Genomic DNA, 57,671 nt, shown 5'->3' with positions numbered 1-57,671 from the left:
GCGTCACGTATGAAGGAGCGTTATTTCCGCCCGACCATCGCCTTCGCCGATGCCGGTGATGGCCTGCTCAAGGGCTCTGGACGCTCGGTGCAAGGCTTTCATATCCGCGATGCGCTGGCGGTCGTCGCCAGCCAGCACCCCAACCTGATCACCAAGTACGGCGGCCACGCCATGGCGGCGGGGCTGACCTTGCCCGAGGCCAACTTCCCGTTGTTTGCGCAAGCCTTCGATGCCGAAGTGCGCCGGCAACTGCGCGAAGAAGACCTCACCGGTCGCCTGCTTTCAGACGGCACCCTGGCGGTGGAAGAGTTTCACCTGGAACTGGCCCGCGCCCTGCGCCATGCCGGCCCGTGGGGGCAGCACTTTCCGGAGCCGTTGTTTCACGGGGTATTCCAGTTGGTGGAGCAGCGGGTGGTGGGTGAGCGGCATTTGAAAGTGGTGCTCAAGAGCGAATGCGGGTCGGTGAAGCTCGATGGCATCGCCTTTGGTGTGGACCGCGAAGTGTGGCCAAACCCGACGGTGCGTTGGGTGGAATTGGCCTACAAGCTGGATGTGAATGAATTTCGTGGCAATGAGACGGTGCAACTGATGATTGCGCACATCGAACCGCGCTAGTTTTCATCAACACCACGTACCACTGTGGGAGCGGGCTTGCCCGCGATGACGGAGTGTCAGTCAACGCTACTGTGACTGAGCCACCGCTATCGCGGGCAAGCCCGCTCCCACATTGGGTCTTGGATTAAGCTGGAGTTATTCAGCTTTGGCCTGATGCTTGACGATAATATCCACCAACCGCTTGGCCAGCGCCGGGTAGTTCTCATCGAAGTGATGCCCGCCCGGCAGCTTCATGGCTTCGCCCACGGCGGTCTTGTCGGTGCAGCCACTCTCGTCGACTTCTTCGGCGCCGTAGATGCACACGACTTTCTCTGGTGGCAGCTTGGCCATTTCCGGGCCGGTGGCGGCTTCTTTGCCGGCGTTGCCCAGCCAGCCTTCCACTTCGATTTCAAAGCTGCCGGTGCGGGCGAAGGCCAGCAGGATGATCGCGTCCACCCGTTGCTGTTCGTTTTCTGGCATACGGTTGTAGATCGCCGGCAATACGTCGGCGCCGAACGAGTAACCGGTCAGCACGAAGCGCTTGGTGCCCCACTTTTGCCGGTAGTGTTGCATCAGCTCGGTGAGGTCCTTGGCGCTTTGCTCCGGCGTCTTGTGCTGCCAGTAGTAGCGCAGGGTGTCGATGCCCACCACCGGGTAGCCGATCTTCGCCATCTCGCCCGCCACGTCGCGGTCCAGGTCGCGCCAGCCGCCGTCACCGGAGAGGAACAGGGTCACGGTGTCCTTGGCTTGGCCGGCAGGCACTTCCACCACCGGAATCGCCAGGCCGCCGTTGTCCGAACCGACCAGTTGCTTGCGCAGTTCGTTATTCAGCACCTGTGGGTAATGAATGTCGTAGTCGCTGATGCTGGTGGTGGCGCGCGGTGTGTCGCGTACGAAACTGGCGCTTTCATCGTCGGGGTTATCGTTCCACGCCACCAGCCAGCTGCCATGGGCGGCGGTTTTCGGCAGCGGGTCGTTGCAGCCTTCCTGTTTCAGGGCGAAGCCCACGGAGATGGCGTTGGCCTTGTCGTCGTTCTGGGTGGCCAGCCAGCGCCAGGCGAGTGCGGCGCCAGGGCCGATGCCGCTGACCAGGGTTGCCGGGCCTTTCAGCTGGGCCAGGGCGCCTTGCAGGGCTTTTTCCTGCAGTGCGCAGTCATCTTTTGGCAGCACCACCTGAACCAGTTGCGCTGAACCGCCCTGGCTCAGGGCAATCAGTTGGCTGTCGGACAGGGTTTCGTCGGCCATCACCGCCACGGCCACGCGGGCTTTTGCGTTGCTGGCCGGGGTTACGCGGGTCATTACCGAACCGTCGGCCTGGGGCAAGTGCTCCAGGGTCGGTTGCGGGGCAGGGCGGTTCCAGTACCAGAAGCCACCCGCCGCGATCAGCGCAAGCAGCACCACTAAAGCCAATACATACCGCCAGGAGCGTCGAATCATCAGCGTTTCACCAATCCAGTCAAGCCGCCCGCGATCAGGGCGGCGGTATCGGCCAATGCCACCAGCGGATCCAGTCCTGCGGGCACGGCCATGTAACGGGGTTCCCAGTCGGGCTGGAACTTGTCTTTGAAGCGGCGCAAACCTTGGAAGTTATACAGTTGCTCGCCACGGCGGAACACCATCGAGCCCAGGCGCTGGGTCAGCGGTGCGCCACGGCGCGGTTGCAAGCCCGACAACGGCACCATGCCGAGGCTGAAGCGCGCGTAGTCGTGGCTCTTATAATGTTGAATCAGGCCCACCATCATGAACTCCATGGTCAACTTGGGCGCGTCCGGGTGGGCACGCATCAGGTCGAGGCTGGCCAGATCATGATTGTAGGTTTCGAGCAAATTGGCGAAGGCCACCGGGCGCCCTTCGAAGCGAATGATCGCGATACGAAAGTGCTTGAGGTAGTCATCGCTGAAACGGCCCAGGGAGAAGCCCTTTTCCCGCACATTCTTACCTGTAAGCCAGGCATCGGAGATGACTTTTAATTCATCCATCGGCGCCTTGCCCGGTTCGCAGATTTCCAGGGACAGGCCGTCCCGGGTGCCACGGTTCCAGGTGTAGCGCAAATCCTTCATTTCTTTGCCCTTGGCTTCCAGGTCAAAGCGTTTCAGGTCGACGCGGGCTTCTTCACCCAGTTTGATCGCGGTGAGGCCGATGTCCATGTAATACGGCAGGTTCTCGGCGCGTACCTGGTAAAACACCGGACGGGCGTGGTGGATGTCGCACAGGTCGCGGAACTGCCAGATCATCTCGGCGCGCGGTTGGGTCGGGCCGATCGGGTCGTACAAAGCCACCAGGCTACGCCCGCGACGGGCATACATCAGGAAGGCTTCATCGTTGGGATGAAACAGCAGCGCCTTGTCGCCGGTGAGCGCCAGGCCGCCGTCAGGTTGGGACGAGGCCATCAGGATCTTGCTCGCGCGCTCCAGTTCTTCCGGGGTCGGCAGGTGGATGACCGGGCGTGCCGTGCGCAGCAGCCAGGTCAGCGATACGATCACCAGCAACACGGCGGCGCCGAGCAGCGAACGCAAACCACGCGGGGCGTTGGCGTCGAGGGTGAACTGCCACCAGAGTTGGTGACTGTAGGGCACGTCCTGATAGGCAAACAGCAGCAGCCAGATCGAGGCGCCGAGCACACAGACACTGGCCACCAGGTACAGCGGCGAAAACGGCAACTCGGTCAGGCGACTGGCGCGGTAGAACGAGCGGCGGAAGATGGCCAGCAGCACTGCGGTCATGGTCATCAGGCTGGCTTCTTCCCAGTCGAAGCCTTTAAGCAGCGAGAGCAGGGCGCCAACCAGCAGCAACACCATGGTCAGCATCCAGGCGGCCGACAACCGCCGGCGCAGGCCCTGGGCGAGCAACAGGCACAACACACCGATCAGGCTGGCACCGAAGTGCGACGCGTCAATCAGACGATGGGGAATCAGGAAGCCGATGTTTTCCAGGCGTGAGTCGATCTCTGGCGTGGCGCCGGAAAACAGCAGGACCACGCCGGACAAAAAAACCAGGACGGCCAATACTGGCGCTGCCAGCCCCGACGCTACACGCAGGCTTTGCTGGGTCTGGAACAGGCGCTGGGCCTCGTTGACCAGCAGGAATACACAAGCGATCAACAGTGGCAGCACCACGTAGATCATGCGGTACAGCAGCAAGGCAGCAGCCAGGGGCGCGGCACCGAGTTTGTCGGCAAAGGCCGCCAGCAGGATCGCTTCGAATACGCCCACGCCGCCCGGCACATGGCTGAGCACACCGGCGGCCAGGGCCAGCAGGTACACCAACAGGAACGGGCCGAAGGGCGGCGCTTCGGGCAACAGCAGATACAGCACGGTAGCGGCTGCGGCGACGTCCAGTGCGGTGATGATCAGTTGCAGGAAAGTCAGGCGTCGGCCAGGCAGGCGCAGGGTGCGGCGCCCGGCCTTGACCAGCAGGTTGTCGGGGTAGGGCTGTTCCGGCAGGCGGCGGCGATAGATGCCGATGCACAGCAGGGCCGACAACAGCAGCACGGCGCCGGCAATGCCGCCGAGCAGGCTTTGCGATAAATGCAGGTAAGTGGAGGCGGCTGGCAAGTTGCTCAACGTGGCCAGCGCGGCCAGCGGCGGCAGCGCACAGCCCAGGGCCAGGCTGGCGAACACGGTCATGTGCGCCACTTCCGAGGCGCCGATTCCATGGCGTGCATATAAACGGTAACGCACCGAACCGCCCGAGAGCATCGACAAACCAATGGCGTTGCCGATAGCAAAGGCGGTGAAACCACCCAGGGCCAGGGTCTTGGCGGGCAATTGCACGCCGGCATAACGCGCGCCGGAGAATTCATAGCCGAGCAGGATCACAAAACCGGCGACTGCCGCCGCAAAGGCCCCCAATAGGGCAGGCTTGGGCACTTCCAGGATCGAATCGTGCAGGGCGTAGAGGTCCAGCTCTAGCAGCAGGTGCCGGCAGGCGATCAGGGCGATTGCAAACAGCAGGAGCGTCACGGCCAGGCCGATGGGCTGGCGGTACTTGCTCAACAGGTCCAGCCACCGCAAACGGGTGGGAGTGATCGGTTGTTCTGCTGTGACGGTGTCTTGTGGTTCAGACGAGTTGGCGCGCATCAATCACCTCGTGGATTGTGCGCGACAGGATGGAGGTATCCAGCCAAGTTACCAATCCCTATGGACAAAATAATTACAAATATTAACGCGGATCACCGGGCGCGGCGACTGCGGCCATTGGTCGTAGAGGGGTAGCGCTTGAGCATTGAGCATAGCGTGCAATGAGATGGACTCTGCAAACCGTCTACGGTTTCATGAAAGATGCCATGCCATTGTTTCAGAAGAACTTTTTCGCCAGATACAAAAAAGGCCACTCTTTCGAGTAGCCTTTTTTGATGTTTGGTTGCGGGAGCCGGATTTGAACCGACGACCTTCGGGTTATGAGCCCGACGAGCTACCAGACTGCTCCATCCCGCGTCTGTGGGCGGCATTCTACAGCCCAATGGCGGGGTGTCAACCGTTAATGAGCCGATCGCTGGAATAAGCGCTAATTATTCTGAAATCAAGGTGTTGGCTGCATTGTGCAGGTGTACAGGCGCAAAACGAACACGCACAAAAAAGGCCACTCTTTCGAGTAGCCTTTTTTGATGTTTGGTTGCGGGAGCCGGATTTGAACCGACGACCTTCGGGTTATGAGCCCGACGAGCTACCAGACTGCTCCATCCCGCGTCTGTGTGTCGGCATTCTACAGAGGAACGCGAGTGTGTCAACCTGTGAATCGAAGAAAAGCGCTTTTGCTTCAATTGGTTAGCGCTTGATGAGAGGCTTCTTGAGGGCTTGAAGCCAGGCAGGGCAAGGCTTTCAGCTCTATTGGGATGCTGGATTCGATTGAGAAAATATATTCATCTACAAAACTTCCTACCGCTCAGACAGAAGATTCAAACTACTGGTGCTATATACAGGGGTGAGTGCGATACTGGCCACCCGTTGGTTAACACCCCGTTTATATGACGCAGCGCAAAATCATCCACGTCGACTGTGATTGCTTCTACGCCGCCATCGAGATGCGCGACGACCCGAGCCTGGCGCAAAAGCCCTTGGCTGTCGGTGGCTCGGCAGATCGGCGCGGCGTGATCGCCACCTGCAATTATGAGGCGCGGGCGTATGGGGTGCGTTCGGCGATGTCGTCACGTCACGCCCTGAAGCTGTGCCCGGACTTGACCATCGTCAAGCCGCGCATGGATGCCTATAAAGAAGCGTCGAAAGAAATCCAGCTGATTTTCCGCGACTACACCGACTTGATCGAGCCGTTGTCGCTGGATGAGGCTTACCTCGACGTGTCTGACAGCCCGCATTTTGGCGGCAGCGCCACGCGTATTGCTCAGGACATTCGGCGCCGGGTCTCCAACCAGCTGCATATCACTGTGTCTGCCGGCGTGGCGCCCAACAAGTTTTTGGCCAAGATCGCCAGCGACTGGAAAAAGCCCAACGGCCTGTTTGTGATCACGCCGGATCAGGTTGAAGACTTTGTCTCGCAGTTGCGTGTCAGCAAGCTGCATGGCGTGGGCAAGGTCACCGCTGACAAGCTGGCGCGCCTGGGCATCGAAGACTGCCTGCAATTGCGCGACTGGAACAAACTGGCGCTGGTGCGCGAATTCGGCAGTTTTGGCGAGCGCCTCTGGAGCCTGGCCCGTGGGATTGATGATCGTGTAGTGCAAAACGACAGCCGGCGGCAATCCATCAGTGTAGAAAATACCTTCGACGTGGACTTGCCCGATCTTTCAAGTTGCCTGGCGAAACTGCCGGAGTTGATGGAGACCCTGGCCGGGCGCATGGCGCGTATCGACAGTAGCTACCGGGCGGGCAAGCCGTTCGTGAAAGTGAAGTTTCATGACTTTACCCAGACGACGCTGGAGCAGGCGGGGGCAGGGCGGGATCTGGAGAGTTATGAACAGTTGATGACCCAGGCGTTCAATCGCGGGGGCAAGCCGGTGCGGTTGTTGGGGATAGGCGTACGGTTGCTGGACCTGAGCGGCGGCAACGAACAGCTCGAGTTTTCCTGGTAAAAACCCGAAACAAATGTGGGAGCTGGCTTGCCTGCGATAGCAGTGTGTCAGTCACGAATGCTTTAACTGATACACCGCTATCGCAGGCAAGCCAGCACCCACAGTTTGATCTTCACAGGTATTGAGCGATCAGCGTGCGCCGGGATCCGCCACCAAACGCCCCCCGTCCTTGGTCAACGCCTGCACAAACTCCTGCTGCAACTCCGGATCATTGCGCGTCAGTTCGATCAGGCTTTGTTCCAGCTCGCTGGCTTCTTCTTCCAGGCCCAGCTCCGACAGGCGTTTGACCCGGTGTACCCACTGGTTCACTTCGTCATCTTCCAGGTCGTCATAGATCAGGGCATGGGCTTCGAGCAGCTTGCTGCGCAGCGTGTTGCTGACCGCCAGGGTCGAGTCGGTATGCACGTCGTCCTGGCCATCCGCCACAGTGATTTTCAGCGTGGTGACGCGGTTCAGGTCCTGCTCGGCAAAGGGGCTGTCCAACAGGTTAAGGCGTAGTATCCCGTTACGGTCGGTGGTCAGCTCATGGGTCTGCTTGCCGGCAGTGACTTGCACCGGGCGCTCGCTCCAGGGCAGGCTCGAATACTCCAGGCGCTTGTCACGCTGGACTTCATCGATAGCCGCCAGGTTCTGTTGTGCACGGCCGTGGGATTGCACGTTCATGAACGGGTTGATGCCGTCCACGCCGTAGCTCAACCAGTCATGGGTCACACTCGTGGGCAGGTTGCCGAGGGCGAAGATATTCGCCACGTTGGCACCCACGCCCGCCACCAGCGCCACGGCACCCAAGGGCATCTCGTAGAGTTTGCGCCAGGGCTGGTAGGGCGTGTAGCGGTCATAACGACGGGTGACTTCGAATTCGGTGACCTCGAAGGTCTTCTGCTCATGAATGCGAACCCGGCGTTGCGGCAGTTCCAGCACTGTGGGTTCGCCTACATCGATCTGCAGGCTGTGGTCGAGCAACTTACGCTCGACCCGCTCCTCGTGCTCACTGCGTTGCGACATCTGATTGGCGCAGCCGCTGACCAGCAGGGCGCCGCATAAGGCGGCGCCCCCCAGGGCTCTGGTGTTTCGCTTGAACATGACTTCTCTTGATCTGGTTTTCAGCGACGAATACGCGCCTGGAGGAAAGACAGCACGTCAGCCACCGGCAACGGTTGGGCTTCGGCTTCGGTCCGGCTCTTGTATTCCAGATTGCCATCCGCCAGGCCGCGGTCACTGACCACGATCCGGTGCGGGATGCCAATCAGTTCCATGTCGGCGAACTTGATGCCCGGGCTGGTTTTCTTGTCCCGATCATCGAGCAGCACTTCAAAACCGGCAGCGGTGAGTTCCGCGTACAGTTTGTCGGTGGCTTCGCGTACTTGCTCGGTTTCATAGCGCAATGGCACCAGGGCTACCTGGAACGGCGCCAGCGCGTCACTCCAGATGATGCCTTTCTCGTCGTTGTTCTGCTCGATGGCAGCGGCAACCACGCGGGATACGCCAATGCCGTAGCAGCCCATGTCCAGGGTGATCGGCTTGCCGTTCTCACCCAGTACTTCGCACTTCATCGCCTTGCTGTACTTGTTGCCCAGCTGGAAGATGTGCCCGACTTCGATGCCGCGCTTGATCTCCAGGGTGCCCTTGCCATCCGGGCTCGGGTCGCCGGCCACGACGTTGCGCAGGTCGGCCACGGTCGGAACCGGCAGGTCACGCTCCCAGTTCACGCCGAAGTAGTGCTTGTCGTCGATGTTCGCGCCGATACCGAAGTCGCTCATCAGCTCGACCGAACGGTCGATGATGATCGGCAGCGGCAGGTTCAGCGGGCCCAGGGAGCCGGCACCGGCGCCAATGGCGTCGCGCAGTTCGGCATCGGTGGCCATGACCAGCGGGCTGGCCACGCCAGGTTGCTGGGCAGCCTTGATTTCGTTGAGCTCGTGGTCGCCACGGATCACCAGGGCGATCAGCTTGCCTTCTTCTTCGGCGCGCACGATCAGGGTCTTGATGGTCTTTTCAATCGGCAGATTGAATTTCTCCACCAGGGCCGCGATGGTCTTGGTCTCTGGCGTGTCGACCAGGCGCAGTTCCTCGGTGGGAGCAGGGCGCGAGGTTTCACGTGGTATGGCTTCGGCCTTCTCGATGTTCGCCGCGTAGTCGGAACCGTTGCTGAACGCGATATCGTCTTCGCCGGACTCGGCCAGCACGTGGAATTCGTGGGAGCCGGCACCGCCGATGGAGCCGTTGTCCGCTTCAACCGGGCGGAACTTCAGGCCCAGGCGCGTGAACACGTTGCAGTAGGCCTGGTGCATGCGGTCGTAGGTCGCTTGCAGGGAAGCCTGGTCGGCGTGGAACGAATAGGCGTCCTTCATGATGAACTCGCGGCCACGCATCAGGCCGAAGCGTGGGCGGATCTCGTCACGAAACTTGGTCTGGATCTGATACAGGTTGAGCGGCAACTGCTTATAGCTGCTCAGCTCGTTGCGCATCAGGTCGGTGATGACTTCTTCGTGGGTCGGGCCGGCGCAGAAATCGCGGCCATGACGGTCCTTGAAGCGCAGCAACTCAGGGCCGTATTCTTCCCAGCGCCCGGATTCCTGCCACAACTCAGCCGGTTGGGTGCTCGGCATCAACACTTCCAGAGAGCCGGCCGCGTTCATTTCTTCACGAACGATGGCTTCGACCTTGCGCATCACCTTCAAGCCCATGGGCAACCAGGTGTACAGGCCCGAGGCCAGTTTGCGGATCATACCGGCGCGCAGCATCAACTGATGGCTGATTACAACCGCGTCGGAAGGCGTTTCTTTCTGTGTGGCGAGCAAATATTGACTGGTACGCATGGTAGGCCGTTGTCGGTTGCTTGGACTTGAAATGACTTGGGATTGTACGGGCGCTTGTCGCCGGAGTACAGGCGTGAGGTAGCTGGGTGTATCTGTCGTAACCATCGCTTGTGTGGGAGCTGGCTTGCCTGCGATAGCGATGGTGAACCCAACGCCGCTATCGCAGGCAAGCCAGCTCCCACATTGACCGAGTCGTATCAGTCTTCCGGCGGGGGATTCAGTCGGGCGCGGCGGTGCTCCTGGAACCAGTGCAGCGCAATCAGGAGCAGCGTCGGCACACCCAGCAGGCAGGTGATCATAAAGAAGTTGTGATAACCGAACTTCTCCACCATCACCCCTGAATAGCCGCCGATCAAACGCGGCAGCAACAGCATGATCGAACTGAGCAGCGCATATTGGGTGGCGGAGAACTTGAGGTTGGTGAGGCTCGACAGGTACGCCACGAACGCCGAAGTGGCCATGCCCGAACTGAAGTTGTCCAGGGAGATGGTGACGATCAACATCTGCAGGTCGGGGCCCATGTCGGCGAGCATCACGAACAGCAGGTTGGTACCGGCCGAGGCCACGCCGCCGATGAACAGGATCGGCAGTATCCCGAACCGCACGATCAACAGGCCGCCCATGCCGGCGCCGAGCAGGGTCATGATCAGGCCGAAGATCTTGCTCACCCCGGCGATCTGGTCCTTGGTGAAACCCTGGTCGATATAGAACACGTTGGCCATGACGCCCATCACCGTGTCGGACATGCGATAGGTGGCAATCAGCCCGAGCAGCAGCAGCGCCTGCCAACGGTAGCGCAGGATAAAGTCGTTGACCGGCGTGAGCACGGGCGCCAGGCCCCGGCGGCCCATGGCTGAAAGGCACAGGGTAGTGAGGATGATATAGAGGATGGCGCGCAGGAACGCGCGGTCTTCCATCAGCAGTTCCCACAAACTCACGCCCTGGAACAGCACGCTGGCGAAGTCGGTGTTGTACAACTGGGTGAACATCGCCGGCACCGAGACCAACAGCACGATCAGCACAAACACCGACACCAACTGGTGCATGAAACTGTAGCGTCCGGCCTGCAACTGGGTGCGCAGTGGCACATCAGGTTCACGCATGAGGAAGGTGGTGAGCAACGCCGGCACCATCAACACGCCGAACAGCACATAGGTGCCGGTCCAGGCCGAGTGTTTATAGTTGAAGCCGGTGGAGCCAAAGCCTTCGGCAAAGAACAGCGCACCGGCGGTAGCCAGCAGGGCGGCAATGCGATAGCCGGACATGTAGCTTGCCGCCAGGGCGGCCTGACGGCTGTCGTCGGCGATTTCCAGGCGGTAGGCATCCACGGCAATGTCTTGCGTGGCCGACGCGAAGGCGACGATCACCGCGATGGCGATCAACCAGGACAGGTGTTTTTGCGGGTCACAAAAGCCCATGCCGATCAATCCGAGGATCACCAGCGACTGGGCCAGCACCAGCCAGGAGCGACGACGCCCCAGTTTGCCAAGCAACGGCAGGCGCCATTGGTCGAGCAGCGGCGACCAGACCCATTTGAAGGCGTAGGCCAGGCCGATCAGGCTCGCATAGCCAATGGTCTCGCGGGCCACACCGGCTTCACGCAGCCACACCGAAAGCGTCGAAAACACCAACATGTAAGGCATGCCGGCGGCGAAACCGAGCAACAACAGCACTAACGTCGAAGGGCTGGCATAGGCGGCGAGCGCGGCGCGCCAGGTTTTACGGGGCATGGGCTGGAGTCTGCCTCAGATTTGCGGAAACAAAGCGCGCACTCTAACCGCTGTACTCTACCGGGCGCCAGCCATGACGCTGAATATCAACACGATTGTTCAGGATGGTGACGCCTTCGCTACGTAAACGCGCACGTTGTTCGTCACCCGAGGCACTGCCCACCGGCAAACTTATCCGACCACCGGCAGCCAGCACCCGATGCCAGGGCAACCGCGTGTCTTGCGGCAACTGGCTCAGGGTGCGCCCGACCCAGCGGGCAGCCCGCCCCAAACCGGCCAGGTGGGCCAGCTCGCCGTAACTCACCACGCAGCCTTCGGGCACCTGCGACAACGTCAGGTAGAGTGCGGTGCGGCGCATCTCGGCGGGGCTTTGTGGCGTATCGGCGGGTAGGATCACTGTGGGTATATCCGTTGAGATCGTCGTTGTTTTGTCAGAAACGTCTGTAAACATGACGCTGAGTATTGAACTCAATATAAATCCTTGAGTCAGTTCTAGCCATGTAACACTATAACGCCCCTTATTTTCGCCAACCCCGAGTCCCGTACTTGCTTATGTTGTCCAGAACCCTGTTGTGCCTTGCTGTTTTCAGTGCTTCCACGCCCTTGCTCGCCGATACCGTCTGGTTGAAAAACGGTGACCGGCTCACCGGCAAGATCAAAGTCTTCGACGGTGGCAAGTTGCTGATCCAAACCGACTACGCAGGCTCCATTCCGGTGGACTGGAAACAGGTCAAAACCCTGGAAAGTGACCAGGAGCTGCTGGTCAAGCAGGACGCCTACAGCGGTGAAAAGGCCAAGTCCTTGCAGGCATCGGATGACGGCAAGGTGGTGCTGGCCAATGGCGAGGCGCCCAAGACGGTGGAACTGGCAAGTATCCAACAGATCATGAAGCCCAAGCCCGTGATCGAAGACCTGGTGTGGAAGGGTAACGTCGACCTGGCGCTGGACTACAAGCGCGCGGACAAAGACACCAACGACTACGACATCGACTTCAAGACCTCGGCCCGTCACGGCCAGTGGCGTCATACGGGCAAGGGCGAATACAACCGCGAGTTCCAGGACGACGTCACCACCACCGACAACTGGGCCCTGGAATACGACCTGGACCGCTTTATCACCGAGCACTGGTTCTGGCAGGGGCGCCTGACCTACAAGCGCGACAAGGTCGAGGACCTGGCGCGCCAGCGCACCGTGGGTACCGGCCCGGGCTACCAGTTCTGGGATGATGAGTTGGGCGCGTTCTCCCTCGGTTCGCTGGTCAACCGCACCGATTACGAATATGCCGACGGCGGCAAGGACAACTTTTACTCTCTGGCCATGAAGTGGAACTACAACCGCTACTTGGTGGGCAAGACCGTTGAGTTCTTCACCAACGGCGAATTGGGCAAGCCTCTGGACGGTCCGGCCGATTACTCCCTGGATGCCGAGATGGGCCTGCGCTACAAAGTCACCGAATGGGCGTCCCTCAACCTCAAGGCCGAGCGTGACGTCATCAGCGGCGACTCCGACAGCAGCTTGAGCAAGACCCGTTACACCGCAGGCTTCGGCGTGGCCTGGTAAACCGGCGTCGGCCACTCTGGCAACCTGCGCAGATATTGATTACCTTGTGTTGAGATCCATTCCCATATGCCATGGGCGGCGGAACACCCGAGGAGTCATCTATTGAGCACGCAGGTTGCCAAGAACGCCCGAGAGCTGTTGCTCAAGGAATACCGTGGGGCGCTCGCCACACAGTCCAAAGCCATGCCCGGCTTTCCCTTTGGCTCGGTGGTGCCCTACTGCCTGGACGAGCAGGGTCGCCCGCTGATCCTGATCAGCCGCATTGCCCAGCACACCCATAACCTGCAAAAAGATCCCAAGTGTTCGCTGTTGGTGGGTGAGCGCGAGGCCGATGATGTGCAAGCCGTGGGGCGCCTGACCTACCTGGCCGAAGCCGAGAAGCTTGAAGACCCGGCCGCCATCGAAGCTGCGGCCGAGCGCTACTACCGCTACTTCCCTGATTCGGCCAACTACCACAAGGCCCACGATTTCGATTTCTGGGTGCTCAAGCCGGTGCGCCACCGTTATATCGGTGGGTTTGGCGCGATCCATTGGGTCGACCAGTTGACCTTGGCCAACCCGTTTGCGGGCAAGGCCGAGCGCAGCATGATCGAGCACATGAACAGTGATCACACCAAGGCCATCGCCCATTACGTCGACCTCGGCGGTTTGCCGACCAGCGAGCCAGCACAGCTGGCCGGCATCGACAGCGAAGGCATGCACTTGCGTATCGGCCAATCCTTGCACTGGTTGCCTTTCGAGACGCCTTGCAACACACCGACACAAGTACGCGAAGCCCTGGTTTCATTGGCTCACGCCGAGGTGTGGCCGAAAAAAACCACGGTTGACGCTTGAATTTACACAACGGCGACGTCATCTAAGGTGGACTGGCAAGGCATTCTTGCGTTGAGGAACCATTTGATGCGCCCTTTTTTATTGCTCTTTCTGCTGTTCCCGGTGCTGGAGCTGTTCGTATTCGTTAAAGTCAGCGGTGCGATCGGGTTTTTCCCGGCGCTGTTGCTGATCATCGTAGGCTCCATGCTCGGCGTCCTGGTGCTGCGTGTCGCCGGCCTGGCGACCGCGCTGCGTGCCCGTGAAAGCCTGAACCGCGGCGAACTGCCGGCCCAGACCATGCTTGAGGGCCTGATGATGGCCCTGGCCGGTGGCCTGCTGATCCTGCCGGGTTTTATCAGCGACGTGCTCGGCCTGGTGCTGTTGCTGCCGTTCACCCGCAAGCTGCTGGCCGGCAAAATGCGCCAGCGTGCTGAAGAGGCGGCGATGCGCCAGCGTGCGTTCGCCGACGACCTGCAACCCCGTGGTGGCCCGGCTCCACGCCAACCCCTGGGGCGTGAAGGTGATGTGATCGAAGGCGAATTCGAACACCGCGACAACAAATAACCGCTTCACCGGCACGGCACCTTCGGGTGCCGTGTTGCATTTACCCTTGAGCCGACACAAAAAATTTCATCCCCGGCCCCTTGTAATAAGCCTGGGCGCCCTTATGTAACGGTCACCGCAAGGTTTCTGGTGGTGACACTAGACAGACTTCCGCGTCTCGCCCAGCGAGCCGCGACCGGCACCGCCGGAATTTAACCCGCCGGATTGAACCGGCCGATGAAAAACACAATTAGGAGAGATCGACAATGAGCAAGCTTCGTCCTCTGCACGACCGCGTCGTCATCCGTCGCAGCGAAGAAGAAAAGAAAACCGCTGGCGGGATCGTTCTGCCAGGTTCGGCTGCTGAAAAAGCCAACCACGGTGTGATCGTCGCTGCTGGCCCAGGCAAGACCCTGGAAAACGGTGAAGTACGTGCGCTGGCCGTGAAAGTGGGTGACAAGGTTGTTTTCGGCCCTTACTCCGGCAGCAACACTGTGAAAGTCGACGGCGAAGACCTGCTGGTAATGGCTGAGAACGAAATTCTCGCTGTACTGGAAGGCTGATTTCCCCGCTCATTTTCCCGTTACTACAAAGTATTTAAGGAATATCGATCATGGCTGCTAAAGAAGTTAAATTCGGCGACTCCGCCCGCAAGAAAATGCTCACTGGCGTCAACGTACTGGCTGACGCAGTAAAAGCGACCCTGGGCCCGAAAGGCCGTAACGTGATCATCGAGAAGAGCTTCGGCGCTCCGACCATCACCAAGGACGGCGTTTCCGTAGCCAAAGAGATCGAACTGGAAGACCGTTTCGAAAACATGGGCGCGCAGCTGGTCAAAGACGTTGCCTCCCGTGCCAACGATGACGCAGGTGACGGTACTACCACCGCAACCGTACTGGCTCAGTCGATCGTCAACGAAGGCCTGAAGGCCGTTGCTGCCGGCATGAACCCGATGGACCTCAAGCGCGGCATCGACAAGGCGACCATCGCCATCGTCAAAGAGCTGAAGAACCTGTCCAAGCCATGCGCCGACACCAAGGCCATCGCTCAGGTAGGCACCATCTCTGCCAACTCCGACAGCTCCATCGGCGACATCATTGCCGAAGCCATGGAAAAAGTCGGTAAAGAAGGCGTGATCACCGTTGAAGAAGGCTCGGGCCTGGAAAACGAACTGTCGGTTGTAGAAGGCATGCAGTTCGACCGTGGCTACCTGTCCCCGTACTTCGTCAACAAGCCGGACACCATGGTTGCCGAGCTGGACAGCCCGCTGATCCTGCTGGTCGACAAAAAGATCTCCAACATCCGCGAAATGCTGCCAGTGCTGGAAGCCGTTGCCAAAGCCGGCCGCCCACTGCTGATCGTGGCTGAAGACGTTGAAGGCGAAGCCCTGGCGACTCTGGTTGTGAACAACATGCGTGGCATCGTCAAGGTTGCAGCCGTCAAGGCTCCAGGCTTCGGCGACCGTCGCAAGGCCATGCTGCAGGACATCGCCGTTCTGACCGGCGGTACCGTTATCTCCGAAGAGATCGGCCTGAGCCTGGAAAGCGCCACCCTGGAAAACCTGGGTAGTGCCAAGCGCGTGACCCTGTCCAAGGAAAACACCATCATCGTTGACGGTGCTGGCGTTGAAGGCGACATCGAGTCCCGTATCGCTCAGATCCGTGCCCAGGTTGCCGAGACTTCCTCGGACTACGACCGTGAAAAACTGCAAGAGCGCCTGGCCAAGCTGTCTGGCGGTGTTGCAGTGATCAAGGTTGGCGCTGGCTCCGAAGTTGAAATGAAAGAGAAGAAGGCCCGCGTTGAAGACGCCCTGCACGCAACCCGTGCAGCCGTTGAAGAAGGCGTGGTACCTGGCGGTGGCGTTGCGCTGATCCGTGCTCTGGAAGCCCTGACTGACCTGACCGGCGACAACGCTGACCAGAACGTCGGTATCGCTGTACTGCGCCGTGCCGTTGAAGCACCGCTGCGCCAGATCGCTGCCAACTCCGGCGACGAGCCAAGCGTTGTGGTCAACGAAGTCAAGAACGGCAAAGGTAACTACGGTTACAACGCTGCGACTGGCGTGTACGGCGACATGATCGAAATGGGCATCCTGGATCCAACCAAGGTGACTCGTTCCGCGCTGCAAGCAGCATCCTCCATCGGCGGTCTGATCCTGACCACCGAAGCTGCGATCGCTGAAGCACCGAAGAAAGAAGGCTCGGCTGGCGGCGGTATGCCAGACATGGGCGGCATGGGTGGCATGGGCGGCATGATGTAAGCCAGCCTACCCGGTGCTTTAAAAAGCCCCGCCTGCAGTGATGCAGGCGGGGTTTTTTTATGCACGGCTTGCCTTCCTCTGTAGGAGCGAGCTTGCTCGCGAAAAACGTCAACGGTAAAGCGTGCTTGCTGAGTAAACGCGGCGCCTGTGCGTTTTTCGCGAGCAAGCTCGCTCCTACAGGAGAATGCGATTAGGCCGGTACAGCAACAAGCAATACAGCCCGAGGCAGATCAGCCAGCAAAAGATCGCTGTCCATACATTGTGGGAAAAGAAATGCGCCCCTTGCAGCATACGGCTGACTGAAAACACGCTGCCCAGGCTGACGGCAAAGATGAACGCATATCGGGCCAGCCGCGGCCGTCGATCCCGCAAGGCAAAGAACCAGGCGAACAAGGCGAACCCGGTGGCGGCATGTCCGCCGGGCCAGCAACGGCCGGGTTTATCGGTAGGTGGGCGCGGGCTGAGCAGTTCACTGTAGGTTTCCTGGCCGCCGAACTCCTTGAGGCTCCAGGGGCATTGCACGGCGGTGATGGTTTTCAATGGCGACACGAACGCCGTCGCCATTCCCAGCGACAGCACCAGGCACACCAGTTCACGGCGGTACGGTTTGAGTCGCTGCAGGATGAAGCTGCCGACCAGGCCCAGAATCGCCAGCACCGAAAACAGGATCACCAGTTGCTTGGCACGGTCATGCAGGATGTCTTCAAGGAAGAAGCTATAGCGGCCAATGAAGCCGCCAGCCTCTGCGCTGTAGAAAAGCCTGGCCAGGTCCATGTCCAGTGACGTCAGCTCCAGCAACAGCAAGGCCACTGCAGCGCTGGCAGGCAGGCCCAGGCACAGCCAAAAATCAAGCGGTTTGGAAACCGGTAAAGAGGAGGGGGATTTCATCTCGAACCTTGGTAAAAAAGCCCCGCGCTCACCTGCGCGGGGCTTTTTGATTAGCGTTTGCTTAAGACTGGTGCCTCTTCCTTGGGCGCTTTCCAGCTCAGCAGTTGCTGTTTGTAGTCATAACTGGCGGCCTGGTAGTAGGTGATCGCCCGTTGAATCAAGGGGTCATCGCTACCAACGCGCAGCTCCTGGCTCTCGCCCAGGGCCTGGTCGTGGCGACGCAAGCCTTGGCGCGGGCTGAGGATTGCCAGGTCCTTGCCATCAAACAGACCCAGGTGCTGGTAATTGCCCACCACCACCCGTGGAGGTAATGGGTTGTCTTGCAGCAGGTTGCGGCCAAAGAATGTCGATTCGTAGCTCAGGTTGAGCAGGCCCAACAAGGTTGGCGCCAGGTCGATCTGGCTGGACAGTTGGGCGGATTCCCGTGCGTCGATCAGCTTGGGCGCGTAGATAAACAGCGGGATCTGGTAGTTGGTGATCGGCAGGTCTTCCTTGCCCGCGCTGCCGGCGGTGTGGTCGGCAACGAACACGAAAATCGTGTTATCGAACCACGGCTTCTGGCGCGCTGCCTCAAGGAACTGGCCGATGGCGTAGTCGGTGTATTTCACCGCGCCGTCGCGACCCTTGCCGGATTTGATGTCGATGCGCCCGTCCGGGTAGGTATAAGGACGGTGGTTGGAGGTGGTCATCAGTTGCAGCAAGAACGGCTGTTGCTTGGCGTAGTCGGCGTCGGCCAGTTTCAAGGTCTGTTTGAACAGGTCTTCATCGGCCATGCCCCAGGCGTTTTTGAACGAGATCTCCGACTCTGGCACGCTGCTCTGGTCCACCACCCGATAGCCGTTGCCGCTGAAGAACGCGTTCATATTGTCGAAGTAACCGCGCCCGCCATAGACAAACACGCTGTCATAACCGATGGCCGAGAGCTGTTGCCCCAGGCTGGCGAACCCGCTTTCGCGGCCGATGCGCTTGACGATCGAACGCCCCGGCGTCGGCGGGACTGCCAGGGTAATGGCTTCCAGGCCGCGGTCGGTGCGCGTACCGGTGGCGTAGAAGTTATTGAAGTACAGGCTCTGTTGGCGCAACGCATCCAGATTGGGCGTGAGGTTGCGCGCATCGCCATTACTGCCCATGTACTTGGCGCTGAAGCTCTCGATGGTCACCAGTACGATGTTGGGCTTGCGCAGTGTGCCGGGGTTGGTGATGGCACGGCGAATATCCAGCGGGTCCTGGTCGATAAAGCGGGCGTTGGGTTCACTCAGTTCGGCGCGCAACTGCTTGGCGACGACGTCGGTCGGCAGGCTTTTGTAAAACTGGGTGTAGTCCAGTTCGTTGTTACGGAACGCGGCAAAGAACTGATAGGGGCCATTGCTGGCCAATTCGTTGTTGTACGCGTTGCCGCCTTGGGTGCGCGGGCTGTCCTGGCTGACCAGTTGCAGGCTGAGGCCGGCGAGCACCAGCAGGCCCAGGGCGTTGATCACACGGCCACGCAGTGGAGGCAATGGCGCTGCCATCGCGGCATTGAAGGGTTTGCGCAGAGCCACGCTCAGAATCAGCGCCAGCATTGCCAGCAGGCTCAGCAGCTTGCCGATCGGATAAGACTCCAGCAGGTTGTTCAGTACCTCATCGGAGTACACCAGGTAATCGACGGCGATAAAGTTGAAGCGCACGCCAAACTCATCCCAGAACAACCATTCGGCTACCGAGGTGAATAGCATGGCGAACAGGCTGACGGTCAGCACCGCTTGCAGGAACCAGCGATGGCCACGGCGGCGCCACAGGGCGGGTGGGCATAGCAGCAAATACAGGCCAAGCGGCAAGGCTGCATAGGCGAGGAAGGCCAGGTCGTAGAGCACACCTACGCCAAACACCGGCAGCAGGTTGCCGCCGACTTCATCCAGGTGAGTGATGAGCAGCACACTGCGGGTGAGCAGGAAAACCACTAACCAGGCCCCGGTGATCAACAGCAAATAACGCATTGGCGCGGTTTTGAAAAAACCCATGTCTATGTTCCTTAGATCAATGGGGGGCGATCTTCTTCCTGAGGCTGTAGTCAGTTTGTGAAGCTATAGTGAAAAACTTGTTTGGCTCTAAAAACAGTTGAAAAGCTTTATCGGCGGTGCTCTGCGCTCTATCCCTGAGCCCCGCTTGGCCTTAAGCTGCGCGAGCCAACACGGCCGTTACCGCGTACGGAGACACTGCCCATGCGAATTCTATTGGTTGAAGACAACCGCGATATCCTCGCCAACCTGGCCGATTACCTGGGGCTCAAAGGCTACACAGTGGACTGTGCGCAGGACGGTTTGTCGGGCCTGCACCTGGCAGCCACCGAGCATTACGACCTGATCGTGCTCGACATCATGTTGCCCGGCATCGATGGCTACACCCTGTGCAAACGCCTGCGCGAAGACGCGCGCCGCGACACGCCGGTGATCATGCTTACCGCTCGCGATCAACTGGACGACCGGCTGCAGGGCTTCAAGTCTGGCGCCGATGACTACCTGCTCAAACCCTTCGCCTTGTCGGAACTGGCTGCGCGTATCGAAGCGGTGTTGCGCCGTGCCCAGGGTGGCGGGCGTCGTGCCCTGCAAGTGGGTGACCTGAACTACGACCTCGATACGCTGGAAGTCACTCGCGAAGGGCGCTTGCTCAAGCTCAACCCCGTAGGCCTGAAACTGCTCGCCGTGCTGATGCAAAAAAGCCCGCACGTTCTGCGCCGGGAAATTCTCGAAGAAGCCCTGTGGGGCGACGACTGCCCGGACAGCGACAGCCTGCGCAGCCACGTTCATCAATTGCGTCAAGTGATCGACAAGCCCTTCGCCAAACCGCTACTGCAAACGGTGCACGGTGTGGGTTATCGCCTGGCCGAGGGTCGTGATGGAGTTTAAGCAAAGCCTTGCCCAGCGCATCATCATCGCCTTCGCCTTGATGAGTGCGTTGGTGGCGGGGGCCTTCGCCATCGGCATCATCGCGACGGTGCACCTGGTGGAGGAGAAGTTGATCTCGGCTGGCTTGGGGGGTGACCTGCAGCGCCTGTTGCTGATGGACAGCGTTGAAGACTGGAGCCACCGGCCAGAACCGGACCAGCTGTTCTATTTCAGCGGCGGGCGTGGCGATTTTGAACTGCCCAAGGATCTGCGCCATCTGGACCCGGGGTTCCATGAGGTGTTTCGCGAGGCGCTGTCGTACCACGCCATGGTCGAAGTGGTCGACGGCCGGCGTTATGTATTGCTGCAAGACCAGAGCGATTTCGAAGAGCGTGAGCGCGTGCTGTTTGCGGTGGTGCTGGTGGGGTTCGTACTCAGCCTGGCGCTGGCGGCGTTCCTCGGCTGGGTGCTGGCCCGCAAGGTGATGGCGCCGGTGGTACGCCTGGCCCGTCAGGTCCGTCATCGTGACCAACTGTTGGGCCTGGCACCGCCCCTGGCGCCGGATTACGCCGCCGATGAAGTGGGCGAACTGGCGGTGGCGTTCGACGCCACCTTGGGTCGTTTACGCCAGGCGCTGTCACGTGAGCAATTGTTTACCAGCGATGTGAGCCATGAGTTGCGCACGCCCTTGATGGTCCTGGCCAGCTCCTGCGAACTGTTGCGCGAAAACCCGGCCATCGATCAGCGCGGTCGCAATCAGGTAGAACGCATTGCCCGTGCCTGTGAAGAAATGCGCGAGCTGGTGCAAACCTTCCTGATGCTGGCCCGCGCCAAACACGACGACGCCGCCAGTTCACCCCAAGGCAACCTCACCCAGGTGGCCGAAGACCTGCTCGGTATCTGGCGCGAGCCCATCGAGAAAAAAGGCCTGACGTTGATCTACCTGCCAGGCAACCCCCTGGACACCTGCTACAACACCACCTTCTTGCATGCGGTGATGGGCAACCTGCTGCGCAACGCACTGCATTACACCGAGCAAGGGTTTATCCGCCTGACCCTGGAGCCCAGTGGTTTCACGGTGGAGGACTCCGGTGTCGGCATCCCCGAAGAGAAGCGCGAAGCGATGTTCGAGCCGTTCGTGCGCGGTAGCGAGAAGCGTGGCGAGGGCCTTGGCCTCGGCCTGTCACTGGTGCAGCGGATCTGCGAAAGCCAGGGTTGGAGCGTGAGCCTGAGCACCATGGAGCCTAATGGCTGCCGTTTTCATGTGGAACTCAACCCAGTCAGAACCTGACCCTTCAGTCTGTCGTTTTGCTGATGCAGACTGCGTGCTTTTCGGCGAAGATGGCCCGGTGCTACTGAATGTTTCTGTAAAGTCTTGAAATGTATGCAATTGGACAGGACAAGATTTTCACAACGAGTTGACCTGTTGATCACAGTTCGCTGCTTAAGGTCGTAGGCATCAGTTACTGGAGACGTAAGATGCCTTCCCCGATCAAGCTGGAATTTTCTGATAAGTACGACGATCAACACGCCCAGAAATATTTGCTCAAGCATCAGGACAATCTGGCGCGCCGGTTGTCCCACAAGCGCGACGAGCAGTTGGCGCGCGGTGCGCTGGCCATGGCCGGCGAGCCGGGGCTGGTGTTGGACCTGCCGTGTGGTGCTGGACGTTTCTGGCCGTTGCTGGCCGAAAAACCCAACCGTGTGATTATCGGAGCTGACAATTCGGCGTCGATGTTGAAGATCGCCACCGCAGCCCAACCGGCAGAGGTGGTGAAACGGGTACGCCCTTTGCAGACGTCTGCCTTTGATATCGATTTGCCAGATAACTCCGTCGACAGTATTTTCTGCATGCGCTTGATGCACCACATCGGTGAGCCAGAGCACAGGCTGACAATATTGCGCGAGTTTCAACGTGTTACCCGCGACAGCGTGATTATTTCGCTGTGGGTAGACGGCAATTTCAAGGCCTGGAAGCGCAAGCGCAGCGAAGTGCGTCGTCGCAAAAAAGGTGAGCAAGAAGGTTACCAAAACCGGTTTGTGTTACCGGCTGCTACTGTCGAGGCAGAATTCGAGCAGGCCGGTTTCCGTGTTCAGGAATCCCTGGACTTCATACCGCTCTACGCCATGTGGCGAGTGTATGTATTGCGCAAGAGGTAACAGGATGGCAGTTGAGTGCGTAGTAGGCAGTCATGTAGCTCCCGAAGAACGATTTGATTTTTTCTGGCGTCAACAGGGTGAGTGGGTTGAAGAACCCAACCGCCGACGTGGTGGTGAAAGTGGCGTGCAACGGGTCATAAGCCCTAATGGCCGTTTGCTCTATTGCAAGCGCCAGACCGGCCACATTTACCGTAGCTGGCTGCACCCCTTTGGGCGTCCGACCGTGCTGCGTGAACGCGATGCCCTCAAAGGCCTGCGTTTGCTGGATGTGCGTGTGCCGGAACTGGTGTTTTGCGAAGCACGTCGCGACCCGGAGCACCAATGGAAAGCCCTGTTGGTCACCGCGTCTCTGGACGGTTTCGACGAGATTGAAAACTGGTACGCCGCCGGTGGCCGCGAACAGTATGGCGAGGCGGTCCACGAGCGCCTGCTGCAAGAGTTGGCCGGCACCTTGGCCCGTATGCACAAAGGCCGCTGGCAACACGGTTGCCTGTATATCAAGCACATTTTCGTGCGGGTGACCGGTGAGCCTGATGCGGCGACTGTGGAAGTGGCCCTGCTGGACTTTGAGAAATGCCGCCAGCGCCTGACCGCTTATCGGGCCGCGTCCCACGACATGCTGCAATTGCGTCGCCATTCGTCGTGGAATGATACCGACTGGAAAAAACTCAGCTACTTTTACGAGACGGCGTTTGGCAGCGCTATCAAGGGTTTAACCAGATGAAGCTAGAAATAGCACGAGGTTTGTTTCTGGTCGGGGCATTGGGTGTTGCAGCCCTGGCCCTGGCGGTATGGGAACAACCTCGTACACAAGTGTTGAGTGCGGTAGACGGTGGCGGGCAATGCCTGCTGCCACGCATTGCCAAGACGAGTGTGGCGGCCAAGCCCGACCATGAACTGTTGTTATTCATGTTCGGCATGTCTCAAGCGATGAGGCCGCAAAGTTGAAACGATTCAAACCCCCGAGAAGGGCCTTGCGATGCGAGGCCCTTTTTTTACGCCTGATGCTTTAACTGTAGGAGCGAGCTTGCTCGCGAAAAAACCTGAGCACAGCGCGTATTCACGATGGACGCGGTCATGATCGTCATGATCGTTCCCACGCTCTGCGTGGGAATGCCTCTTGAGACGCTCTGCGTCTCGTCCGTTAGCGCCAGTGACGCAGAGCGTCACGGGATGCATTCCCACGCAGAGCGTGGGAACGATCAGCCATTTTGATGTCGTCGGTCTTTAGACCAGGTGCAGGTGGTTATCCCAGAACCCCGCCGGTAACTCCAGTGGTGTTGCCAGTAACTTTTCCTGGCGGCAATCATAGAAGCGGCAACGGCCCTGACCGGATGTCACCACAAACCCATCCGCCACCGCACCCACCCCCGCACAGTCAGGCAAGGGCCCATCCAGGCGCAGTTCGGCGGTGTCCATGTCCCAGATAAAAAAGCGATTGCCACGAGGTGCCGTCAACGCCACCAGGCGCAGTTCGCTGTGCACCGCCACGCTGGCGGTGTAATGCCCCATCGCCTGCAACTGTTCGTCAGCCACCGGGAACGCCACGAACGGCTGCCCCGGTCGCTTGATCGCCAGCAACTCGGAACGCTCCTGGGACGGGCCCATGAACTGTTGCCCGGTGAGGATGGTGCCATCGCTGGCGATGCCCATGTGCCGCACGCTGTTCATCTGCTGGGCCAGGGTTTCCTTGCTGATCAGGCTGCCGTCACGGCGCATCAGCACCAGGCTCGGCTCCATGGCGTTGAGGTTCATTTCTACCCGGCTTTCGGCTTCGGTGCGAATGCCACCGTTGGCCACGATCAGCGTCTCGCCGTCGGGCATCCACGAGACTTGATGCGGGCCGATGCCGTGAGTGGATATCTCGCCGCTGTGCACCAGCCGCTCACCTTCGAACTTATACACACCCAACAGGCCGCGGCCAGGGTCGGAGGTGTCGTTCTCGGTGGCGTACAGCCAGTCACCGCTCTTGTGGATCACCGCATGGCCATAGAAATGGCGGTTGGCGTTCGAGGTGATGGTTTGCAGCAGCCTGCCATCGCGTAGGTCGATCAGGTAGCTCTCGGTGCCTGGGCGACGGGCGACGAACAACGCAATCGGCAACGTCGGGTGGTTAATGATGTCATGGCAGCGCTGGCTGACCTGAGTGGCAAATACCGGCTTGCCGTCCAGGCGATAGCCGACAGCGTAGTGCTTGCCGTCGGCATCATCGCGGGCCGACAGCAGCAGCGGGCCTTTGTCTTTGTGCTTGAACAGCGTCCAGCCACCCAAGGTGATAGCGCTGAGCAGCACGCTGCCCACCGCCAAAGCCTGTCGCCTGAGCATCATCAGTCACCGTCGTTGGCGTTAAAGCCCAGTTGGACGCCCAGCGCCTTGGCCAGTTCACCTTCATGCAGGCGGTGGACTACGTTGAGGCTGTCGTAGATGTCGTTGAGTTGCTGGCGCCCGGCGTCGTCGTTCAACAGTTCGTTGAGGGTGCGCTGGTTGCTGGCGAACAGTTTCAGCGACGCTGCGTAGGCGGCGTCGATTTTCTCGGCCAGTGGCTTTTGGTCCGCCGGCAGCAGGCCACGCAGGCCTTTGTTATCGACGCCTACCCACACGGTCTGAGCCGCGGCGAGGCTGGCTTCCAGGCTCTGCAGGGACGACTGGCTGCGCCAGGCATCGGCCTGGAACGGTTGCGGGATGCCCTTGGTCTGGCGGCCCATTGGGGTGCCGAGTTTTTTCTTCAGGGTGTCCAGGGCGGTCACTTGCACGCGCAGCAGATCGGCGATGGCTTCGTGGGAATCAGCGTAGCGCTGGTTCGGAAACTTGGTCATTTGCGCGAGCATACCGTCGGTGCTGTTCCAACTGGCCAGGATCTCTTCGGCCAGGACTTTCTGGCGCTCGCCGATAGCCATCAGCAACGGGCAATAGCGGGCTTTCTGGGCTTCGTCGGCGACGTCGGGCTTGGCGTCGTAGAGGATGTATTCGTAGGCCGACAGGCCCTGCACCACCACGCTGGATTTCGCCAGGGCCGCGGCGTCGATCTGCGGCTGTGCACTGACCAGTTGCTCGACCTGGCGGCCGACCAGGTTCTTCTTGTCTGGCCAGAACTGCACCTGCCACGCCCGGTTGCCTTCGGCCAGCGGGCCGATCAGCAGCGGTTGCAACTCGGCCCAGGCTTTTTGCGCGTGCAGGAAGTCGGCGCGGGCGGTGTCCAGGCTTTCCTTGCCTTGGCAGTAGGCCAGGGCGCTGACGGCCAGTTGACGGTCGGCCTCAACCCAGCGGCTATAGGTTGGCAGGATCACTTGTTTGGCGATGGCTGCCGAGGTCACTGCTTGCGGGTCTTGGGGCGAGCAAGCGCCCAAGGCCAGGGCGGCGAGGCTGGTGAACAACAACTTGGGACGAAACATGTCGAGCTCCCTTCTGTAAGTGGGGCAAAGCTTATAAAGAATTCAGGAACGCCAGCAACGCGGCACGCTGCTCGGCATTGAACGACAACACATGTTGCTGCGCCGCTTGAGCTTCACCGCCATGCCACAGCACGGCTTCAAGCAGGTTGCGGGCGCGGCCGTCATGCAGGAACTGGGTGTGACCACTCACGGTTTGCGTCAGGCCGATACCCCACAGCGGCGGGGTGCGCCAGTCGCGGCCGGTGGCTTTGAATTCGCTACGGTTGTCGGCCAGGCCTTCGCCCATATCGTGCAGCAGCAGGTCGCTGTAAGGGCGGATCAACTGGTTGGCCAGTTCAGGTTCGGCGGCATTGGCGGCGGTGGTGAAGCTGGGCTTGTGACAGCCTTGGCAACCGGCCTGGTAGAACAGGTTCTTGCCGGCCAGCACTTGCGGCGTATCAACGTCCCGACGTGCGGGCACCGCGAGGTTGCGGGTGTAGAACAGCACCAGGCGCAGAATGTTATCGCTGACTTCCGGTTCACCCTGCCGGCCATTGCCGTTGGGCGCCTGTTTGCAGGCCACTTGGGCGTCGGTGCAGTCATCGAAGGGTCTCAGGGACGTGGTGAGGCCCATATCACCAGAAAACGCGTGAACGTTTTGTTGATTGAGGTTGGGCTGCCCGGCTTTCCAGCCAAAACGCCCGAGGACAGTTTTGGCCTGAGCGTCATCCCAGACCCAATTGGCGCGGCCCAGGATGGCCTCTTTGTCGGCGGTCTTGGGGTCGGTGTTGCGCAGGATATCGGCATCGCTGATCGCTTCGAGCAGGCCCAGGCCGATCATCGGCGGGGCGATACGCGCCGAGAAGTGTGTGTCGGGGTGCATCGGGCCGTAGCCGAGTTGGGTGATCTGCAGGTCGGGCTTGCGTAATTGAACGAGCGTGCCGTCCTTGAACCTGACGTTGACCGGTGTGTAGTCGACCCGCACCTTGCCTTCCGGCGCAACGCCAGGCACCGCCATGTCCTGGAGTTGCCCGCCGTAGACCGGCTCGGGTACCACGCCGATCTGTTCGATGAGCTTGGCGTAGGCGGGCTGCTCTGTAATAGAGGGATGGATGGACAGGCGCACCAGCATCGATACGGCATTGGGCGCGTCGGGCAGTGGCGGGTGGCCACGGCCATCCTTGATATGGCAGTTCTGGCAGGCGTTGGTATTGAACAGCGGGCCCAGGCCATCGCGCGCCGTGGTGGTGGACGGCGCAATCACCCACGGGTTGCGAAAGAAACTGTTGCCGACGCTGAAGTCCAGGCGCCGCGTCGGCGCCAGGTTGGCCGAGGGCAAGGAAAAGGCGTTCTGGTCGCGCTTGTTTACCGTCGCCGCGCCACCGGCCCGCGATTCACCGGGCTCTGCTTTCGTGAAGCGAGGGGCGTCATCGCAAGCAGTCAGGCTTAAAGCCATCAACGCTGCAGGCAGGTACAAAAGCGCACGGAACATCGAGATTCCTGGACGAGGGCAGAAAATTAAGGCGCAAAGTCTAACAGGGCAGGGCAGATTGAATAAGAGCAATTATCGTTTGGTGGCATCCCGATTCTTTCCCGCTAGAATGACTGCACATTTTTTTATGGAGGTGGCCAATGCAGGCTCTCGACGCTTTGCTCAACCGTGTTTCCGTGCCCCGTTTGCTCGACCCGGCACCGACCCAGGAGCAGCGCGACCTGCTGTTCGCCGCCGCCATGCGCGCGCCCGACCACGGTCAACTGCGCCCGTGGCGTTTCCTTACCGTGGAAGGCTGCGCCCGTGAACAGATGGGCACGCTGTTGGCCGAAGCCGCTCGTCTGCAAGACGCCGACGCACCGCAAGCCGCCATCGACAAGGCCCAGAACGGCCCGCTGCGTGCGCCGCTGGTGGTGGTGGTGATTGCACGTGTGCAAGAGCATTTCAAAGTGCCCAAGTCCGAGCAATTGCTGGCCGCCGCCTGTGCGGCCCACGGCATTCTGCTGGCGGCGTACGCCCAGGGTATTGGTGCGGTGTGGCGTACCGGCGAATTGTCCTACTCAGCCCATGTCGCTAAAGGCCTGGGGTTGGCGGCGAATGAAGAAGTGATTGGCTTTCTCTACCTGGGCACACCGCAGAACCCACCGCGTACGGCGCCGAAGGAAGACCTGACGCCGTTCGTCCAGGCCTGGCCCGGCCGGTAATTCACCACCATTCTGCTCTATCTCTGTAGGAGCGAGCTTGCTCGCGAAGAACTCAAAGGCGCCGCGTTTATTCAGGAAGCACGCGTTATCGTTGACGTTTTTCGCGAGCAAGCTCGCTCCTACAGGGGGCAATGTTTCAGAACCGAGTCAGACCCTAAACTGATCCATCAACTTCATCTGCTGGCTGGCCAGCGCATTGAGCTGGCTACTGATCGCCGCCGACTCGGTAGCCTGGCCGGTCAGGGTTTCGGTCACGGTGCGAATCGCCGAGACGTTGCGGTTGACCTCTTCGGCCACCGCGCTCTGCTGTTCGGCCGCGCTGGCGATTTGCAGGTTCATGTCGCTGATCACGGTGACCGCGTCGCTGATCTTGCCCAGGGCTTGCACGGCTTGATGGATCTGCCCGGCATTGCTCTGCGCCTGGTGCTGGCTGGAGTGCATGGTCGCCACTACGCCACGGGTGCCGCTCTGGATACGCTCGATCACCAGGCGGATTTCTTCCACCGAGTCCTGGGTGCGTTTGGCCAGATTGCGCACCTCGTCGGCCACCACCGCAAAACCACGTCCGCTTTCCCCGGCGCGTGCCGCTTCAATCGCCGCATTCAACGCCAGCAGGTTGGTCTGTTCGGCAATGCTGCGGATCACCTCCAGCACTGAACCGATTTGCTCGCTGTTGACCGCCAGGGCTTCGACTTCGCCCACGGCTTTGCTGACTTCGTCGGCCAGGGTGGTGATATCGCGGGTGCTCTGCTCGATGATCGACATGCCTTCGCGGGCCGACTGGTCGGCACCGCGTGCCGCGCTGGCGGCATTGGAGGCGCTGTTGGCCACGTCGTGGGCGGTGGCGCTCATTTCGTTCGACGCGGTGGCGACCTGGTCGATTTCACGGAACTGCACCTGCATGCCTTCGCTGGTCTGGCGCGCAATGGCGGACGACTGATCGGCCGTCCCGCGGGCTTCGGTAATGCTTTGCTTGATCTGCGCAATGGTCGGCTGCAGTTTGTCGAGGAAGCGGTTGAACCAGTTCACCAGCTCGCCCAGTTCGTCTTTCTTGGCATAGGCCAGGCGTTGGGTGAGGTCGCCGTCACCGCTGGCGATGTCCTTGAGCATGGCGGCCACGCTATTGATAGGGCGGGTCACGCCGGTGGCAGTCAGCCAGATCAGCAGCAAGCCCAGCAGGCCAGCGGCGGCGGCCACCAGCAGGGCTTTGAGCGTGCCCGTTGCCTGGGCCTCGTCGAGCACGGCTTGCAGTTTTTCGTTGTCGGCCAGCATTACCGCTTTGGGCAGCTTGATCACCACGCCCCAGGATTTGGCACCGGCAATCGGCTTGAGCGGGTACACGGCACGAATGGTGTCGTCCTGTTCACGGATAACAGGCCGGTCATTGGCCAGTAGTTGCACGATCTCTTTGCCTTCGGCGCCGAGGCTGTCGATCAGGTTCTTGCCGACTTTGGCTGGTTCACCGCTGTAGGCGGCGATCAGGCCGGTGCTGGACAGAATCTCCAGGTGGGCGGCACCGTTGAACAGGTCTTTCTGCGCAGCATCGGTGGTCGCTTGCAGGGCGGTGAGGGCGATGTCCACGCCGACGACACCGATGACTTTGCCGTCGACGATCAGCGGCAGGGAAATGGTGGTCATCAGTACCGGTTTGCCGGCCACCGTGTCTTCGTACGGGTCCAGCAGGCACGTACTGCGCGTGTCTCGTGGGCAGGTATACCAGATGTTGTAGGGCGTGCCGCTGAGGTTGAGGGTGGTCTTGGTCAGGTCATCTTCGACCATGATGGTGTTCTGGCCTTCGCCGCCAGCACGACTCCAGTAGCTGGAAAACCGGCCTTTTTCATTGGAGACGCGTGCCTTGTCGTCGATGAATTCGCTGTCCTTGCCATCCAGCCCGTTGGGTTCGAACGATAACCAGATGCCCAGCACCTTGGTGTTGCGCTCGAACGCGGTTTTGACGCTGCGGTTGAGCTCTTCACGCAGAGCCCCGGCTTCAAGGGAACGCTGGATGCCCAACTGACGCAGGTCTTTGATCTGGTCGGCCAGGGCTGTGACCACCAGCAGGTTTTCGCCGAAGGTCTGCTGCAAGTGGCCGGCCTGTTCGGCCGCTTTGGATTGCAGCAACTGCTCCACGCTGGCGGTGAGCATTCGTGAGCTTGAATCACTGACCAGCCGATCGTTCTGGTTGGTGTTGTAGATATTGATGCCGACCACCAGTGCAATCACACCCAGCAGACACAGGCCGGACAGCAACACGATTTTCAAGCGGATGGAGAGGGTGTCGAACATAGGTTCACTCACGAATGGACTTGTTGGAATGCACGCAGAAGAGCCAAGTCCATTCGGCGCCGTACCTGAAACATCGGCGTCACAAATCAATTCATGAGCAATAGGCGATGAGCGGTAGGAAAATGCCTACACCGGCCGTTATACGGGGCGTGCGAGCTGCTCGGGGCGGGACCAGATCCACAGGTTGCCCAGGCTCATTCCGGCAATTGCCAGGTACACCGGCCAGCCGTGATCGAGCATCACCAGCATCAGCACGGCGCACAGCAACATGCTCACGGTGGCGCTGACCTTGGCGCGGCGGGCGATGATCTTGCCATTGCGCCAGTTGGACAGGATCGGCCCGAACAGGCGGTGGTTTTCCAGCCAGGCGCTGAGGCGCGGCGAGCTTTTGGTGGCGGCCCAGGCGGCGAGCAGGATGAATTCGGTGGTGGGCAACCCCGGTATCACAATCGCAACCAAGCCGATCCCCAGGCTGACGTAGGCCAGCAGGCCAAAGAGGACTTGGGCGATTTTGGAGGAGGATTGGGGTTTGCCGGTCATGCTGCAGTTTTCTGGTGGGAAGGTTTACACATTATCAGCCATGAAATGCACCCAAGTGTGGGAGCTGGCTTGCCTGTGATGGCGGTGTATCAGGTTAAACATCTGGCGCTGACCCACCGCCATCGCAGGCAAGCCAGCTCCCACATTGAACCGCTGTCTACCAGAACACTTACGCCAGTTCTGGGGCGCTAGCGTACGCCTGTTCCAGCAACACGGTGAAGCGCACAAACGCATCAATCGCGCCTTTTTCCACGGCAGCTTCTTCTTCGGCACTGAATGCCAGGCCGTCGAGGGTGCGGGTGAAGCTTTTCCAGCCCTCGGCGCGACCACCGGCCGGCTCGCCCAGGTGGCGGGCACCGAAGGTTTCGCTCAGGCCCAGGCCCACGGCGCGCTTGATCAGGAACGCAGCGCCCAGCTTGGAGCCTTCGGAGACGAACAGCCAGCCCAAAGCTTCGGCTTTGCTGGGGTTGTTCACCGCGCCGGCAACCGGGGCCGGGGTTTCGGTGTCCAGGTCTGCCAGGTCGAGCTTGGCGGCTTCGGCGCGGCAGCGGGCGGCCAGGTCAGGGATGATCTGGTTCAGTTCGGCATCGTTGTACAAGGCCACCAGTTCCGATTGGAACAGGTACTGGGCCACTACGAAGCGGGCGAAGTTGGCTTGGGTTTCGAACGGCGCGTGAGCCTTCACCAATGCGTCGAGCTTGGTGTGTGGCTCGTTGGTGATCTGGTTCAGGCGTTGGGAGCGCAGGCTTGGACGTTCTGCGGTGGAAGAAGCGGTCATGAAAAAAGTCCTTGAGAAGAGAAGCGCCTGGGCGCCCTGAAGAGAGCTGTTATCAACTAGACGAACAAGAAGACGCGGCACAGTAAAAAATCCTCACCTCGCCGTGGATGCAATGGCGGCGAGGTGAGGCGGAAGGGTCAGATGTCCCAGATCACGTTGATCGCAAAGTTGCGACCGGGCTGGGTCAGGCGGTCGAGGTTGGCCGGGCCGGTCACACCGGCTTCGCCAACGCTGTCGTAGCTGCGCACGTCATCCCAGTTCCAGTACTTCTTGTCGGTGAGGTTGTAGAGGCCACCGTTGACGGTCACGTCTTTGCTCACCTTGTAATAAGCGGTCAGGTCGAGGATGCCGAAGCCCGGGGTCTTGAACGGGCCGTCGGTGCCGCCGTCGGGCGCGTGGAAGGTGGTGCTGTCGACGCGGTCCTGTTTTTTCACCAAGGTCCAGCTCACCAGGCCACCGTAGTTTTCCTGGTCGTAGCCCAGGCCAAACACGCCCTTGAGCGGGTTGACGCTGTTCAACGGCTCGCCATTGTCGTCGTTGCGACCGTAGGTGTAGGCAACCGAGCCTTGGGTATACAGGCCCTTCGGCGCGCCGAAGGTATCCAGGTTCAGGCGGCCCTTGGCTTCCACGCCCTTGACGGTGGCGCGCTTGATGTTGACCGCCTTGAATTGCTCCACGGTGCCGCCGACCACGGCGTTGTCTTCGTCGATAAAGTCACGGTACTTGTTGTAGTACACCGCAATATCGAAGGAGCCTTCGTCGAATTTGCCGCGAATCCCGGTTTCGATGCCTTTGCTGGTTTCTGGCTTGAGGTCGGGGTTGGGTTCGACGGTGTAGCCCAGGTTGAGGTTTTCGAAGCGACCGTACAGGGCCTTGGCGGACGGCGTGCGGAAGCCCTCGGCGTATTGACCGAACCAGGTGTAGTTGTCGGTCAGGGCATAGGTGAGGCCGAACTTGGGTGTTACGCGGTTCCAGGTCTTGTCTTTGCCATCCACGGTATAGGCGCCGGTCGGGTTGACGGTGTTGAGGAATTCCTGGGTCAGCTTGGGCTTGAGCCGGGTGTAGTCATAACGCACGGCGGGCAGAAAGGTCCATCTGTCCCAGGTGATCTGGTCCTGGGCGAACAGCGAGTAGGTGTTGATGGTCGGGTCGGGGAAATCGCTGGCCTTCTTCACGCTGTCGCTCGCTTGCGGGCTTGGCGCGCCGATGGCGGTGCAGCCGGCGCCAATGGCCAGGCACGAGGCCGAGCCTTCGCGTGAACCGGTGACTTTCTGCTGCTTGAGGGTGGTGCCGTAGGTCACTTGGTGGTCGGTTTCGCCGAGGCTGAAGGCCTTATCCAGTTGCGCGTCGAAGACCCACTGTTTTTCTTCGTAAAGGGTGTCGCGGGTACGCAGGACGCGACGGCCGGCCTGGTAGATTTCGGCGGTGGTCTGGTCGGTCTTGGCGATCTGGTAGTTGAGGCTGGTCTTGATGCGGTCGGCAATCGGCGACTCCAGAGCGAAGGTGTTTTCCAGGCCGAAGCGCTCGCGGGTAATGGTGTCGTTGCCCCGACGGTCGCGGTACAGGTTCATGCCCCGGCCACCGATGAACGGGCCGCCCACTGCGTTTTTCAGATTGACGTCGCGGTCATCCTTGAACTTATCGTAGGTCAGGCCCAGGCGGTTGTCATCGCCATAGTTCCAGCCCAGCTTGGCCAGCACGTTGGTGGTGCGCGCATCTTCCGGGTTGGCGCCGGTACGGGCCAGGCCGGTGGCGTTGTTGCCATCGTAGGATTCGGTTTCGTGGCCATTGCGCTGGCTCAGGTGCAGCAAACCGTCGAAGTCTTGCACACGCCCGGCGAAGGTGCCGGAGGTCAGCCAGCTCTCGTCGGCGGAGCTGTAGCCGGTCTTCAGGCGGGCACCGACGTCCTGGCCTGGCTTGATGATGTCATCCGGGTCGAGGGTGAAATAACTCACCGCGCCGCCGATGGCGCTGCTGCCGTACAGGGCCGAGGCCGGGCCGCGCAAGATCTCCACGCGCTTGACGATTTCCGGGTCGACGTAATTGCGGCGGGTCTTGGCGTAAGGGCCGTTGAAGAAATTGTCCGGCACTTCGACGCCATCCACCTGGGTGAGGACGCGGTCGCCGTCGATGCCACGAATGTTGTAGCCCGCGTTACCCGAGCGCGTACCGGCGCCGCCGACGGAGACGCCGGGTTCGTAGCGCACCAGTTCACGGATGTTGTTGACGTTCTGGCGGTCCAGTTCTGCGCGGTCGTGCACGCTGACGGTGCTCGGTACGCTGTTCACATCCTGTTCATTGCGAGTGGCGCTGATGGTCACCTGTTGCAGGGCGAGGGCGCTGCCGGCGCTACGTTTTTCCAGCACGATGTTGTTGGTGCCCAGTTTGCGATAGCTCAGGTTGGTCCCCACCAACAGCCGGTCCAGGGCTTTTTCCGCTGGCAGCGGGCCGCGCACGCCAGGGGACGATACGCCCTGGCCCAGTTCGGCCGGCAGGCCCACTTGCCAGCCGGTCACTGCGGTGAAAGCGTTGAGTGCCGACACCAATGGCTGCTGTTCGATGCTGAACGTGTAATTGGCGTGGCTGCGAGCGGCAGGTTCCGCGGCGGTGGCGCTCATGACGGGCGCACCAGCCAGCAGGATCGCGGCGGTCAGCAAGGACAAAACGGGCGAAGCAGACCGGCGGTTGAAACGAGAGGACATCGAGAGCGCTCCGGGATACGAATCTTATAGTTGCGAACCGAACCAAATAGGAATCAGTTGCATTGGCTATAACGAGACGTATCGCCGGTTAACATCGAGTAAAAATAATTCTCATTTAGTTCAGGATCACCAGCGCCGGGTACTCCGACAGCTTGGCCGAGGTGATGTGGGCCAGGGAGCGCACCACGTCCAGGGGCTGGTCGAGGCGGTAGTTGCCGGTGACGGCGACGCTGGCCAACTGCTCGTTGTTGTTGACGATCCAGCCGGGATAATAGCGGCGCAGCTCAGCCAGCACTTCGCTCAGCGGGCAGTTTTCGAATACCAGCCGGCCCTGGACCCAGGCCAGGTCTTTGCTGGGGTCGAGCTTGGCCGGTTGGCCGAAACCCTTGGGGCCGATGCGAATGCTTTCACCGGCGCTCAGGCGCACGCGGGCATCGTCGAAAGTGTTGCTCAGGTCGACATCGCCGCGCTGCACTTGAACCTGGGCTTCGCCATTGAGGTAGCGCACGGCAAAGGCGGTGTCACGCACGCTGGCGCGCACCGGGCCGGCGTCTATTTCCAGGGGCAGGCCACGGGTGGGCGCTATTTCAAAGAACGCTTCGCCCTGGTACAGGCGGGCAATGCGCTGGTGGTGGTTGATGGTGCTGGAAAATGCCGAGTTGGTGTTCAACAGTACCTTGGAGCCATCGTCCAGTTGCAGGCGCTGGCGCTCGCCGACCACCGTCAGATGGTCGGCCTGCAAACGCACCGGCAGGTTGCTGAAACTGAACAGGCCGACCAGTAACACGGCGGCGGTGGCCAGGGGTTTCCAGTGCGGTCTGATCCGGCGCCAGCCGCTGGGCTTGCGCGGTGCGGCGAGGGCCACGGCGGCGCTGTGTACCGGCGCGTCACCCCAGGCGGCCTGGGCCTTGCTGAAGGCGTGGACATGCGCCGGGTCCTGGGCCAGCCAGGCGTCGAACGCGGCCTGCTGCCCAGGTTGCGGGCACTGCAAGGCGATCAGCCAATCGAGGGCTTGGTCCATGGCCGCGTCTTGCAACACCTCATGAGCCAACGCATGGGGGCGCAGTTTATTCGGGTCCGTCACGGTGTTCCTCGGGTCTTCGCCACGTTCTATTCATTTTTCCTACAGCTTGGATCGACACCTCTGTCGGGTGAAGCTTAAGGCTGATCCAGCCGTTCGGCCACACCCACACAGATAGCCATGATCAATTTGAGTTCCTTTTGCACCGTGCTCAAGGACACACCCAACTGATCGGCAATTTCCTGATAGCTGCAACCGTGCAGACGGCTGAGGATGAAAATCCGCTGCTGGCGGGCGCTCAACTGGCCGAGGCTGACACTCAGCTGCTCCAGTAGCTGCTCGGCCTGGGTAGCTTCCTCCGGCGTGCTGGCCGGCGCGGCGACGCTTTGCAGGACATCCAGCGGGACATCCTCCTGCAGGGTACGCGCCTGAATCCTGCGCGAACGCAAGTGATCCAGCGCCAGGTTGCGCGCCGTCTGGTAGACAAAGGGTTCAAGGTGGTCGATTGGCCGCTCGCTGAGGGCCCGAGTCACGCGCAGGTAGGTTTCCTGCAACAGGTCCTCGGCGGTGCTGTGGTTATGCACCATGCGTTGCAGAGTTCGTAGCAGGATCACCCGTTGGGTGAGGAAGACGTGGTTGAAGCGAGATTGGCTCACAGTGATACCAGACCGATTTGCAGTTAATGATAATGCTTATCATCAACTGAAATGGCAAGTGGCACTTTGAGATGCCTTGGAGATTGTGCCGCTCGTTCCCATGCTCTGCGTGGGAACACATCCTGTGACGCTCCGCGTCACAACTTTAAGAGCAGGACGCGGAGCGTCCAGGGTGGCATTCCCACGCAGAGCGTGGGAACGATCTGGTCGATCTTGTGGAGTTACTCGGCGTTGCACAACGCCAGGCAGTTATCCAGCATACGGTTGGAGAAGCCCCACTCGTTGTCATACCACGCCAATACTTTGAGCAATTTGCCACTGACCTTGGTGTGATTGGCATCGAAGATCGACGACAGCGGGTTATGGTTGAAGTCGGTGGAAACCAGCGGCAGGGTGTTGTAGCCGAGGATCTTCGAATGCTGGCTGGCGTGTTTGAGCAGGGCGTTGACCTCATCGGCCGTGGCTTCTTTCTTCAACTGCACGGTGAGGTCTACCAGCGACACGTTGATCACGGGCACACGCACCGCCATGCCGGTCAGCTTGCCTGCCAGTTCCGGCAGCACCAGGCCCACCGCTTCAGCGGCGCCGGTCTTGCTCGGGATCATGTTCTGGGTGGCCGAGCGCGCGCGGTACGGGTCGGTGTGGTACACGTCGGTAAGGTTCTGGTCGTTGGTGTAGGCGTGAATGGTGGTCATCAGGCCGCTTTCGATACCCAGCTCGCGGTGCAGCACCTGGGCCACCGGCGCCAGGCAGTTGGTGGTGCACGATGCGTTGGAAATGATCTGGTGGGATTGACGCAAGATGTCATGGTTTACGCCATAAACCACAGTGGCATCCGCGCCTTTGGCCGGGGCCGAAATGATCACCTTGCGCGCGCCGGCGCTAATATGGGCGGCAGCCTTGTCACGGTCGGTGAACAGACCGGTGCATTCGAACACCACGTCAATCTTGTGCGCAGCCCACGGCAGGTCGGCGGGGTTGCGAATGGCACTCACGGCAATCCGGTCACCATTGACGGTCAGGCTTTCCTGATCGTGGGCAACCTCTGCGTCGAAAGTGCCGTGTACGGTGTCGTACTTGAGCAGGTGAGCATTGATCGAGCTGTCGCCCAAATCGTTGATGGCGACGATCTGCAGATCCTGGCGATAGCCTTGGGTATACAGTGCGCGCAGGACATTACGGCCGATACGGCCAAAACCATTGATTGCGATACGAAGAGTCATTGGAAGGTGCCTGTCGTCGATTTGTTGTAAGAATTACAAGATTATTCGCATAAAAATAGAAAACAAGCCTTTTTAGTGGCAATATTTTGTTCAATCTACAACGAGTGACCTGAATCAACTGGTCCGATGATCCAAACGACCCCCTGCCATCCCATGAGCCGTGGGCGTTTGATCAGCATAGACACTCAGGTCGCCACATCCGTTAGCCTGGAGTTCTATACATGCATCCCCGCGTTCTTGAGGTCACCGAACGGCTTATCGCCCGCAGCCGCGCCACCCGCGAGGCTTACCTTGCGCTCATTCGCGGCGCAGCCAGCGACGGTCCGATGCGCGGCAAGCTGCAATGCGCCAACTTCGCCCACGGCGTGGCCGGTTGCGGCACCGAAGACAAAAACAGCCTGCGCATGATGAATGCCGCCAACGTGGCAATTGTTTCTTCTTATAACGACATGCTCTCGGCGCATCAGCCCTACGAGCATTTCCCCGAACAAATCAAAAAGGCGCTGCGCGAAGTCGGCTCGGTCGGCCAGTTCGCCGGCGGCACCCCCGCCATGTGCGACGGCGTGACCCAGGGCGAACCAGGCATGGAGCTGAGCCTGCTCAGCCGTGAAGTCATTGCCATGTCCACGGCGGTAGCGCTGTCCCACAACATGTTCGACGCCGCGCTGATGCTGGGCATCTGCGACAAGATCGTCCCTGGCCTGATGATGGGCGCGCTGCGCTACGGCCACCTGCCGATGATCTTCGTGCCGGGCGGGCCGATGCCGTCGGGTATCTCCAACAAGCAGAAGGCCGATGTGCGCCAGCGCTATGCCGAAGGCAAGGCCAGCCGCGAAGAACTGCTGGAATCGGAGATGAAGTCTTACCACAGCCCTGGTACCTGCACCTTCTACGGCACCGCCAACACCAACCAGTTGCTGATGGAAGTCATGGGCCTGCACTTGCCCGGCGCTTCGTTCGTCAACCCGTACACGCCGCTGCGTGATGCGTTGACCCGCGAAGCTGCGCACCAGGTCACGCGTTTGACCAAGGCCAATGGCAACTTCACGCCGATTGGCGAGATTGTCGACGAGAAGTCCATCGTCAACTCCATCGTTGCGCTCAACGCCACTGGCGGCTCCACCAACCACACCCTGCACATGCCGGCCATTGCCATGTCGGCAGGCATCATCCTGACCTGGCAGGACATGGCCGACCTCTCGGAGGTGGTGCCGACCCTGTCCCACGTGTATCCAAATGGCAAGGCTGACATCAACCACTTCCAGGCGGCGGGCGGTATGTCATTCCTGATCCGCGAACTGCTGGAAGCCGGCCTGCTCCACGAAGACGTCAACACCGTGGCCGGCAAGGGCCTGAGCCGCTATATCCAGGAACCTTTCCTGGTGGATGGCGAACTGGTCTGGCGCGACGGCCCGATCGAAAGCCTCGACGAAACCATCCTGCGCCCGGTGGCCCGTGCGTTCTCGCCGGAAGGCGGCTTGCGCGTGATGGAAGGCAACCTTGGCCGTGGCGTGATGAAGGTTTCGGCGGTAGCGCCGGAGCATCAGGTTGTCGAAGCGCCCGCGGTGGTGTTCCAGGACCAGCAGGACCTGGCCGATGCCTTCAAGGCCGGCCTGTTGGAAAAAGACTTCGTCGCGGTGATGCGCTTCCAGGGGCCGCGCTCCAACGGCATGCCGGAACTGCACAAGATGACCCCGTTCCTGGGCGTGTTGCAGGACCGTGGTTTCAAAGTGGCGCTGGTGACAGATGGGCGAATGTCCGGCGCGTCGGGTAAGATCCCAGCCGCGATCCACGTCAACCCCGAAGCCCAGAGCGGCGGGCCGCTGGCGCGGGTCCAGGATGGCGATATCATCCGTGTGGATGGCGTTACCGGCACCCTGGAGCTTAAGGTGGACGCCGAAGTATTTGCAGCGCGCACGCCTGCCACGGGCCTGTTGGGCAATAACGTGGGGGCCGGTCGCGAGTTGTTTGCATTCATGCGCTTGGCCGCAAGCTCCGCAGAGCAGGGCGCCAGCGCCTTTACCTCTGCCTTGGAGACGCTTAAGTGAAGCTTGCGCTGGTCGGTGACATCGGGGGGACTAACGCCCGTTTTGCGTTATGGCGGGATCAGGAACTGCATTCGATCCGCGTGCATGCCACGGCGGATCACGGCAGCCCTGAAGAGGCGATCAAGGTCTATCTCAAAGAAGAAGGCCTGCAAATCGGGGACATCGGTGCGGTGTGCCTGTCGGTGGCCGGGCCGGTGAGCGGCGATGAATTCAAGTTCACCAACAACCACTGGCGCCTGAGCAAAACCGCGTTTTGCCAGGCCCTGCAGGTGGATGAACTGTTGCTGGTCAACGACTTCTCGGCCATGGCCCTGGGCATGACCCGACTCAAGCCCGACGAATTCCGCGTGGTCTGCGAAGGCACGCCGGAGCCCTTGCGCCCGGCCGTGGTGATCGGCCCGGGTACGGGTCTCGGCGTCGGCACCTTGTTGGACCTCGGCGCAGGCCGTTGGGCAGCATTGCCGGGGGAGGGTGGGCATGTCGACCTGCCCCTGAGCAGCCCACGGGAAACCCAGCTGTGGCAACACATCTACAGCGAGATCGGGCATGTCAGCGCCGAAACGGCGTTAAGCGGTGGTGGCCTGCCACGGCTGTACCGGGCGATTTGTGCGGTGGATGGGCATGAGCCGGTGCTCGACACCCCCGAAGCCATCACGGCGGCGGGCCTGGCCGGCGATCCGGTGGCCATGGAAGTATTGGACCAGTTCAGCATCTGGCTGGGCCGGGTGGCGGGCAATAACGTCTTGACCACCGGTGGGCGCGGTGGCGTGTACATCGTGGGTGGGGTGATACCGAGGTTTGCCGACTTCTTTATCAACAGTGGCTTTGCCCAGAGTTTTAGCGACAAAGGCTGCATGAGCGACTACTTCAAAGGTATTCCGGTGTGGCTGGTGACAGCGCCGTATTCCGGGTTGACTGGGGCTGGTGTGGCGCTTGAGCAAGCTTTTGCATAGGTCATAATGGCGTCATCGCAGGCAAGCCAGCTCCCACAGTCTGGAATGCATTCCAAGTGTGGGAGCTGGCTTGCCTGCGATGACGGCCTAAAGGGCACCCGATGATTTAAGCCAGGCCATAACAACAAGGAGGCCCCGTGAGCGTAATCAGTAAATCCATTCTCCTCGTCGACGACGACCAGGAAATCCGCGAATTGCTGCAAACCTACCTCAGTCGCGCCGGCTTCCAGGTCCGTGGCGTGTCCGACGGCGCGGGGTTCCGCCAGGCGATGAACGAGGCGCCGTGCGACCTGGTCATCCTCGATGTCATGTTGCCAGACGAAGACGGCTTCAGCCTGTGCCGCTGGATCCGCCAGCACCCGCGCCAGGCGCAGGTGCCGATCATCATGCTCACTGCCAGTTCCGACGAAGCCGACCGCGTGATCGGCCTGGAGCTGGGCGCCGATGACTATATCGGCAAACCATTCAGCCCCCGCGAGTTGCAGGCGCGCATCAAGGCACTGCTGCGCCGCTGCCAATTCGGCCAGGAACGCAGCAGCGGCGGTGATGTGTGGGTGTTCGATGAATGGCGTCTGGATATGATCAGCCACCGCTTGTTTCATGTGGATGGTGAAGAGGTGATCCTCTCCGGTGCCGACTTCGCCTTGCTCAAGTTGTTTCTCGACCACCCGCAACAGATCCTCGACCGTGACACCATCGGCAACGCCACCCGTGGCCGCGACCTGATGCCCTTGGACCGTATCGTCGACATGGCCGTCAGCCGCTTGCGCCAGCGCCTGCGCGACACCGAGAAACCTCCGCGGCTGATCCGCACCGTGCGTGGCAGCGGCTATCAACTGGCAGCCAGCGTGGTTGCCGGCAATGCCCACTGAAGCGCTGAACGAACGCCGTCGCCGCTTCCCGGTACCCCGCTCGCTGCTGGGGCGCATGTTACTGCTGACCTTGCTGGCGGTGCTGTTTGCCCAAGCGCTGTCCAGCGTGATCTGGGTGTCGCAACTGCGCGCCACCCAGCTTGAGGGCCTGGTGACCAGCGCCCGTAGTCTGGCGCACTCAATGACCGCCAGCGTGAGTTACTTCCGGTCGCTGCCGGTGGCCTATCGCCCGTTAGTGCTGGACCAATTGCGCAGCATGGGCGGCACGCGTTTTGTGGTGACCCTCAATGATCGCCCGCTGGACATGCAAATACTGCCCGAAACCCCGCGCAAGCAAGCGGTGCTGGTGGCGGTGGATGAAGTGCTGCGCCAGACCCTGGGTGCCGACGTGCATATCTCGGTGGAGTTTGTCAGCGCCGAAGACCTGCGCATCTTCAATGCCGGCCTGAAGCTCGACGAACTGCCACGTTCCTGGGCCCATTACGCGCTGACCCTGGAACCGGTGAACCCGCCGGTGCTGGTCACCCAGATCCAACTGGCACCCGGTGAATGGCTGTACATCGCCTCGCTATTGCCCGAGCCCTACACCAGCCTGGAAGAGCAAGGCCTGCCGTCCCAGCAGGTGTGGTTCATCGTGCTCACCAGCGGTTTTCTGCTTCTGTTCATCGGCCTGCTGGTGCACTGGCAAAGCCGACCGCTCAAGCGCCTGGCGCGAGCGGCGCGGGACATGTCCCTGGGCGCCGATGTGGAGCCGGTGGCTGAAGGCGGCGGCAGTGAAGTGGTGGAAGTGGGCCGTGCATTCAATGCCATGCGTGAACGCATCAGCCGTTACCTGACCGAGCGCAGCCAGTTGTTCAGCGCGATTTCCCATGACCTGCGCACGCCCATCACCCGCCTGCGCCTGCGTGTGGAATTGCTGGAAGACGAGAACCTGCAAAACAAATTCGGCCGTGACCTGGATGAGCTGGAATTGCTGGTCAAGGGGGCGCTGCAATGCGTGAAAGACACCGACATCCACGAAAACATCCAGCCGGTGGATCTCAACCACGTCCTCGAATGCCTGGTGGAGCCGTACCTGGCACCCCATGGCAATGGCCGAGTGACCCTTGATGGCGCGGCCCTGTCAGCCTACCCAGGCAAGCCGCTGGCGCTCAAGCGTTGCATCGGCAACCTGATCGACAACGCGCTCAAGTACGGGCAGAACGCGCATTTGCATATCGAGGACGATGGCGTGCAGTTCATCCTGCATGTGGATGACGAGGGGCCCGGCGTGCCGCAGCAGCGACTGGAGCAGGTGTTTGAACCGCACTTCCGCCTGGCCGGCCAGCAGCAGGGTTACGGATTGGGATTGGGGATTGCGCGCAACATTGCCCACAGCCATGGGGGCGAGGTGAGTTTGCAGAACCTGCGTGAAGGCGGCCTGCGCGTTACCCTGCAGCTCCCCCGCGGATTAGATTGAATATACGCAGGACTACTGTGGGAGCTGGCTTGCCTGCGATGGCGGTGGGTCAGTTAATACAATGGTGACTGACACACCGCTATCGCAGGCAAGCCAGCTCCCACATGTTGCTCTGCGTACATCAGATGCTCTGGCGCAACCGGGCCAGGTCGCGCAGCGGCGGCGCACCAAACAACCGGCTGTACTCCCGGCTGAACTGGGACGGGCTTTCATACCCCACCCGATAGCCCGCCGCCGAGGCCTCCAGCCCTTCGGCAATCATCAGCCGCCGGGCTTCCTGCAAGCGCAGTTGCTTCTGGTATTGCAGCGGGCTCATGGCCGTGATCGCTTTGAAGCGATGGTGCAGGGTCGAGACGCTCAGGTTCACTTCTTTGGCCAGGTCGTCAATACGCAGCGGCTGTTCGTAGTTACCGTTCAACCAGGTGATCGCCTGGCTCACCCGATGGCTCTGGCTGTTAGCCACAGCGATTTCATACAGGCGATAACCCTGCGGGCCACGCAGCAAGCGGTAGAGAATTTCACGGTTGATCAAGGGCGCGAGCATCGCGATGTCTTTAGGGGTGTCCAGCAAGCGGGTCAGGCGCAGCACCGCGTCGAGCAGTGCGTGATCGATGCGGTCGACGTACATGCCTCGCGAGGTCGGGCGCGAGGGCACGCCCATCGGCCCGGCCTCTGCGATCAGCGCTGTGAGCTGCGCCGGGTCGATATTGATACGCACCGAGAGGTTCGGGTCCTCGGCGGTGGCGTCGATAATGCGGCCGGCTACCGGCATCGCCACCGAGAACACCAAGTAGTTGAGCGGGTCGTAGGCAAAGATCTCGTCGGCCAGGCGCACTTCCTTACTGCCACTGGCGAGGATGCACAGCGCGGGTTCCACCAGCACCGGCATGAAATCCCGCGGCGCGTTGTGGCGGTTCAGGTACAGCGAGGTGATCGCCGTGCCGTAGGAGCCGTCCTCCCAGGTATGGCGGTGCACGATACTGGCCAGCTCGGCGCGTTGTTTCTCCATCTCGGCATCGAGGGGAATGGACTTGGATTCGGGCGACGGCATGGGGCGTCCTCTACACGCTGCTTTGATGGGCTCAGCTTAGCGGCGGCTTTTCAAAAAGTGTTACGTCGATTCTGCAGCATCCTTGCCTGATCCTGCGAGATAGCGTGAATCAGGCAAGTGCGCAGCCTGTCATCAGCCTGAAACATGAGGCCTGGGCCTGGAATAAATCCTGGGGCCGAACGTCCTTCCTACGCTTCTCGCAGGATTGTGCAATAAGCCTGCAGGAATTGACTAACCGCGCCCACCCCCGCGCCGTTATCTTTGATCCTGTGGCAACACGCCCTCATTGTGCTTGCCGAGCATCACTTCTCAACGGGAGAGTCGAACATGTCCACCCCCATTCCCGCGAGCCATATGGCCTTTATCCGCGCCCGTAGCGGGTGCAGCACCGAACTCGGTGCACGCTTGAGCAGTTTGATCGAACCAGGTCGCCAGGCCCAGGGTTGCCTGCAATTCTCGTTGCAGCACTCCCAGGTCGATCCCGATGTCTGGCTGGTGTCCGGGTTCTGGAGCAGCGAGCAGGCCATGAGCGCCTACTTCAACTCTCCGGCCCTGATGATCTTCACCGAGCTTCTGAACGACATGGTCGTGCGCAGCATGGACTTCCAGACCTTCACCGACGCATCGGCGGCACAGGCCTACGGCGAGTACCTGCAACTGGCCGGTTAACGGTTAGAATGGCCGACTTTCCATTGGCCAGGACCTGCAACATGGCACGTAAACAATTTGCCCACCACGAAGCCGTTTCCGCCGTAGTACCGGGCGAAGGTGGCTACAGCGCCGCCGTCGCCGTCAAGGCACTGGATGGCATGGGCGCACCCAGGTTTCACAAGATCCTTGATGGGCAGACGTTCAAGACAGCGTCCGATGCCGATGATGCGGCGACGTTGCAACTCGAGCATCTGGTCGATGTGGATGCAGAAGGCCAACTGACCTGGGCGACTGCTGAACGCTGAGGCAGCACACCTAACCAATGTGGTAGCTGGTTTGCCTGCGATAGCGGTGTATCAGTCACTCTTGGGTTAACTGACCCACCGCTATCGCAGGCAAGCCAGCTCCCACAGTTTTTATTGCATTGCAGTCAGGGTTTGGTGGCGCCTGGTCTGTGCATTTTGAACAGGGCCTCAGGCCCCAGCTGGAAATAATCCGCCGGGCCACCCCCGCGCAAAATCGGCTCGGCGGCAGCAGTGTCGTAGATCCCATCCTTGAGCAACCATTTGGCGATGTGCACCGCAACCACCTCGCCCAGCACCAGCCAGCTTGGCACCAACTGTTGGTCGGCACGTTGCAGTTGGATGATCTGCGTCACCTTGCACTCGAAGGACACCGGGCTCTCGCCCACCCGTGGTACGCCAACGATTTTCGAAGCCACGGGCGTCAGCCCGGAGAGTTCGAATTCATTTACCTCGGGCGATACGGCCGCGCAGCTTTGGTTCATCTGCTCGGCCAGCGGGCGGGTGGCCAGGTTCCAGACGAATTCTCCAGTCTGTTCGATATTGTTCAGGCTGTCTTTACGCCCGACACTGGAAAACCCAATGATCGGCGGAATGTAGTTGAACGCGTTGAAGAAGCTGTAGGGCGCCAGGTTCAGGCGGCCTTCGCGATCGTGCGAGGAGATCCAGCCAATCGGGCGTGGGCCGACGATCGCATTGAACGGGTCATGGGGCAGGCCGTGGCCGTTGGCGGGTTCGTAATAGTGGATGTCGTCAGGCATGGCCGGGGTTCCTGCTACGCGGTTTGGGAGGCGGTCATAGTGCAATTCATGGCGGTGAATTTCCATCGTGCCCATGGATTTTTCATACATCTGCCACCTATTTTTCACAGTTTCCCCTTCAGTCTGCGCCCAAGGTCAATACCCCCTATAAGACTGAGCCTTGGAGCTATCCACTGCATGAACAAACTTCCTCAGATCACCCTGGCGTTCTGGGTCATGAAAATCTGCGCAACTACCTTGGGCGAAACTGCCGGGGACTTGCTGTCGATGACCTTGAATGTTGGCTACGCCATCAGCTCCATGATCCTCATCAGCGTGTTCCTGGTGACCCTGGTGACGCAACTCTGGTCGAAAACCTACAACCCGGTGCTGTACTGGATCGTGATTTTGTCTACCAGCACGGCGGGTACCACAATGTCCGACTTCATGGACCGCACGCTGGGGCTGGGCTACGCCACCGGGTCGATGATCCTGATCGTGATCCTGATGATTATCTTTGCATTGTGGCACCTCAGTGGTGACTCGCTGAACGTGAACAAGGTGCAGACCTTCCGAGGGGAGCTGTTTTACTGGATGGCGATCCTGTTCTCCAACACCTTGGGCACCGCATTGGGCGATTTCCTCGCGGACGATTCGGGGCTGGGCTTCGCCGGTGGCGCATTGTTGATCGGCTCAACCATCGCCGCGGTGGTGGTACTCAAGTACTTCACCCGCATCTCGTCGGTATTGTTGTTCTGGGTGGCGTTTGTACTGACACGGCCGTTTGGCGCGACCTTGGGGGATTTCCTGACCAAACCCCATGAAAAAGGCGGCTTGGATTTCGGCACCATCGGTTCATCCGCGGTATTGGCTGCGGTGCTGGTGGTGATGATTGCTGGCGCGTCGTATGCGCAGCGGCGCTATGGGCGCAATGAGGCCGCAGAGTTGTCCTAAGGCTAAATAAATGAGGGAGCGGGCTTGCTGTGGCGAGGGAGCTTGCTCCCGTTCGACAGCGTAGCTGGAGCTTTTTGGGGGCGCTTCGCACCCCCAGCGCAAGCAAGCTTGCTCGCCACAGCAAGCCCGCTCCCACATTTTTTAGTCGGTGGTGATGCGTGAGTGTTTACGCGTGTCTTTCATGGTCACGTACACCATCAACGACACGGCGATACACGCGGTCACGTACCAGTAGTAGCCAGTTTCCATACCGATGCTCTTGAACCACAGCGCGATGTATTCAGCGGTACCGCCGAAGATCGACACGGTCAGGGCATACGGCAGGCCCACGCCCAGTGCGCGGATTTCGGTCGGGAACAGCTCGGCCTTCACCACGGCGTTGATAGAGGTGTAGCCGCTGACGATGATCAGCGCCGCCATGATCAGGAAGAACGCGCCCCACCAGCTCTGGATGGTGTGCAGGGTGGTGAGGATCGGCACGGTGAACAGGGTGCCAAGCACGCCGAAGGCGATCAGGATCGGGCGGCGGCCGATTTTATCCGACAGCCCGCCGATGATCGGTTGCAGGCACATGAACAGAAACAGCGTCGCCGCCGAGATGGTGGTGGAGTCGGAGATGCTCATGCCGACCGTGTTCACCAGGTATTTCTGCATGTAGGTGGTGTAGGTGTAGAACGCCAGGGTGCCGCCCATGGTCAGGCCGACCACGGTCATCAGTTCCTTGGGATGGCGCATCAAGGTGCGCATTGCGCTTTCCTTGGCTTTTTCTTTCTTGGTGAACGACTCGGTTTCTTCCATGCCGCGACGCAGGTACAGCGCGACCACTGCGCACAAGGCACCGATGGCGAACGGGATACGCCAGCCCCAGGCATACAACTGCTCGGTGGTGAGCACCTGTTGCAGCACGATCAGCACCGCCAGCGCGATGAGCTGGCCGGAGATCAGGGTCACGTATTGGAAGCTGGAGTAGAAACCGCGGCGTTCCTTGGTGGCCATCTCACTCAGGTAAGTGGCAGAGGTACCGTATTCGCCGCCGACCGACAGGCCCTGCAGCAGGCGGGCAAACACCAGCAGGATCGGCGCACCGATACCAATGATTTCATAGCCGGGGCTCAGGGCAATCAGCAGCGAGCCGAAGCACATCAGGTACACCGAGGCCATCAAGGCTTTTTTACGCCCCACTTTGTCGGCGTACAGGCCCATCAGCCAGCCACCGATCGGGCGCATCAGGAAGCCCACGGCGAAGATCGCGGCGGTGTTGAGCAGTTGGGCAGTGGTGTCGCCTTTGGGGAAGAAGGCTTTGGCGAAGTACAGCGAGAAGGCGGCGTAGACGTACCAGTCGTACCATTCGACCATGTTGCCGACCGATCCGCTGAAGATCGACTTGATGCGGCTGGAGGTGGTGCGCTCCTGCGCTTTGACGGCCATCGATCCCAGAGGCACGGTGTTGGAGTTATCCATTGAAGGATCCTTCATCTAGTTGTTTTTATGGAGCGGCGCGTGCGCAGCCTGTTGGGGCTATAGCAGGAGCTGTGCCAGGTAGAGGAAGGCCCGGAATAGAAGGGTTGCGGGATTTTATTGAGCGGAAATTCGCTGATGGTTTTGGGGTGATGAGCGGAAATCCGCTTATGGCTGCAGTGATCGTTCCCACGCTCTGCGTGGTAACGCCTGTGGTGACGCTCCGCGTCGCGCCTTTAAAAAGCGACGCAGAGCGTCTTAGGCTGCGTTGCCACGCGGAGCGTGGGAACGATCAGAAGCGGGATCAGAGAAACATCTCCCTTACCAACCCATGCCGCTGCATCTTCTCATTGAAGGTACGACGCGGCAGTTGCAACTCGGCCAGCACCGCCTTGATATCGCCCTTGTGACGCGTCAATGCGGCCTTCAGGCAGTGTGCCTCGAACGCTTCCTGCTGCGCCGCCAACGACTGCCCGGCCTCGATCCCTTGCGGTTCCGGCTCGTCCAGCCCCAACACCTGGCGCTCGGCGACGTTGGCCAGTTCGCGCACATTGCCCGGCCAGTCATGGCTGAGCAGGCGCCCCAACTGTGGCCCACTCAAGGGCTCGACCTGGCGGCCCAGACGCTCGGCAGCGCTTTGCGCAAAATGCGCGTACAGCAGCGGAATATCTTCGCGACGTTCACGCAATGGCGCCAGGCGCAGTTGTGCGACATTGAGCCGATAGGCCAGGTCTTCGCGAAAGCGCCCGGCACGGGCTTCTTCCAGCAGGTCGGGCTTGGTGGCAGCGATGATGCGCAGGTCCACATGGATACTCTGGTTGGAGCCCAGCCGCTCCAGCTTCTGCTCTTGCAACACGCGCAGCAATTTCACCTGTTGGGCCAGGGGCATGCTTTCGATTTCATCCAGGAACAAGGTGCCGCCGTGGGCATATTCCAGTTTGCCGATACGTTTGCCCTGGGCGCCGGTAAAGGCGCCGCTTTCATGTCCGAACAGTTCGGCTTCGAACAACTGCTCGGGGATTGCCGCGCAGTTGAGTGCCACGAACGGCTTCTTGGCGCGTGGGCCGAAGTCGTGCAGGCAGCGGGCGACCAACTCCTTGCCGCTGCCGGTCTCACCCCGGATCAGCACATTGACCGGCAAACTCGCCAGGTCCAGCACTTGGCGGCGCAAGCTTTGAAGGCCCTTGGACACACCCAGCAGGCTGGACTCCAACTGCACGCGATGATCGGCCTGTTGATGCAGACGGCGGTTTTCCAGGATCAGGCCACGCTTGTCCAACGCCCGGCGCAGGCTGTTGAGCAAGGCGTCGGGGCTGAAGGGTTTTTCCAGGAAGTCGTAGGCGCCGTCGCGCATGGCTTCGACGGCCATTGGCACGTCACCATGGCCGGTGAGTAAAATCACCGGCAAATCGGCATCGCGGCGCTGCACCTCGGCCAACAGTTCAAGGCCGCTGAGCCCCGGCATGCGCACGTCGCTCAGAATCACCCCGGCAAAGTCCTTGGGCAGTTGCGCCAGGCATTCTTCGGCGCGGCTGAACAACTGCACGTCAAACCCCGACAGGCTCAGCCATTGCTCGACGGCCGTGCGAATACTGGCTTCGTCATCGACCACAATCACCGCGTTCAACATAGGTCTGGCGTCTCCAGGGCGATAGGCAGGGTCAAGGTGAAAATTGCGCCATCGCCACGGTTGGCGGCACTCAGGCGTCCGCCCAGTTCATGCACGATAGCGTAGGACACCGCGAGCCCCAAGCCGAGCCCGTCGCCCACCGGTTTGGTGGTGAAAAACGGGTCGAATACGCTGCTCAAATGTTCCTCGGCAATCCCGCCGCCACTGTCGCAGAGGCTCAACTGCCATAGTTGCTGATCGGCGTGCAGGCGGATTTCCAGGCGCTTGCGCGGTTTATCGGCCATGGCGTCGAGGGCGTTGCGCAGCAGGTTGATCAGCACTTGTTCCAGGCGGATCGCGTCGCCACGTACCCAGGCCGGGCGAGTGAGGTCCAGCACCACGCCGATGGCTTCGTCACGCAGGCGCGCGTCGAGCAGGTGCAAGGATTGGTCGACCACCGTCGCCAGGTCCAGCTTTTCGCGCAGACCGCTGGGGCTCTTGCGCGCGAACGTCTTGAGGTGGCCGGTGAGCGCGGCCATACGCGTGAGCATGTCATCCAATGGCGTGAGAGCCCTGTAGGCATCGTCCACGCGACCATGGTCGAGCAACAGCCGCAGCGTCGCCAGTTGCATGCGCTGGGCGGTCAGCGGCTGGTTGATTTCATGGGCGAGGGCGGCCGACATCTGTCCCAATGCCGCCAGCTTGGCCGACTGCACCAGGCCATCCTGGGCGGTGCGCAGCGCCTGGGTGCGTTCTTCGACCAATTGCTCCAGTTCTTCACGGCTGCGCTGGCGCAAGCGGGCCAGGCGCCAGCGCTGGCTGAGGAACAGCCCCAAGAACACCAATGCCAGCCACGAACCCGCAGCGGCAAGGCTCGCGTTACGTTGGTCTTCAAAGGCAAACTGGGGTTTGCGCAACAGGTGCAAGGTCCAGCCTTCGCGCTTGAGCGGCAGCGACTCCCAGATGTAATTGGCGTTGCCGTCGGGGCCGTTGACGCGGATCAAGTGGCTGTTTTCGTCAAAGCGTTGCAGGGGCTGGGTGTCCAGCGGCTGCAGTTGCTTCTTGTCGTATTGGCGGGTGGCCTTGAGTTCAGCCAGGTCATTTTCGGACAACGGCCGCAGGTTGCGATAACGCCAGCCCGGCTGGTTGGCGATAAACACGATGCCCCGCGCATCGCTGACCAACAGCAGGTCATTGCCCTGGGCCCATTCGCGCTCCAGTTCCGGGAACTCCAGCTTGACCACCATGGCACCGAGGAACTGCTCGTGCTCATCCACGACCGCGCTGGAAAGAAAATAACCCGGAATACCCGTGGTCACGCCCACTGCATAAAAGCGCCCGGTACCCTGGCTCAAGGTCTGGCTGAAATACGGCCTGAACGCGTAATTGTGGCCGACATAACTGCTGGGCAGGTTCCAGTTGCTGGCGGCCACGGCCAGGCCGGTGCGGTCCATCAGTTCCAGGGTCGAAGACTGCGCAGCGCCGTTGATGCGCTCCAGCTTGCGGTTGAGCCGGTCTTGCGTGGCGGCGTCCAGCGGGCCCTTCAAGGCGCTGATCATCTCCGAATCCAGCGCCAGTACGGCGGGCAGGGCACGGTAGCGTTCGATCAGGGTGTGCAGCGAGTTGGCATACAGCGCGAGCTGCTGATTGGCACGGGCGGCGTCGTCCACCAGGGCCTGGCGTTCGGCATGGCGCGTGGCCAAGGCGGCAGCCAGCACCGCACCGGCGATGATCAACAGAGAATAGAAGGTCAGGCGCAGGGGGCGAGGGATCACGATCATACGATGATGAACAGGCACGGTAAGGGGCGAGCACCATAGCATGGGCAGCTCATATCTTGTGACCAAGGAGCTTGTGTGGGAGCTAGCCCCCTTGCTCCCGGCAGAAAAAAAGGCGACTGGGCCATGGGGCCGCAGTCGCCTTTATTCTTTTGGATGAGGTGCTTACTGCACTTCTACCGCCAGGCTGTCACTGATCTTTTTCTGCCAGATGGCAGGACCGGTGATGTGGACGGACTCACCTTTGCTGTCCACTGCAACGGTGACCGGCATGTCTTTCACGTCGAACTCGTAGATGGCTTCCATACCCAGTTCGGCGAAGGCAACCACGCGCGACTTCTTGATGGCCTGGGCCACCAGGTAAGCGGCGCCGCCCACGGCCATCAGGTACACGGCCTTATGGTCCTTGATCGCTTCGATGGCGGTCGGGCCGCGCTCGGATTTGCCGATCATGCCCAGCAGGCCGGTTTGCTCCAGGATCTGGCGGGTGAACTTGTCCATCCGCGTCGCAGTGGTCGGGCCCGCTGGGCCAACCACTTCTTCGCGCACCGGATCAACCGGGCCGACGTAGTAGATAAAGCGGCCCTTGAGGTCCACCGGCAAGGTTTCGCCCTTGTTCAGCATCTCGACCATGCGCTTGTGCGCCGCATCGCGACCGGTAAGCATCTTGCCGTTGAGCAGGACGGTTTCGCCCGGCTTCCAGCTCTGCACTTCTTCCGGGGTCAGGGTGTCGAGGTTGACGCGGCGAGCCGATGGGCCGGCTTCCCAGACGATTTCCGGGTAGGCGTCCAACGGTGGCGCTTCCAGCGACGCCGGGCCCGAGCCGTCCAGCACGAAGTGCGCGTGACGGGTGGCGGCGCAGTTGGGGATCATGCACACCGGCAGGGACGCGGCGTGGGTCGGGTAGTCCATGATCTTCACGTCGAGCACGGTGGTCAGGCCACCCAGGCCCTGGGCGCCGATGCCCAGTTGGTTGACCTTCTCGAACAACTCCAGGCGCATTTCTTCGATACGGTTCTGCGGGCCGCGCTTTTTCAGCTCGTGGATGTCGATGGACTCCATCAACACTTCCTTGGCCATTACCGCGGCTTTCTCGGCGGTACCGCCGATGCCGATGCCGAGCATGCCCGGTGGGCACCAGCCGGCGCCCATGGTCGGAACAGTCTTGAGCACCCAGTCGACGATCGAGTCGGACGGGTTGAGCATGGCCATTTTCGACTTGTTCTCGGAGCCGCCACCCTTGGCCGCCACGTCCACTTCCACGGTGTTGCCCGGGACGATGGAGTAGTGGATGACCGCGGGGGTGTTGTCCTTGGTGTTCTTGCGGGCGCCTGCCGGGTCGGCGAGGATCGAGGCGCGCAGGACGTTTTCTGGCAGGTTGTAGGCGCGACGCACGCCTTCGTTGATCATGTCGTCCAGGCCCATGGTGGCGCCGTCCCAACGCACGTCCATACCCACGCGCACGAACACGGTGACGATACCGGTGTCCTGGCAGATCGGGCGATGGCCGGTGGCGCACATGCGCGAGTTGATCAGGATCTGGGCGATGGAGTCACGGGCTGCCGGCGATTCTTCGCGCAGGTAGGCTTCGTGCATGGCCTGGATGAAATCAACGGGGTGGTAGTAGGAAATGAATTGCAGGGCGTCGGCAACGCTCTGAATCAGGTCGTCTTGCTTGATCACGGTCATGAGTCGCGCTCCTCTATAAGGGAACATTCAATAAAGATGGCGCCAGTGTTGCATCGGTCGGCTGAAGCCATCTTTCCAAGGCACGCCAGAATGGTGCAGGCGCGACGCTAAAAAGGCGCGGCAGTATAACCCGGCACGGTGGCCGATACACCCGACTATGGTCAAACTGTCGCAGGCATGATTCCCTGTGCGCGCTCCTTATGATTGAGTCTTTATATGCCTGAACTGTACGTCGGCGAACGCCACTGGTCTGTATCCCTCGGCAGCAACCTGCTGGATGCCTTGAATCAGGCCGGCGTGGCCGTGCCCTTCAGTTGCAGGGCCGGCAGTTGCCATGCGTGCCTGGTGCGTTGCGAGGGTGAGGTTGACGACCAGCAGCCCGAAGCCTTGAGCCCGACGCAGCGCCAGCAAGGTTGGCGCCTGGCGTGCCAGTGCCGGGTCAGTGCGGACCTGAAGGTCGAAGCGTTTGACCCTCAGCGCGATGGCCTGCCCGCCCAGGTGGTGGGCGCCGATTGGCTGAGTTCGACGGTACTGCGCCTGCGCCTGCAACCGGAACGTGCCCTGCGGTACAACGCCGGGCAGCATCTGGTGCTGTGGGCGGGACAGGTGGCGCGCCCCTATTCTCTGGCGGGCTTGCCCCAGGAAGAGCCGTACCTGGAGTTTCATATCGAGTGTCGCCAACCCGGTGCATTCAGCGATGCGGCGCGACAGTTGAAGGTCGGTGATCCTTTGCGCCTGGGCGAACTGCGGGGGGGAGCGCTGCACTACGACCCTGACTGGCAATCGCGGCCGTTGTGGCTGCTGGCTTCCGGTACTGGCCTGGGGCCCTTGTGGGGTGTGTTGCGCGAGGCGCTGCGCCAGGATCACCAGGGCGACATTCGCGTGATTCACCTGGCCCATGAGGCCGAAGGTCATTATCTGGCTGAACCCCTGGCAGCCCTTGCCGCCCGGCATGGGAACCTGACCGTGGAGCTATGGACCGCGGCGCAGTTGCAGCCGGCGTTGGCGCAACTGCGGCTGGTTTCCCGGCACACCCTGGCCTTGCTTTGCGGGCACCCTGCCAGCGTCGAGGCCTTTTCCAAGCGCTTGTTCCTGGCGGGGCTGCCGCGTAATCAATTGCTGGCGGATGTGTTTCTATCCCGCCCTTTCACTTTATGAAAAGCCTGCTCAAGTCGGTATCGGAGTTTATCGCCGGGTGCTGATGACGCCATCGCAGGCAAGCCAGCTCCCACAGTAGACCGAGTTGTCTGACTATTGTGGGAGCTGGCTTGCCTGCGATGAGGCGCTGAAACTCAACACAGTGGCCTGCACTGAAATGCAAAAAGCCCCGCCATTCACATGGCGGGGCTTTTGTTTTTCAGCCTGTCACTCAGACCTGCGGGTCGCCCACATGCAGGATCTTCATGCCATTGGTGCCACCGGTGGTGTGGTAGCTGTCGCCCTTGGTCAGGATGACCCAGTCGCCTTTCTCCACGACGCCGCGTTTAACCAGCTCGTCGATCGCCTTCTGGCTGACTTCGTTCGGTGCCAGCGACGCCGGGTCGAACGGGATGGTGTACACGCCACGGAACATGGCCGCGCGGGCCTGGGCTTCGCGGTGTGGGGTGAACGCGTAGATAGGCACCGAGGAGCGGATGCGCGACATGATCAACGGCGTGTAGCCACTTTCGGTCAAGGCGATGATGGCCTTGACACCCGGGAAGTGGTTGGCGGTGTACATGGCAGCCAGGGCGATGCTCTGGTCGCAGCTTTCGAAGACTTTGCCGATGCGATGGCTGGAGGTCTTGCTGGTCGGGTGCTTTTCGGCACCGACGCAGATACGCGCCATGGCCTGTACGGCCTCCAGCGGGTAAGGGCCGGCGGCACTTTCAGCCGAGAGCATCACGGCGTCGGTGTAGTCGAGTACGGCGTTGGCCACGTCGGACACTTCGGCACGGGTCGGCATCGGGTTCTGGATCATCGACTCCATCATCTGGGTCGCAACGATCACCGCTTTGTTGTGACGGCGTGCGTGCAGGATGATCTTCTTCTGGATACCGATCAGCTCGGCGTCACCGATTTCAACGCCCAGGTCGCCACGGGCAACCATCACGGCATCGGAGGCCTTGATCAGGCCGTCGAGGGTTTCATCATCGGCCACGGCTTCAGCACGTTCGATCTTCGCTACCAGCCAGGCGGTACCGCCGGCTTCGTCGCGCAGCTTACGGGCGTATTCCATGTCGGCGGCGTCGCGCGGGAAGGACACGGCGAGGTAGTCCACTTCCATTTCGGCGGCAAGCTTGATGTCGGCCTTGTCTTTTTCAGTCAGGGCCGGCGCCGTCAGGCCACCACCGCGACGGTTGATGCCTTTGTGGTCGGACAGCGGGCCGCCGATGATCACGGTGCAGTTCAGTTCGGTCGGCGTGGCAGTGTCAACGCGCATCACCACACGGCCGTCGTCCAGCAGCAGTTCGTCACCGACGCCGCAGTCCTTGACCAGGTCCGGGTAGTCGATGCCCACCACGTCCTGGGTGCCTTCGGTCAGCGGGTGGCTGGTGGAGAAGGTGAACTTGTCACCGATCTTAAGCTCGATCCGCTTGTTGGTGAATTTGGCGATACGGATTTTCGGGCCTTGCAGGTCGCCCAAGAGTGCAACGAAGCGGCCATGCTTGGCGGCGAGGTCACGCACCAGCTTGGCGCGAGCCTTGTGCTCGTCCGGGGTGCCGTGGGAGAAGTTCAGACGGGCGACGTCCAAACCAGCCAGAATCAGCTGTTCGAGGACTTCCGGCGAGTTACTGGCCGGGCCAAGGGTGGCGACGATTTTGGTACGACGGACGGACATGCACGGACTCCTGAGTTCAAGCGCTGGGGAAGGCTACTATGCTCTTTCGTTGTAGTCATTGTTCGTTTGCACTACTTATCGACGATTGGCTTGTTTTGGCTGCGGTTGAATGGGCAAACACCTTGAAGATTTTCGACCAGGGGTCGATACACTGCACAAGACAGGAGAACCCCATGCGAATTTTGCTCGTTGCTGCCCTGGCCGTCAGTGTTGTCGGCTGTACCCGCTGGTCGATGGACCACCATTTGAACAACGCTTACCGCGCCTATGGGGTCGGTGATTGCCAGCGTGTCACCCTGGAGTTGTCCCAGGTCGATCGCGAGAGCCGAACTCGCCGCTACGTGCAACCGGAGGTTTCGATGTTGCGCGGGCAGTGCCTGGAACGCCAGAAACTGTTTGTCGATGCCGCACAGACCTATCAGTTCATCATCGGCCACTACCCGTCGAGCGAGTACGCCTATCGAGCCCGGGCGCGGCTCGATACCTTGCAGCAACTGGGGCATCTGCCGGCTGCAGGCCTGGCAAAACCAAGGCCTGCGTCGTTGTAAGGGTATTTGTCGCTTCATGGCTGGCCTGTTGCCAGTCTTGCGCTAATCTTTGAATGTCTGTTTGTGCAGTTTCCCATTCGAACGGATGCAAGGCCCGGATTCGGCAGCTGTTTGGTGACAAGCGGTACCTTTTGTCACACCGAGATCCAGGGAGAGCGAGCGATTGCTTGTTCCGAATCACTGGCACGGCCAGATTTTTGGCTAATGGATGGCGACTTCACCATGTTTACCGAACGAAGGATCGAGCGGCATCAACTGCCGTATTTTTTGCAGGTGTTCAATCGTATTACCGATAAGCCAATCGGCTATCTTGGAAATGTGTCTGAAAACGGTCTGATGCTGATCAGCTCGTTACCGATGATGACCGAGGTGGATTTCGAGCTACGCTTGAAAGTGCCGGTGGCGCAAGGCGAGTTCAAGGCAATTGACCTCACGGCAACCTGCTTGTGGAGCCATGAAGATGTTACCCCGCAGCATTACGACTCGGGGTTCAGCGTGCTTGAGGCGCCCGAAGAGTACCGGCACCTGATCAACGCGCTGTTGCAGTACTTCAGCTTTTATCCTTTGCAGGCCTCTGTCTGAATTATGCGTGGGGTCGTGGCCGTTTCCTGGCCATGCCCCTGCGCAGTCATCCTCAGAATACCCCGGCCTTTTTCCACTCCAGATAGCGCGTGACCAGCCCGGCACCCAGCGCCGATGGCAAGGTATCGAGCACAGACAGCCCATGGGCACTCAAGCGATCATGACGTTGGTTGCGGGTGTTGAGGTAATCGATCGTGCCGCTGTAAGCCAGCGCTTCGGGCAATGTCTGCACAGGCGCCTGGCGTAGTTGGTCGAGGACCTCTTCCCTCAGGCTGGCCACCAGTACCCGGTGATGCCTGCCGATACGCTGGACGGCAGCCATCAGTGCTTCATCCTCCTCATCCCGCAGGTTGGTGACGATGATCACCAGCGCCCGGCGTTTTTGACGTGCCAACAACTGGCTGGCGGCCGCCTGATAGTCGGCGGTTTTTCGCGTGGTCTGCAGGTCATAGACCGCATTGAGCAACAGGTTCAATTGGCCACTGCCCTTGACCGGCTTCAGGTAGCGCGGCTGGTCGCTGGCAAACGTGCACAGCCCTACGGCATCGCCCTGTCTCAAGGCAACGTAGCTCAGCAGCAGGCAGGCATTGAGCGCGTGGTCAAAATGGGACAGTTCATCATCCTGGCTGCGCATGTGCTGGCCGCAATCGAGCATGAACACGATTTGCTGGTCGCGTTCGTCCTGGTATTCCCGGGCAATGGGCGTTCGTTGGCGGGCGGTGGCTTTCCAGTCGATCTGGCGCAGGCTGTCACCTTCACGAAACTCCCGCAGTTGATGAAACTCCAGGCCTAATCCTCGCCGCTGATGTTGGCGCACGCCCAGTTGGCTGAGCCAGTTATCCACACCCCGCAACTGCGCACCGTATAAACGTGCGAAATCCGGGTAAACACGAGTGGCATCGTGAGTCTCGACCCAGCGTCGTGCCGACCACAGCCCCAATGGGCTGGGCAGCAGCAGTTCGCAGCGACTGAAATGGAAGTGCCCGCGCCGCAAGGGGCGCACGCGATAGCCCAGCTCGGCACGCTCACCGGGGCGTAGTTGAATGGATTGAGGCAGGTTCTCCACAGCCAGGCCATCGGGCACGTGATCGAACACCTGCACGGTCAGAGGTTGCGGGTAGTCGTGC

Annotated in this window: 49 protein-coding genes and 2 tRNA genes (2 of these 51 cut by a window edge); 23 read left to right on the top strand and 28 right to left on the bottom strand. The window is 60.7% G+C overall.

All coding sequences use genetic code 11. The features are described 5' to 3' along the window. Positions 1–615 carry the final stretch of a single-stranded-DNA-specific exonuclease RecJ gene (recJ, locus tag GIV26_RS13075; protein WP_236280940.1) on the top strand. 1,095 nt of this gene lie to the left of the window's left edge, so 615 of the gene's 1,710 nt are visible here — the last part of the coding sequence; the start codon falls outside the window, past its left edge; it ends in the stop codon at positions 613–615. A 135-nt stretch (positions 616–750) separates the two neighbouring features. Here the strand turns inward: recJ and GIV26_RS13070 are convergent, their stop codons facing one another. From GIV26_RS13070 to GIV26_RS13055, 4 genes are all read right to left on the bottom strand, one after another. After that, a complete protein-coding gene (locus tag GIV26_RS13070) occupies positions 751–2,031 on the bottom strand; it encodes a virulence factor family protein (protein WP_236280938.1) in 1,281 nt (426 codons plus the stop codon). After that, positions 2,031–4,673 (bottom strand): bifunctional lysylphosphatidylglycerol flippase/synthetase MprF, encoded by a 2,643-nt coding sequence (mprF, locus tag GIV26_RS13065; protein ID WP_014719775.1) that lies wholly within the window; start codon positions 4,671–4,673, stop codon positions 2,031–2,033. The genes GIV26_RS13070 and mprF overlap by 1 nt, the downstream gene beginning before the upstream one ends. Positions 4,674–4,953: 280 nt before the next feature. Beyond that, positions 4,954–5,030 (bottom strand) — tRNA-Met (locus GIV26_RS13060). A gap of 175 nt (positions 5,031–5,205) precedes the next feature. Then, positions 5,206–5,282: transfer RNA gene (locus GIV26_RS13055), tRNA-Met, on the bottom strand. A 278-nt stretch (positions 5,283–5,560) separates the two neighbouring features. On the opposite strand from GIV26_RS13055, the gene dinB reads away from it, so the two are divergent. Beyond that, entirely contained in the window at positions 5,561–6,619 is a 1,059-nt protein-coding gene (gene dinB, locus GIV26_RS13050; RefSeq protein WP_003193948.1) for a DNA polymerase IV, read from the top strand. A 129-nt stretch (positions 6,620–6,748) separates the two neighbouring features. On the opposite strand, the gene GIV26_RS13045 is transcribed toward dinB, so the two are convergent. From GIV26_RS13045 to GIV26_RS13030, 4 genes are all read right to left on the bottom strand, one after another. Beyond that, entirely contained in the window at positions 6,749–7,702 is a 954-nt protein-coding gene (locus tag GIV26_RS13045) for a hypothetical protein (protein ID WP_057975080.1), read from the bottom strand. Positions 7,703–7,722: 20 nt separating this feature from the next. Then, positions 7,723–9,438, bottom strand: coding sequence for a proline--tRNA ligase (locus tag GIV26_RS13040; RefSeq protein ID WP_236280936.1), 1,716 nt, complete (start codon positions 9,436–9,438; stop codon positions 7,723–7,725). A 197-nt stretch (positions 9,439–9,635) separates the two neighbouring features. Continuing rightward, positions 9,636–11,168: an AmpG family muropeptide MFS transporter gene (locus tag GIV26_RS13035; RefSeq protein ID WP_236280933.1), complete on the bottom strand. Its 1,533-nt coding sequence runs from the start codon at positions 11,166–11,168 to the stop codon at positions 9,636–9,638. A 43-nt stretch (positions 11,169–11,211) separates the two neighbouring features. Beyond that, complete coding sequence (locus GIV26_RS13030) at positions 11,212–11,526, bottom strand: MGMT family protein (RefSeq protein WP_442962906.1); 315 nt, start codon at positions 11,524–11,526, stop codon at positions 11,212–11,214. Positions 11,527–11,720: 194 nt separating this feature from the next. Between GIV26_RS13030 and GIV26_RS13025 the strand changes: the two genes are divergently transcribed. From GIV26_RS13025 to groL, 5 genes are all read left to right on the top strand, one after another. Further along, entirely contained in the window at positions 11,721–12,728 is a 1,008-nt protein-coding gene (locus tag GIV26_RS13025; RefSeq protein ID WP_034128627.1) for a DUF481 domain-containing protein, read from the top strand. 102 nt (positions 12,729–12,830) lie between these two features. Then, entirely contained in the window at positions 12,831–13,562 is a 732-nt protein-coding gene (locus GIV26_RS13020) for a HugZ family pyridoxamine 5'-phosphate oxidase (protein ID WP_096144459.1), read from the top strand. Positions 13,563–13,628: 66 nt separating this feature from the next. Beyond that, entirely contained in the window at positions 13,629–14,105 is a 477-nt protein-coding gene (locus GIV26_RS13015; RefSeq protein ID WP_034128625.1) for an FxsA family protein, read from the top strand. 245 nt (positions 14,106–14,350) lie between these two features. After that, positions 14,351–14,647, top strand: coding sequence for a co-chaperone GroES (locus tag GIV26_RS13010; protein ID WP_017846112.1), 297 nt, complete (start codon positions 14,351–14,353; stop codon positions 14,645–14,647). A 50-nt stretch (positions 14,648–14,697) separates the two neighbouring features. Next, positions 14,698–16,344 carry a chaperonin GroEL gene (groL, locus tag GIV26_RS13005; protein ID WP_034128624.1) on the top strand — a complete coding sequence of 549 codons (1,647 nt, stop codon included), beginning with the start codon at positions 14,698–14,700 and terminating at the stop codon, positions 16,342–16,344. A 174-nt stretch (positions 16,345–16,518) separates the two neighbouring features. Here groL and GIV26_RS13000 read toward each other — a convergent pair whose 3' ends face one another. Both GIV26_RS13000 and GIV26_RS12995 read right to left on the bottom strand, forming a co-directional pair. Continuing rightward, positions 16,519–17,232: a phosphatase PAP2 family protein gene (locus GIV26_RS13000; RefSeq protein ID WP_034128623.1), complete on the bottom strand. Its 714-nt coding sequence runs from the start codon at positions 17,230–17,232 to the stop codon at positions 16,519–16,521. Positions 17,233–17,282: 50 nt separating this feature from the next. After that, the gene (locus GIV26_RS12995) at positions 17,283–19,232 is read right to left on the bottom strand and encodes an LTA synthase family protein (protein ID WP_236280927.1); all 1,950 of its coding nucleotides are present in this window, start codon (positions 19,230–19,232) and stop codon (positions 17,283–17,285) included. 201 nt (positions 19,233–19,433) lie between these two features. Here GIV26_RS12995 and colR point away from each other — a divergent pair, with 201 nt between their 5' ends. From colR to GIV26_RS12970, 5 genes are all read left to right on the top strand, one after another. Continuing rightward, entirely contained in the window at positions 19,434–20,117 is a 684-nt protein-coding gene (colR, locus tag GIV26_RS12990) for a two-component system response regulator ColR (RefSeq protein ID WP_003208587.1), read from the top strand. Further along, positions 20,107–21,387 (top strand): sensor histidine kinase, encoded by a 1,281-nt coding sequence (locus tag GIV26_RS12985; protein ID WP_096144456.1) that lies wholly within the window; start codon positions 20,107–20,109, stop codon positions 21,385–21,387. Before colR ends, GIV26_RS12985 begins: the two co-directional genes overlap by 11 nt. 188 nt (positions 21,388–21,575) lie before the next feature. Then, positions 21,576–22,256 (top strand): class I SAM-dependent methyltransferase, encoded by a 681-nt coding sequence (locus GIV26_RS12980; protein WP_003193934.1) that lies wholly within the window; start codon positions 21,576–21,578, stop codon positions 22,254–22,256. A gap of 4 nt (positions 22,257–22,260) precedes the next feature. Beyond that, positions 22,261–22,980, top strand: coding sequence for a lipopolysaccharide kinase InaA family protein (locus tag GIV26_RS12975; RefSeq protein ID WP_019817333.1), 720 nt, complete (start codon positions 22,261–22,263; stop codon positions 22,978–22,980). Continuing rightward, positions 22,977–23,204, top strand: a complete 228-nt coding sequence (locus tag GIV26_RS12970) for a hypothetical protein (RefSeq protein WP_003193932.1) — start codon at positions 22,977–22,979, stop codon at positions 23,202–23,204. Before GIV26_RS12975 ends, GIV26_RS12970 begins: the two co-directional genes overlap by 4 nt. A gap of 279 nt (positions 23,205–23,483) precedes the next feature. On the opposite strand, the gene GIV26_RS12965 is transcribed toward GIV26_RS12970, so the two are convergent. Genes GIV26_RS12965 through GIV26_RS12955 form a run of 3 tightly spaced genes read right to left on the bottom strand, consistent with a single transcriptional unit; the run spans position 23,484 to position 27,119 of the window. Continuing rightward, positions 23,484–24,581: a DUF1513 domain-containing protein gene (locus GIV26_RS12965; protein ID WP_034128709.1), complete on the bottom strand. Its 1,098-nt coding sequence runs from the start codon at positions 24,579–24,581 to the stop codon at positions 23,484–23,486. Positions 24,582–24,583: 2 nt separating this feature from the next. Continuing rightward, entirely contained in the window at positions 24,584–25,648 is a 1,065-nt protein-coding gene (locus GIV26_RS12960) for an imelysin family protein (RefSeq protein ID WP_020301348.1), read from the bottom strand. A gap of 31 nt (positions 25,649–25,679) precedes the next feature. Further along, on the bottom strand, positions 25,680–27,119 hold the full coding sequence (locus GIV26_RS12955) for a di-heme oxidoreductase family protein (protein WP_236280924.1): 1,440 nt from the start codon (positions 27,117–27,119) through the stop codon (positions 25,680–25,682). 140 nt (positions 27,120–27,259) lie between these two features. Here GIV26_RS12955 and GIV26_RS12950 point away from each other — a divergent pair, with 140 nt between their 5' ends. Continuing rightward, positions 27,260–27,823: an NAD(P)H nitroreductase gene (locus tag GIV26_RS12950; RefSeq protein ID WP_034128618.1), complete on the top strand. Its 564-nt coding sequence runs from the start codon at positions 27,260–27,262 to the stop codon at positions 27,821–27,823. Positions 27,824–27,970: 147 nt separating this feature from the next. Here the strand turns inward: GIV26_RS12950 and GIV26_RS12945 are convergent, their stop codons facing one another. From GIV26_RS12945 to gap, 7 genes are all read right to left on the bottom strand, one after another. Continuing rightward, positions 27,971–30,109, bottom strand: coding sequence for a methyl-accepting chemotaxis protein (locus tag GIV26_RS12945; RefSeq protein ID WP_236280960.1), 2,139 nt, complete (start codon positions 30,107–30,109; stop codon positions 27,971–27,973). Positions 30,110–30,247: 138 nt separating this feature from the next. After that, the gene (locus GIV26_RS12940) at positions 30,248–30,649 is read right to left on the bottom strand and encodes a YbaN family protein (RefSeq protein WP_014719757.1); all 402 of its coding nucleotides are present in this window, start codon (positions 30,647–30,649) and stop codon (positions 30,248–30,250) included. A 169-nt stretch (positions 30,650–30,818) separates the two neighbouring features. Then, positions 30,819–31,427: a biliverdin-producing heme oxygenase gene (locus GIV26_RS12935; protein WP_181123943.1), complete on the bottom strand. Its 609-nt coding sequence runs from the start codon at positions 31,425–31,427 to the stop codon at positions 30,819–30,821. A gap of 137 nt (positions 31,428–31,564) precedes the next feature. Next, the gene (locus tag GIV26_RS12930; protein WP_236280921.1) at positions 31,565–34,129 is read right to left on the bottom strand and encodes a TonB-dependent receptor; all 2,565 of its coding nucleotides are present in this window, start codon (positions 34,127–34,129) and stop codon (positions 31,565–31,567) included. A gap of 115 nt (positions 34,130–34,244) precedes the next feature. Further along, a complete protein-coding gene (locus tag GIV26_RS12925; protein ID WP_057975089.1) occupies positions 34,245–35,213 on the bottom strand; it encodes a FecR family protein in 969 nt (322 codons plus the stop codon). Between the two features lie 74 nt (positions 35,214–35,287). Beyond that, positions 35,288–35,806, bottom strand: a complete 519-nt coding sequence (locus tag GIV26_RS12920; RefSeq protein WP_072447169.1) for an RNA polymerase sigma factor — start codon at positions 35,804–35,806, stop codon at positions 35,288–35,290. 221 nt (positions 35,807–36,027) lie between these two features. Further along, entirely contained in the window at positions 36,028–37,029 is a 1,002-nt protein-coding gene (gap, locus tag GIV26_RS12915) for a type I glyceraldehyde-3-phosphate dehydrogenase (protein ID WP_054897659.1), read from the bottom strand. Positions 37,030–37,250: 221 nt separating this feature from the next. On the opposite strand from gap, the gene edd reads away from it, so the two are divergent. From edd to GIV26_RS12895, 4 genes are all read left to right on the top strand, one after another. Continuing rightward, the gene (gene edd / locus GIV26_RS12910; RefSeq protein ID WP_014719752.1) at positions 37,251–39,077 is read left to right on the top strand and encodes a phosphogluconate dehydratase; all 1,827 of its coding nucleotides are present in this window, start codon (positions 37,251–37,253) and stop codon (positions 39,075–39,077) included. Continuing rightward, positions 39,074–40,030 (top strand): glucokinase, encoded by a 957-nt coding sequence (locus GIV26_RS12905; RefSeq protein WP_096144449.1) that lies wholly within the window; start codon positions 39,074–39,076, stop codon positions 40,028–40,030. The genes edd and GIV26_RS12905 overlap by 4 nt, the downstream gene beginning before the upstream one ends. A 137-nt stretch (positions 40,031–40,167) precedes the next feature. Next, entirely contained in the window at positions 40,168–40,902 is a 735-nt protein-coding gene (locus GIV26_RS12900) for a response regulator (protein WP_003193918.1), read from the top strand. Further along, positions 40,892–42,361 carry an ATP-binding protein gene (locus tag GIV26_RS12895; RefSeq protein WP_236280920.1) on the top strand — a complete coding sequence of 490 codons (1,470 nt, stop codon included), beginning with the start codon at positions 40,892–40,894 and terminating at the stop codon, positions 42,359–42,361. The genes GIV26_RS12900 and GIV26_RS12895 overlap by 11 nt, the downstream gene beginning before the upstream one ends. 121 nt (positions 42,362–42,482) lie before the next feature. On the opposite strand, the gene GIV26_RS12890 is transcribed toward GIV26_RS12895, so the two are convergent. Continuing rightward, a complete protein-coding gene (locus GIV26_RS12890) occupies positions 42,483–43,412 on the bottom strand; it encodes an AraC family transcriptional regulator (RefSeq protein ID WP_034128611.1) in 930 nt (309 codons plus the stop codon). A gap of 327 nt (positions 43,413–43,739) precedes the next feature. Here GIV26_RS12890 and GIV26_RS12885 point away from each other — a divergent pair, with 327 nt between their 5' ends. Further along, positions 43,740–44,081, top strand: a complete 342-nt coding sequence (locus GIV26_RS12885; protein ID WP_003193915.1) for an antibiotic biosynthesis monooxygenase family protein — start codon at positions 43,740–43,742, stop codon at positions 44,079–44,081. Positions 44,082–44,122: 41 nt separating this feature from the next. Then, the gene (locus GIV26_RS12880; RefSeq protein WP_019817340.1) at positions 44,123–44,368 is read left to right on the top strand and encodes a hypothetical protein; all 246 of its coding nucleotides are present in this window, start codon (positions 44,123–44,125) and stop codon (positions 44,366–44,368) included. A 125-nt stretch (positions 44,369–44,493) separates the two neighbouring features. Here the strand turns inward: GIV26_RS12880 and GIV26_RS12875 are convergent, their stop codons facing one another. Further along, entirely contained in the window at positions 44,494–45,126 is a 633-nt protein-coding gene (locus GIV26_RS12875; RefSeq protein WP_054897657.1) for a flavin reductase family protein, read from the bottom strand. 177 nt (positions 45,127–45,303) lie between these two features. Here GIV26_RS12875 and GIV26_RS12870 point away from each other — a divergent pair, with 177 nt between their 5' ends. Further along, positions 45,304–46,059, top strand: coding sequence for a COG4705 family protein (locus tag GIV26_RS12870; RefSeq protein WP_019817341.1), 756 nt, complete (start codon positions 45,304–45,306; stop codon positions 46,057–46,059). Positions 46,060–46,200: 141 nt separating this feature from the next. Here the strand turns inward: GIV26_RS12870 and GIV26_RS12865 are convergent, their stop codons facing one another. The 4 genes from GIV26_RS12865 to GIV26_RS12850 all read right to left on the bottom strand — a co-directional run bounded on the left by GIV26_RS12865 (position 46,201) and on the right by GIV26_RS12850 (position 52,593). Next, entirely contained in the window at positions 46,201–47,520 is a 1,320-nt protein-coding gene (locus GIV26_RS12865; RefSeq protein ID WP_105228248.1) for an MFS transporter, read from the bottom strand. Positions 47,521–47,821: 301 nt separating this feature from the next. Continuing rightward, positions 47,822–49,147 (bottom strand): sigma-54-dependent transcriptional regulator, encoded by a 1,326-nt coding sequence (locus tag GIV26_RS12860; RefSeq protein ID WP_236280918.1) that lies wholly within the window; start codon positions 49,145–49,147, stop codon positions 47,822–47,824. Further along, positions 49,141–50,907: an ATP-binding protein gene (locus GIV26_RS12855; protein ID WP_236280915.1), complete on the bottom strand. Its 1,767-nt coding sequence runs from the start codon at positions 50,905–50,907 to the stop codon at positions 49,141–49,143. Before GIV26_RS12855 ends, GIV26_RS12860 begins: the two co-directional genes overlap by 7 nt. Before the next feature lie 162 nt (positions 50,908–51,069). Continuing rightward, a complete protein-coding gene (locus tag GIV26_RS12850; protein WP_003193907.1) occupies positions 51,070–52,593 on the bottom strand; it encodes a fumarate hydratase in 1,524 nt (507 codons plus the stop codon). Between the two features lie 216 nt (positions 52,594–52,809). On the opposite strand from GIV26_RS12850, the gene GIV26_RS12845 reads away from it, so the two are divergent. After that, positions 52,810–53,751 (top strand): iron-sulfur-binding ferredoxin reductase, encoded by a 942-nt coding sequence (locus GIV26_RS12845; RefSeq protein WP_054918389.1) that lies wholly within the window; start codon positions 52,810–52,812, stop codon positions 53,749–53,751. A gap of 211 nt (positions 53,752–53,962) precedes the next feature. Here the strand turns inward: GIV26_RS12845 and pyk are convergent, their stop codons facing one another. Continuing rightward, positions 53,963–55,414 (bottom strand): pyruvate kinase, encoded by a 1,452-nt coding sequence (gene pyk / locus GIV26_RS12840; RefSeq protein ID WP_003193904.1) that lies wholly within the window; start codon positions 55,412–55,414, stop codon positions 53,963–53,965. A 173-nt stretch (positions 55,415–55,587) separates the two neighbouring features. Here pyk and GIV26_RS12835 point away from each other — a divergent pair, with 173 nt between their 5' ends. After that, on the top strand, positions 55,588–55,962 hold the full coding sequence (locus GIV26_RS12835; RefSeq protein ID WP_003193903.1) for a tetratricopeptide repeat protein: 375 nt from the start codon (positions 55,588–55,590) through the stop codon (positions 55,960–55,962). A gap of 222 nt (positions 55,963–56,184) precedes the next feature. Then, entirely contained in the window at positions 56,185–56,544 is a 360-nt protein-coding gene (locus GIV26_RS12830; RefSeq protein WP_019821226.1) for a PilZ domain-containing protein, read from the top strand. Between the two features lie 52 nt (positions 56,545–56,596). On the opposite strand, the gene GIV26_RS12825 is transcribed toward GIV26_RS12830, so the two are convergent. Then, positions 56,597–57,671: the 3' portion of a DUF58 domain-containing protein gene (locus tag GIV26_RS12825; RefSeq protein WP_057975095.1), read on the bottom strand. Its footprint extends 257 nt past the window's final position; the window shows 1,075 of its 1,332 coding nt (coding positions 258–1,332); the start codon falls outside the window, past its right edge — the gene reads right to left on this strand; the stop codon is at positions 56,597–56,599.

This window comes from Pseudomonas sp. PA-1-3F (assembly GCF_021609665.1).
In the GTDB taxonomy this organism is placed as follows: domain Bacteria; phylum Pseudomonadota; class Gammaproteobacteria; order Pseudomonadales; family Pseudomonadaceae; genus Aquipseudomonas; species Aquipseudomonas paracarnis.
This window is presented reverse-complemented; position numbering and strand designations above follow the sequence as displayed.

Excerpts from the sequence above, each read along its gene's own strand:
- GIV26_RS13070 (WP_236280938.1), bottom strand. The coding sequence starts at position 2,031 with ATGATTCGACGCTCCTGGCGGTATGTATTGGCTTTAGTGGTGCTGCTT.
- mprF (WP_014719775.1), bottom strand. The coding sequence starts at position 4,673 with ATGCGCGCCAACTCGTCTGAACCACAAGACACCGTCACAGCAGAACAA.
- dinB (WP_003193948.1), top strand. The coding sequence starts at position 5,561 with ATGACGCAGCGCAAAATCATCCACGTCGACTGTGATTGCTTCTACGCC.
- GIV26_RS13045 (WP_057975080.1), bottom strand. The coding sequence starts at position 7,702 with ATGTTCAAGCGAAACACCAGAGCCCTGGGGGGCGCCGCCTTATGCGGC.
- GIV26_RS13040 (WP_236280936.1), bottom strand. The coding sequence starts at position 9,438 with ATGCGTACCAGTCAATATTTGCTCGCCACACAGAAAGAAACGCCTTCC.
- GIV26_RS13035 (WP_236280933.1), bottom strand. The coding sequence starts at position 11,168 with ATGCCCCGTAAAACCTGGCGCGCCGCGCTCGCCGCCTATGCCAGCCCT.
- GIV26_RS13030 (WP_442962906.1), bottom strand. The coding sequence starts at position 11,526 with ATGCGCCGCACCGCACTCTACCTGACGTTGTCGCAGGTGCCCGAAGGC.
- GIV26_RS13025 (WP_034128627.1), top strand. The coding sequence starts at position 11,721 with ATGTTGTCCAGAACCCTGTTGTGCCTTGCTGTTTTCAGTGCTTCCACG.
- GIV26_RS13015 (WP_034128625.1), top strand. The coding sequence starts at position 13,629 with ATGCGCCCTTTTTTATTGCTCTTTCTGCTGTTCCCGGTGCTGGAGCTG.
- GIV26_RS13010 (WP_017846112.1), top strand. The coding sequence starts at position 14,351 with ATGAGCAAGCTTCGTCCTCTGCACGACCGCGTCGTCATCCGTCGCAGC.
- groL (WP_034128624.1), top strand. The coding sequence starts at position 14,698 with ATGGCTGCTAAAGAAGTTAAATTCGGCGACTCCGCCCGCAAGAAAATG.
- GIV26_RS13000 (WP_034128623.1), bottom strand. The coding sequence starts at position 17,232 with ATGAAATCCCCCTCCTCTTTACCGGTTTCCAAACCGCTTGATTTTTGG.
- GIV26_RS12995 (WP_236280927.1), bottom strand. The coding sequence starts at position 19,232 with ATGGGTTTTTTCAAAACCGCGCCAATGCGTTATTTGCTGTTGATCACC.
- colR (WP_003208587.1), top strand. The coding sequence starts at position 19,434 with ATGCGAATTCTATTGGTTGAAGACAACCGCGATATCCTCGCCAACCTG.
- GIV26_RS12985 (WP_096144456.1), top strand. The coding sequence starts at position 20,107 with ATGGAGTTTAAGCAAAGCCTTGCCCAGCGCATCATCATCGCCTTCGCC.
- GIV26_RS12980 (WP_003193934.1), top strand. The coding sequence starts at position 21,576 with ATGCCTTCCCCGATCAAGCTGGAATTTTCTGATAAGTACGACGATCAA.
- GIV26_RS12975 (WP_019817333.1), top strand. The coding sequence starts at position 22,261 with ATGGCAGTTGAGTGCGTAGTAGGCAGTCATGTAGCTCCCGAAGAACGA.
- GIV26_RS12970 (WP_003193932.1), top strand. The coding sequence starts at position 22,977 with ATGAAGCTAGAAATAGCACGAGGTTTGTTTCTGGTCGGGGCATTGGGT.
- GIV26_RS12965 (WP_034128709.1), bottom strand. The coding sequence starts at position 24,581 with ATGCTCAGGCGACAGGCTTTGGCGGTGGGCAGCGTGCTGCTCAGCGCT.
- GIV26_RS12960 (WP_020301348.1), bottom strand. The coding sequence starts at position 25,648 with ATGTTTCGTCCCAAGTTGTTGTTCACCAGCCTCGCCGCCCTGGCCTTG.
- GIV26_RS12955 (WP_236280924.1), bottom strand. The coding sequence starts at position 27,119 with ATGTTCCGTGCGCTTTTGTACCTGCCTGCAGCGTTGATGGCTTTAAGC.
- GIV26_RS12950 (WP_034128618.1), top strand. The coding sequence starts at position 27,260 with ATGCAGGCTCTCGACGCTTTGCTCAACCGTGTTTCCGTGCCCCGTTTG.
- GIV26_RS12945 (WP_236280960.1), bottom strand. The coding sequence starts at position 30,109 with ATGTTCGACACCCTCTCCATCCGCTTGAAAATCGTGTTGCTGTCCGGC.
- GIV26_RS12940 (WP_014719757.1), bottom strand. The coding sequence starts at position 30,649 with ATGACCGGCAAACCCCAATCCTCCTCCAAAATCGCCCAAGTCCTCTTT.
- GIV26_RS12935 (WP_181123943.1), bottom strand. The coding sequence starts at position 31,427 with ATGACCGCTTCTTCCACCGCAGAACGTCCAAGCCTGCGCTCCCAACGC.
- GIV26_RS12930 (WP_236280921.1), bottom strand. The coding sequence starts at position 34,129 with ATGTCCTCTCGTTTCAACCGCCGGTCTGCTTCGCCCGTTTTGTCCTTG.
- gap (WP_054897659.1), bottom strand. The coding sequence starts at position 37,029 with ATGACTCTTCGTATCGCAATCAATGGTTTTGGCCGTATCGGCCGTAAT.
- edd (WP_014719752.1), top strand. The coding sequence starts at position 37,251 with ATGCATCCCCGCGTTCTTGAGGTCACCGAACGGCTTATCGCCCGCAGC.
- GIV26_RS12895 (WP_236280920.1), top strand. The coding sequence starts at position 40,892 with ATGCCCACTGAAGCGCTGAACGAACGCCGTCGCCGCTTCCCGGTACCC.
- GIV26_RS12890 (WP_034128611.1), bottom strand. The coding sequence starts at position 43,412 with ATGCCGTCGCCCGAATCCAAGTCCATTCCCCTCGATGCCGAGATGGAG.
- GIV26_RS12885 (WP_003193915.1), top strand. The coding sequence starts at position 43,740 with ATGTCCACCCCCATTCCCGCGAGCCATATGGCCTTTATCCGCGCCCGT.
- GIV26_RS12880 (WP_019817340.1), top strand. The coding sequence starts at position 44,123 with ATGGCACGTAAACAATTTGCCCACCACGAAGCCGTTTCCGCCGTAGTA.
- GIV26_RS12875 (WP_054897657.1), bottom strand. The coding sequence starts at position 45,126 with ATGCCTGACGACATCCACTATTACGAACCCGCCAACGGCCACGGCCTG.
- GIV26_RS12870 (WP_019817341.1), top strand. The coding sequence starts at position 45,304 with ATGAACAAACTTCCTCAGATCACCCTGGCGTTCTGGGTCATGAAAATC.
- GIV26_RS12865 (WP_105228248.1), bottom strand. The coding sequence starts at position 47,520 with ATGGATAACTCCAACACCGTGCCTCTGGGATCGATGGCCGTCAAAGCG.
- GIV26_RS12860 (WP_236280918.1), bottom strand. The coding sequence starts at position 49,147 with ATGTTGAACGCGGTGATTGTGGTCGATGACGAAGCCAGTATTCGCACG.
- GIV26_RS12855 (WP_236280915.1), bottom strand. The coding sequence starts at position 50,907 with ATGATCGTGATCCCTCGCCCCCTGCGCCTGACCTTCTATTCTCTGTTG.
- GIV26_RS12850 (WP_003193907.1), bottom strand. The coding sequence starts at position 52,593 with ATGACCGTGATCAAGCAAGACGACCTGATTCAGAGCGTTGCCGACGCC.
- GIV26_RS12845 (WP_054918389.1), top strand. The coding sequence starts at position 52,810 with ATGCCTGAACTGTACGTCGGCGAACGCCACTGGTCTGTATCCCTCGGC.
- pyk (WP_003193904.1), bottom strand. The coding sequence starts at position 55,414 with ATGTCCGTCCGTCGTACCAAAATCGTCGCCACCCTTGGCCCGGCCAGT.
- GIV26_RS12835 (WP_003193903.1), top strand. The coding sequence starts at position 55,588 with ATGCGAATTTTGCTCGTTGCTGCCCTGGCCGTCAGTGTTGTCGGCTGT.
- GIV26_RS12830 (WP_019821226.1), top strand. The coding sequence starts at position 56,185 with ATGTTTACCGAACGAAGGATCGAGCGGCATCAACTGCCGTATTTTTTG.